This is a genomic window from Streptomyces sp. NPDC055632, assembly GCF_053618675.1.
In genome coordinates, this window is the sequence record NZ_JBSHHY010000017.1 from 97,189 (window position 1) to 154,859 (window position 57,671).

At 68.4% G+C, this 57,671-nt stretch carries 39 protein-coding genes and 9 pseudogenes; 27 read left to right on the top strand and 21 right to left on the bottom strand.

Annotated features, from left to right (window positions below):
- The first annotated feature begins 80 nt into the window (after positions 1–80).
- From ACWGSR_RS22230 to ACWGSR_RS22270, 9 genes and pseudogenes are all read left to right on the top strand, one after another.
- On the top strand, positions 81–1,445 hold the full coding sequence (locus ACWGSR_RS22230; RefSeq protein ID WP_453568469.1) for a dipeptide ABC transporter ATP-binding protein: 1,365 nt from the start codon (positions 81–83) through the stop codon (positions 1,443–1,445).
- Positions 1,433–2,596, top strand: coding sequence for a mandelate racemase/muconate lactonizing enzyme family protein (locus ACWGSR_RS22235; protein WP_453568381.1), 1,164 nt, complete (start codon positions 1,433–1,435; stop codon positions 2,594–2,596). Before ACWGSR_RS22230 ends, ACWGSR_RS22235 begins: the two co-directional genes overlap by 13 nt.
- The gene (locus ACWGSR_RS22240; protein WP_376243383.1) at positions 2,593–3,441 is read left to right on the top strand and encodes an SDR family NAD(P)-dependent oxidoreductase; all 849 of its coding nucleotides are present in this window, start codon (positions 2,593–2,595) and stop codon (positions 3,439–3,441) included. The genes ACWGSR_RS22235 and ACWGSR_RS22240 overlap by 4 nt, the downstream gene beginning before the upstream one ends.
- Positions 3,442–3,500: 59 nt before the next feature.
- Positions 3,501–4,235: a ribonuclease activity regulator RraA gene (locus ACWGSR_RS22245; protein ID WP_376243380.1), complete on the top strand. Its 735-nt coding sequence runs from the start codon at positions 3,501–3,503 to the stop codon at positions 4,233–4,235.
- A gap of 262 nt (positions 4,236–4,497) precedes the next feature.
- Positions 4,498–6,432, top strand: coding sequence for a GH39 family glycosyl hydrolase (locus ACWGSR_RS22250; protein WP_453568384.1), 1,935 nt, complete (start codon positions 4,498–4,500; stop codon positions 6,430–6,432).
- 61 nt (positions 6,433–6,493) lie between these two features.
- Positions 6,494–7,873 carry an FAD-binding oxidoreductase gene (locus ACWGSR_RS22255; RefSeq protein ID WP_453568386.1) on the top strand — a complete coding sequence of 460 codons (1,380 nt, stop codon included), beginning with the start codon at positions 6,494–6,496 and terminating at the stop codon, positions 7,871–7,873.
- The gene (locus ACWGSR_RS22260; RefSeq protein ID WP_376243371.1) at positions 7,870–9,018 is read left to right on the top strand and encodes a (Fe-S)-binding protein; all 1,149 of its coding nucleotides are present in this window, start codon (positions 7,870–7,872) and stop codon (positions 9,016–9,018) included. The genes ACWGSR_RS22255 and ACWGSR_RS22260 overlap by 4 nt, the downstream gene beginning before the upstream one ends.
- On the top strand, positions 9,006–10,511 hold the full coding sequence (locus ACWGSR_RS22265) for an aldehyde dehydrogenase (NADP(+)) (RefSeq protein ID WP_453568388.1): 1,506 nt from the start codon (positions 9,006–9,008) through the stop codon (positions 10,509–10,511). Before ACWGSR_RS22260 ends, ACWGSR_RS22265 begins: the two co-directional genes overlap by 13 nt.
- A 283-nt stretch (positions 10,512–10,794) precedes the next feature.
- Positions 10,795–11,536 (top strand): annotated as a pseudogene (locus ACWGSR_RS22270) (transposase family protein).
- 2 nt (positions 11,537–11,538) lie between these two features.
- Here the strand turns inward: ACWGSR_RS22270 and ACWGSR_RS22275 are convergent.
- The gene (locus ACWGSR_RS22275; protein ID WP_453568390.1) at positions 11,539–11,760 is read right to left on the bottom strand and encodes a hypothetical protein; all 222 of its coding nucleotides are present in this window, start codon (positions 11,758–11,760) and stop codon (positions 11,539–11,541) included.
- A gap of 229 nt (positions 11,761–11,989) precedes the next feature.
- A complete protein-coding gene (locus ACWGSR_RS22280; protein WP_453568392.1) occupies positions 11,990–12,706 on the bottom strand; it encodes a nitroreductase family protein in 717 nt (238 codons plus the stop codon).
- A gap of 131 nt (positions 12,707–12,837) precedes the next feature.
- Here ACWGSR_RS22280 and ACWGSR_RS22285 point away from each other — a divergent pair.
- Positions 12,838–13,048, top strand: a pseudogene (locus tag ACWGSR_RS22285) (hypothetical protein); the annotation flags it as partial.
- A gap of 85 nt (positions 13,049–13,133) precedes the next feature.
- Here the strand turns inward: ACWGSR_RS22285 and ACWGSR_RS22290 are convergent.
- The 7 genes and pseudogenes from ACWGSR_RS22290 to ACWGSR_RS22320 form a co-directional block, all read right to left on the bottom strand.
- Positions 13,134–14,126 carry a LacI family DNA-binding transcriptional regulator gene (locus ACWGSR_RS22290; protein WP_376243359.1) on the bottom strand — a complete coding sequence of 331 codons (993 nt, stop codon included), beginning with the start codon at positions 14,124–14,126 and terminating at the stop codon, positions 13,134–13,136.
- 106 nt (positions 14,127–14,232) lie between these two features.
- The gene (locus ACWGSR_RS22295; protein WP_376243356.1) at positions 14,233–16,395 is read right to left on the bottom strand and encodes an alpha-galactosidase; all 2,163 of its coding nucleotides are present in this window, start codon (positions 16,393–16,395) and stop codon (positions 14,233–14,235) included.
- Positions 16,396–16,436: 41 nt separating this feature from the next.
- Positions 16,437–18,470 carry a beta-galactosidase gene (locus ACWGSR_RS22300; RefSeq protein WP_453568394.1) on the bottom strand — a complete coding sequence of 678 codons (2,034 nt, stop codon included), beginning with the start codon at positions 18,468–18,470 and terminating at the stop codon, positions 16,437–16,439.
- Positions 18,467–19,366, bottom strand: a complete 900-nt coding sequence (locus ACWGSR_RS22305) for a carbohydrate ABC transporter permease (RefSeq protein ID WP_453568396.1) — start codon at positions 19,364–19,366, stop codon at positions 18,467–18,469. The genes ACWGSR_RS22300 and ACWGSR_RS22305 overlap by 4 nt, the downstream gene beginning before the upstream one ends.
- Complete coding sequence (locus tag ACWGSR_RS22310) at positions 19,363–20,280, bottom strand: carbohydrate ABC transporter permease (protein ID WP_376243392.1); 918 nt, start codon at positions 20,278–20,280, stop codon at positions 19,363–19,365. The genes ACWGSR_RS22305 and ACWGSR_RS22310 overlap by 4 nt, the downstream gene beginning before the upstream one ends.
- A 58-nt stretch (positions 20,281–20,338) precedes the next feature.
- Complete coding sequence (locus ACWGSR_RS22315) at positions 20,339–21,700, bottom strand: ABC transporter substrate-binding protein (protein ID WP_376243347.1); 1,362 nt, start codon at positions 21,698–21,700, stop codon at positions 20,339–20,341.
- A 640-nt stretch (positions 21,701–22,340) separates the two neighbouring features.
- Positions 22,341–22,582, bottom strand: a pseudogene (locus tag ACWGSR_RS22320) (IS30 family transposase); the annotation flags it as partial.
- A 243-nt stretch (positions 22,583–22,825) separates the two neighbouring features.
- On the opposite strand from ACWGSR_RS22320, the gene ACWGSR_RS22325 reads away from it, so the two are divergent.
- Positions 22,826–25,693, top strand: coding sequence for an RICIN domain-containing protein (locus tag ACWGSR_RS22325; protein ID WP_453568399.1), 2,868 nt, complete (start codon positions 22,826–22,828; stop codon positions 25,691–25,693).
- Between the two features lie 419 nt (positions 25,694–26,112).
- Here the strand turns inward: ACWGSR_RS22325 and ACWGSR_RS22330 are convergent.
- A pseudogene (locus tag ACWGSR_RS22330) lies at positions 26,113–26,736 on the bottom strand (transposase); the annotation flags it as partial.
- A gap of 142 nt (positions 26,737–26,878) precedes the next feature.
- On the opposite strand from ACWGSR_RS22330, the pseudogene ACWGSR_RS22335 reads away from it, so the two are divergent.
- The 3 genes and pseudogenes from ACWGSR_RS22335 to ACWGSR_RS22345 all read left to right on the top strand — a co-directional run bounded on the left by ACWGSR_RS22335 (position 26,879) and on the right by ACWGSR_RS22345 (position 29,049).
- Positions 26,879–27,686 (top strand): annotated as a pseudogene (locus ACWGSR_RS22335) (transposase family protein).
- A gap of 343 nt (positions 27,687–28,029) precedes the next feature.
- Entirely contained in the window at positions 28,030–28,482 is a 453-nt protein-coding gene (locus ACWGSR_RS22340; protein ID WP_376247037.1) for an RICIN domain-containing protein, read from the top strand.
- A 75-nt stretch (positions 28,483–28,557) separates the two neighbouring features.
- Entirely contained in the window at positions 28,558–29,049 is a 492-nt protein-coding gene (locus ACWGSR_RS22345) for an RICIN domain-containing protein (protein WP_376247034.1), read from the top strand.
- Positions 29,050–29,281: 232 nt separating this feature from the next.
- On the opposite strand, the pseudogene tpg reads toward ACWGSR_RS22345, so the two are convergent.
- Positions 29,282–29,503 (bottom strand): annotated as a pseudogene (tpg, locus tag ACWGSR_RS22350) (telomere-protecting terminal protein Tpg); the annotation flags it as partial.
- A gap of 264 nt (positions 29,504–29,767) precedes the next feature.
- Positions 29,768–30,424, bottom strand: coding sequence for a hypothetical protein (locus ACWGSR_RS22355; protein ID WP_376247031.1), 657 nt, complete (start codon positions 30,422–30,424; stop codon positions 29,768–29,770).
- A gap of 359 nt (positions 30,425–30,783) precedes the next feature.
- Between ACWGSR_RS22355 and ACWGSR_RS22360 the strand changes: the two genes are divergently transcribed.
- On the top strand, positions 30,784–31,533 hold the full coding sequence (locus ACWGSR_RS22360; RefSeq protein WP_376247028.1) for a hypothetical protein: 750 nt from the start codon (positions 30,784–30,786) through the stop codon (positions 31,531–31,533).
- 7 nt (positions 31,534–31,540) lie between these two features.
- On the opposite strand, the pseudogene ACWGSR_RS22365 reads toward ACWGSR_RS22360, so the two are convergent.
- The 5 genes and pseudogenes from ACWGSR_RS22365 to ACWGSR_RS22385 form a co-directional block, all read right to left on the bottom strand.
- Positions 31,541–32,345 (bottom strand): annotated as a pseudogene (locus ACWGSR_RS22365) (transposase family protein).
- Positions 32,346–32,441: 96 nt separating this feature from the next.
- Positions 32,442–33,008, bottom strand: a pseudogene (locus ACWGSR_RS22370) (transposase family protein).
- A 171-nt stretch (positions 33,009–33,179) separates the two neighbouring features.
- Positions 33,180–34,397 carry an MFS transporter gene (locus tag ACWGSR_RS22375; protein ID WP_453568402.1) on the bottom strand — a complete coding sequence of 406 codons (1,218 nt, stop codon included), beginning with the start codon at positions 34,395–34,397 and terminating at the stop codon, positions 33,180–33,182.
- Between the two features lie 133 nt (positions 34,398–34,530).
- Positions 34,531–35,766 carry an IS701 family transposase gene (locus tag ACWGSR_RS22380; RefSeq protein WP_453568404.1) on the bottom strand — a complete coding sequence of 412 codons (1,236 nt, stop codon included), beginning with the start codon at positions 35,764–35,766 and terminating at the stop codon, positions 34,531–34,533.
- A 105-nt stretch (positions 35,767–35,871) separates the two neighbouring features.
- The gene (locus ACWGSR_RS22385) at positions 35,872–36,324 is read right to left on the bottom strand and encodes a hypothetical protein (protein WP_453568406.1); all 453 of its coding nucleotides are present in this window, start codon (positions 36,322–36,324) and stop codon (positions 35,872–35,874) included.
- A gap of 196 nt (positions 36,325–36,520) precedes the next feature.
- Here ACWGSR_RS22385 and ACWGSR_RS22390 point away from each other — a divergent pair, with 196 nt between their 5' ends.
- The 4 genes from ACWGSR_RS22390 to ACWGSR_RS22405 all read left to right on the top strand — a co-directional run bounded on the left by ACWGSR_RS22390 (position 36,521) and on the right by ACWGSR_RS22405 (position 40,378).
- On the top strand, positions 36,521–37,435 hold the full coding sequence (locus ACWGSR_RS22390) for a protein kinase domain-containing protein (RefSeq protein WP_453568408.1): 915 nt from the start codon (positions 36,521–36,523) through the stop codon (positions 37,433–37,435).
- Complete coding sequence (locus ACWGSR_RS22395; protein ID WP_453568410.1) at positions 37,436–37,957, top strand: hypothetical protein; 522 nt, start codon at positions 37,436–37,438, stop codon at positions 37,955–37,957.
- Positions 37,958–38,193: 236 nt separating this feature from the next.
- Positions 38,194–38,688, top strand: a complete 495-nt coding sequence (locus tag ACWGSR_RS22400) for an N-acetyltransferase family protein (RefSeq protein WP_453568412.1) — start codon at positions 38,194–38,196, stop codon at positions 38,686–38,688.
- Positions 38,689–39,109: 421 nt separating this feature from the next.
- Positions 39,110–40,378 carry a tyrosine-type recombinase/integrase gene (locus ACWGSR_RS22405; protein WP_453568413.1) on the top strand — a complete coding sequence of 423 codons (1,269 nt, stop codon included), beginning with the start codon at positions 39,110–39,112 and terminating at the stop codon, positions 40,376–40,378.
- Between the two features lie 682 nt (positions 40,379–41,060).
- Here the strand turns inward: ACWGSR_RS22405 and ACWGSR_RS22410 are convergent.
- A complete protein-coding gene (locus ACWGSR_RS22410; protein WP_453568415.1) occupies positions 41,061–47,894 on the bottom strand; it encodes an RHS repeat-associated core domain-containing protein in 6,834 nt (2,277 codons plus the stop codon).
- Between the two features lie 480 nt (positions 47,895–48,374).
- Between ACWGSR_RS22410 and ACWGSR_RS22415 the strand changes: the two genes are divergently transcribed.
- The 5 genes from ACWGSR_RS22415 (at position 48,375) to ACWGSR_RS22435 (ending at position 53,145) form a co-directional block, all read left to right on the top strand.
- A complete protein-coding gene (locus tag ACWGSR_RS22415) occupies positions 48,375–50,009 on the top strand; it encodes a trypsin-like serine protease (RefSeq protein ID WP_453568472.1) in 1,635 nt (544 codons plus the stop codon).
- A 178-nt stretch (positions 50,010–50,187) separates the two neighbouring features.
- Complete coding sequence (locus ACWGSR_RS22420) at positions 50,188–51,165, top strand: endonuclease/exonuclease/phosphatase family protein (RefSeq protein ID WP_453568417.1); 978 nt, start codon at positions 50,188–50,190, stop codon at positions 51,163–51,165.
- A gap of 467 nt (positions 51,166–51,632) precedes the next feature.
- Positions 51,633–52,352: a hypothetical protein gene (locus ACWGSR_RS22425; protein ID WP_376242572.1), complete on the top strand. Its 720-nt coding sequence runs from the start codon at positions 51,633–51,635 to the stop codon at positions 52,350–52,352.
- Between the two features lie 116 nt (positions 52,353–52,468).
- Complete coding sequence (locus tag ACWGSR_RS22430; protein ID WP_376242574.1) at positions 52,469–52,675, top strand: hypothetical protein; 207 nt, start codon at positions 52,469–52,471, stop codon at positions 52,673–52,675.
- The gene (locus ACWGSR_RS22435; protein ID WP_453568419.1) at positions 52,672–53,145 is read left to right on the top strand and encodes a hypothetical protein; all 474 of its coding nucleotides are present in this window, start codon (positions 52,672–52,674) and stop codon (positions 53,143–53,145) included. Before ACWGSR_RS22430 ends, ACWGSR_RS22435 begins: the two co-directional genes overlap by 4 nt.
- Before the next feature lie 110 nt (positions 53,146–53,255).
- On the opposite strand, the gene ACWGSR_RS22440 is transcribed toward ACWGSR_RS22435, so the two are convergent.
- Entirely contained in the window at positions 53,256–53,672 is a 417-nt protein-coding gene (locus ACWGSR_RS22440; RefSeq protein ID WP_453568421.1) for a hypothetical protein, read from the bottom strand.
- Between the two features lie 339 nt (positions 53,673–54,011).
- On the opposite strand from ACWGSR_RS22440, the gene ACWGSR_RS22445 reads away from it, so the two are divergent.
- Together ACWGSR_RS22445 and ACWGSR_RS22450 are read left to right on the top strand one after the other, a co-directional pair.
- Positions 54,012–54,926 carry a hypothetical protein gene (locus tag ACWGSR_RS22445; protein ID WP_453568423.1) on the top strand — a complete coding sequence of 305 codons (915 nt, stop codon included), beginning with the start codon at positions 54,012–54,014 and terminating at the stop codon, positions 54,924–54,926.
- Positions 54,905–55,447 (top strand): N-acetyltransferase family protein, encoded by a 543-nt coding sequence (locus ACWGSR_RS22450; RefSeq protein WP_453568425.1) that lies wholly within the window; start codon positions 54,905–54,907, stop codon positions 55,445–55,447. Before ACWGSR_RS22445 ends, ACWGSR_RS22450 begins: the two co-directional genes overlap by 22 nt.
- A 133-nt stretch (positions 55,448–55,580) precedes the next feature.
- Here ACWGSR_RS22450 and ACWGSR_RS22455 read toward each other — a convergent pair whose 3' ends face one another.
- On the bottom strand, positions 55,581–56,156 hold the full coding sequence (locus ACWGSR_RS22455; RefSeq protein ID WP_453568427.1) for an SMI1/KNR4 family protein: 576 nt from the start codon (positions 56,154–56,156) through the stop codon (positions 55,581–55,583).
- Positions 56,157–56,210: 54 nt separating this feature from the next.
- On the opposite strand from ACWGSR_RS22455, the pseudogene ACWGSR_RS22460 reads away from it, so the two are divergent.
- Positions 56,211–57,018: pseudogene (locus ACWGSR_RS22460) on the top strand (IS5 family transposase).
- A gap of 8 nt (positions 57,019–57,026) precedes the next feature.
- Here the strand turns inward: ACWGSR_RS22460 and ACWGSR_RS22465 are convergent.
- The gene (locus ACWGSR_RS22465) at positions 57,027–57,560 is read right to left on the bottom strand and encodes a hypothetical protein (RefSeq protein ID WP_453568429.1); all 534 of its coding nucleotides are present in this window, start codon (positions 57,558–57,560) and stop codon (positions 57,027–57,029) included.
- Positions 57,561–57,671: the final 111 nt, after the last annotated feature.

Below are 57,671 nucleotides of genomic sequence, written 5' to 3' on the forward strand. Positions count from 1 at the left end.
GCGCCCCCGCCCCCCCCGGGCCGGGGGCCGCGCGGCGCCCGCGGGCGGCCCCCCCGCGCCCCCCCCCCCCACGCCCCCGGCTGCTCATCGCCGATGAGCCGACCACCGCTCTCGACGCCGCCGTGCAGGCGGAGATCATGAGCATGCTGCGCTCGCTGTGCGACGACCTCGACATGGGTCTGATCCTCATCACCCACGACCTCGGCGTGGTCGCCGAACAGGCCGACCGGGTGGCGGTCATGTACGCCGGCCGGATCGTCGAGAGCGGGCCCACCGCCCACGTTCTGGCCGACCCTCGGATGCCGTACACCCAGGCGCTCCTCGCCGCGACCCCCCGCCTTGACGGCCCGGCCCGCACCCGCCTCGTCTCCATCGGGGGCAGGCCGCCGCAGCTGAGCGATCGGCCCCCGGGGTGCTCCTTCGCACCGCGCTGTCCGGTCCGTGCAGACGACTGCGAGATCCTCATACCTCCGCCGGTTCCGCTCGGCGCGGGCCATGAGGCGGCGTGCCTGTTCGCCGCCGCGCCACGGGAACTGCCCATGCCCGTGCCGACGGGTACCGCCGGCACGGAATCCGCCGCCAAGGAGGCGGAGCACGGCGCGCCGCTGGTCGAGTTCGACGCCGTCGACCTGCGTTACCCGGTCCGTACCGGGGCACTGCGCCGGGTCACCGGGCACGTCGACGCCGTACATCAGGTGAGCCTGAAGGTCGAGCCAGGCCGCACGCTAGCCCTGGTGGGCGAATCGGGATCGGGCAAGACCAGTCTCACCAAGCTGTTGCTGCGCCTGGAGACACCCTCCGCGGGACACGTGAGGTACGACGGCATCGACGTTCGCCGACCCGGGCCCGAGGGACTGCGTCGGCTACAGCGAGAGGTCCAGGTCGTCTTCCAGAACCCCTATGCAAGCCTCGACCCCCGTATGACGATCCGCCACATCCTGGCGGAACCGCTGCGGACGCACGGGATGGACGCGGGCGAACCCGAACTCGTACGGCTCCTGCAGGACGTCGGCCTCGACGCCCACGCCCTGGACCGCTTCCCCGCAGCCTTCTCCGGCGGGCAGCGTCAGCGCATCGCGATCGCCCGGGCACTGTCCCTGCGGCCGCGACTGATCGTCTGCGACGAGGCGGTCAGCGCCCTGGACGTCTCCGTCCAGGCACAGATCCTCAACCTGCTCGCCGACCTCCAGGCCGAACACGGCATGGCCTACCTCTTCATCACCCACGATCTCGCCGTGGTCCGCTCCGTCGCTCACCGCATCGCCGTCATGCGGCAGGGCCGGATCGTCGAGGAAGGCCCCGCGGACCGCGTCTACGACAACCCCTCCCACCCGTACACCCGCGCATTGCTTGCCACGGCCCCCGGACGGACCTCACCCGGGCCCGCACACGCCGAGAGCAACGCGGACACCGACAAGGAACGGAGCACCACATGGCCAAGGTGACCCAGGTCCGCCTGACCTCGATCAACACCCCCCGGCACAACAGCATCACCTGCGGACACGTCCTGGTCGAACTCCTCACCGACGACGAGGCGCTGACGGGCATCGGCGAGATGTCCGATCTCCAGCACCTCCCGCGCTACCACCTGGACGTGCCGGACCTCGAAGCCACCCTCAACGAACTCCTCGTCGGTCTCGACGCCCTCCAGATCACCGAAATGGAGCGCCGGCTGGAGGCCAATTTCCCCCAGGCCGGATACATCTACGACAAGAGCCGCGCCATCAAGTGCGGTGTCGACATCGCCTTCTGGGACCTGGCCGCCAAACAGCTCGGAGTACGGGTCTGCGACCTGCTCGGCGGCGCGGTCCGCGCATCGGTGCCCATCGCCTACCCGATCTTCCGCCAGCAGCACGAGGAGGACGTCGAACGCAACCTCGCCATGGTCGGACGCCGCCTTGCGGAAGGCTTCACCTTCTTCCGGGTCTACGTGGGACGCCGCCTCGACCTGGACGAGAAGTTCCTGCGCACCGCGCGGGAACGGTTCGGCGACCGCATCGTCATCAAGTCCCTGGACTTCTCCAACCTCCTGGACTCCCGGGCGGCATGCGCCTTCGCCGAACGCGTGGCCGATGTCGGCTACGACCTCGTGGAGTCGCCCGCCCCGCACCACGACGTTCGCGGTCTGGCACGGGCACGCGACCGGCTCGCCGTCCCGATCAGCGAGCACGTCTACAGCTTCCGATGGGCCTTGGAACTCGTCGCCGCCGACGCCGTGGACGTGTTCAACGTCAGCGTCATCGCCATCGGCGGCATCACACCCGCCCGCAGGGTCTTCGCGATAGCCGACGCGGCCGGAAAGTCCTGCCTGGTCGGCACCACACAAGAGCTGTCCATCGGAACGGCGGCGGCCGCCCACGTGGCGATGGCGATGTCCGCCGTCACCGTGCCCAGCGACCCCGTCGGCCCGCTCCTCTACACCCGCGACGTCGTCACCGATCCCGTCCGCTACACCGGCGGCCTGCTCTCCGTGCCCGAAGGGCCCGGTCTGGGCATGACGCTCGACCCCCAGTTGGTAGCCGCCTCAGTAGGGCCCCTGACCTGGGCGGCCACCAGCGCGGCGGCTGTGGTCGACCGGCAGGCGGCAACCTCGTGAGCGACGCGCACGAGTCCCGCGACGCGCACAGTGCATGCGACGGTTCGCCCGCAGGCGGCCGGTTCGCCGGCCGGGTCGCCCTGATCACCGGCGGCGCGCGCAACATCGGCCTGGCCATCGCGTTCCGGCTGGCCCGGGAAGGTGCGGCGGTGGCGGTCAACGGCCCCGATCCGCAGGAGGCCGAAGCAGCGGCCGCCATGCTGCGCGCGAAGGGACTGTCGGCGATCGCCTGTCCCGGGGACGTCTCCGCACCCGACCAGGTCGACGCCTGCGTGGCCCGTGCCGTCGAGGTCCTGGGCGGACTCGACCTGCTGGTCAACAATGCCGCCGCTCCGATGCTGGGACGCGGACCGCTGCTCGACCTGGACGTGGCCGACTGGGACCGCAGCTTCGCCGTCAACGCACGCGGGGTGTTCCTGTGCACGGTGGCCGCCGCCCGCGTCATGCCGCCCGGCTCCTCGATCGTGAACATCTCCTCGGTCGGGGCCACCCGGGCCCATCGGGCGGCTGTCGCCTACGACGCCAGCAAGGGTGCCGTCGACGCGGCGACCCGCGCCATGGCACTGGAACTGGCACCCCACGGCATCCGCGTCAACGGCGTCGCCCCCGGACCGGTCATCAACGACCGTTACGAGCTGCTCGATGCGGAGCAGCGCCGGGATCGTGCCCAGCCGGTCCCGCTGGGCCGAGTCGGCGACGGGTCCGACGTCGCCGCGGCCGTCGCCTTCCTCGTCTCTGAGGACGCGGCCTTCATCACCGGCCAGGTGCTGAACGTCGACGGCGGACTCAGCGCCCAGCTCCGGCCGCCGGGCACCGATCCCGCCCTCGACGCGCCCGCCCCCTGACGGCCCCGCGCTTCCCTGTCCGTATTCCACCGCTCCGCACACACCCGAGGAAACCCCAGATGACCGAGACCACTTTGCAGCCGCTCGACCCCGACGACCTGGCCGCGCTGGGCGAGGCCAGCACCGCCACGATCAGCACCCAGCTCTTCAAGCACGGTCTGCGCAACACCTTCCTCGCCGGCCTCACCCCCATCACCGGCGCCCGGCGCATGGTCGGCGAAGCGTTCACCCTGCGATACATCCCAGCCCGCGAGGACATCGACACCCTGGAGGTCTACGACGACTACGACCACCCGCAGCGCCTGGCGGTGGAGCAGGCGGGGCCCGGCCAGGTCCTCGTGGTGGACTGCCGGGGCCAGGGCCGCGCCGCCTCCGCCGGAAACATCCTGCTGACCCGCATGGCAGTCAACGGCGCCGCCGGCCTGGTCACCGACGGCACGCTGCGCGACATCGAGGAGATCGGCCGTCTGCCCCTGCCGGTCTTCGCCACCGGGGCCGCCGCCATGACCAACCTCGCCCAGCACCACGCGGTCGACCTCCAGGTTCCCATCGGCTGCGCCGGCGTCGCCGTCTACCCCGGCGACGTCATGGTCGGCGACGCCGACGGCGTGGTCTGCGTGCCCCGCCACCTCGTCCCCGTGATCGCCCGTCAGGCCCGCGAGCAGGAGCTCCAGGAGGCGTTCATCACCGCCCGGGTCGCCGACGGCGCTCCGCTGCGCGGCACCTACCCGCCGGACGAGGCGACCCGGCGCGCCTACGACGAGGCGCGCGGCGCGCTTCCGGTGGCCGACTGACCGTACGACCGGCCACCCGCACGACGGCGCGGCACACACCTTCCCGAACCCGCACGACTGCACGACCTCCGCACATCCAGGCCGGCGAGCAGTCGGCCGACCAAACCGCTCGGGCGCCGGACATCCCATATCCCGGCGCCCGAGGAAGCGCGGCACGCGCACCCACCAATCGATCCTCCCTCCCCCGCAGAAGGCAGGCATCATGATCCCTCCCGTCATACCCGGATCCGCACGTCCGCGTGCGAGGAGGACCCTCCCCCTCGTGCTCTCCGGCGCCCTGGTCGGCGCCCTGCTCTCAGTCGTCTCGGCCGGCCCGGCCGCCGCAGCCGACCTCTCCAGCACTTTCGACACCGTTTCACCGGGTTCTCCCGCCCCCGGCTGGGTCGCCTCGGGCGATGTCACGGTGCAGGACGTCACCGGCACGGTCGACCGCAGCCTGCGCCTGCGCGACACCTCCACCACCGCCTCCGCCACGGCGAGCGCCACGTTCGGCACCACCTCCTCGACCGTCGTCGCCGGCTTCCGGCTCCGAGCCGCCCAGTCCACCGCGACGATCGGAGTGCACCTCGACAGCGCGGGCGGCCACAGCGTCACCGTCGCCATGAGCCCCGAAGGCCGCCTCTACACCTACAACGGCGCCATCCGGATCGACCTCGGCTCCTACGCCCCGAACCGCTGGTACGACATCCGGATCGTCGCCCGTCCCGGCACCGCCACGGCCGACCTCCACATCGACGGTGAACGCCGGGCCGCGAACCTGCGCTTCCGCACATCCACCGCCACCCTAAACGGCCTGCAGGCCGGTGTGTCCGTCGCCGACACCGGCACCGCCTACCTCGACGACGTACGGACCGCCCTCGAAACAACCCCGGCCGGCTGGCCGCAGCTGGGCACGGTCGCCCCCCGCACGGCCGCGCAGATCGGCTCCTCCCGGCTGCTCGTCGGTGCGGAAACCCTCGACCGCGACTACACGAACTACCAGGCATACGCGCCTTACCTGGGGCGCCTGGGCGCGACCGGCGTCCGCCTCCAGGGGGGCTGGGCCAAGACCGAGAAGACCAAGGGCGTCTACGACTGGACGTGGCTCGACCGGATCGTCGACGACGCCAAAAGCCGGGGCCTGGCGCCCTGGCTCCAGCTGTCCTACGGAAACGGCATCTACTCCGGCGGCGGCGGTTCCGGTCTGGGCGGCCAGATCCCCACCTCCACCGAGGCCCTGAACGCCTGGGACGCCTGGGTGAGCGCCACGGTCCAGCGCTATGGCAACCGGGTACGCGAGTGGGAGATCTGGAACGAACCCAACCTCGCCGGCATCCCGGCCGCCACGTACGCCGACTTCTTCGCCCGCACCGCGGCCCGCGTCCGAGCCGCGCAGCCGGCCTCTGTGATCTACGGACCCGGTGAGGCGGGCATCGACGTCCCCTACACCAAGGACTTCCTGGTACGCCTCTCCGGCCAGGGCAAAGCCGGTCTCCTGGACGGCATCAGCTACCACCCGTACAACCCGAACCCGGACGACGTCTGGACCTACCAGCAGGTCGACAAGATCCGAGCCCTGATCGACCAGTACGCCCCCGGCGCCGTCCTGCGGCAGGGCGAGAACGGAGCTCCCAGCGCGCCCGGCAGCTTCGGCGCGCTCGGCGACCTGGACTGGACCGAACTCAGCCAGACCAAGTGGTTCCTGCGCCGTCTCACCCATGACCTCGGCCAGGACATCAGCACCAGCGCCTTCAGCATCTCCGACCTGCACTACCCCTCGAAGATCAACAGCAAGGGCCTGCTGCAGACCAACACCGACAAGTCGATCCGCTACGCCAAGCCCTCCTACTACGCCGTGCAAACCCTTGCCTCCGTCATCGACGGCACCGTCAAGGCGCTGCCGAGCTATGCGTTCAGCACCGACTCCGCCGCCACCCTGACCGTGCAGGGCTTCGCCAAGCGCGACACCGGCCGTCAGATCGTCGGCGTCTGGGACGGCACCGCCACCCCCGGTGACGGCACCGCCCGCACCCCGGTCCGGCTGACCTTCCCCCAGGGCAGCTTCACCGATCCGGTCTACGTCGACGTGCGGACCGGGGCGGTCTTCGACATTCCCGCCGCCGACTGGTCCGTATCGGGCACCACCCACACCTTCCGCAACGTGCCGGTGTACGACTCGCCCGTCCTGATCGCCGACCGCTCCGCGATCACGCTCTAACACCCACCAGGCCCCGCCCCCACCTCCTTCCCGGGGGCGGGGCCCGGTCCCAGGAGACTCCATGCACGCCCTCGCACGAGCGGCCCTGCGGTCGGTCGTCGGCCCCGACCACTTCCGGGAGACGGACGGCGAACTCGTTCCCTACAGCCGGGACGCCACCCCGCTGTTCCACGCCCGGCCCGACGCCGTGGTGCTGCCGGCCGACACCGCCGAGGTCGCCGCCGTCCTCGACATCGCCACCCGTTACGGGGTTCCCGTCGTCCCGCGTGGCGCCGGATCCAACCTCTGCGCCGCCACCGTGGCCTCACAGGGCGGCGTCGTCCTCGTCCTGACGCGCCTGAACCGCATCCTTGAAATGGCCCCCGCCGAACTGCTGGCCCGGGTCCAGCCCGGAGTGACCAGTGCCGCCCTGGCCACCGCCGCGGCCCGGGAAGACCTGTTGTGGGCGCCCGATCCCGGCAGCCGCACCGTCGCCACCATTGGGGGCACCATCGCCACCAACGCGGGCGGACTGCGCGGCCTCAAGTACGGCGTCACCCGCGACTACGTCCTCGGTCTGGAAGCGGTGCTGGCCACCGGCGAGGTGATCCGCACCGGCGGCCGGCTCCACAAGGACGTCGCCGGATACGACCTCACCCGTCTCCTCACCGGCTCCGAGGGCACTCTGGCCGTCATCACCGAAGCCACCCTCGCCCTGCGGCCCGCACCCGCGACGGCCGGCACCGGGGTCGCCTACTTCCCCGACCTCGCCGCCGCCGGACGGGCCGTCGCCGCGATCATCGCCGCCGGCACCCTGCCCGCCACCCTCGAATTCCTCGACCGCACCTGCATCGGGGCCGTGGAGGACTTCGCCCACCTCGGCCTGCGCACCGACGCCGGCGCGCTCCTGCTCTTCGGCGACGACGGCGAACCCGACGCGGTCACCCGCGCCCTGGAACGCATGAGCGGCATCTGCGCCGACCACCAGGCGCTCGACGTCACCACCGCCGCCCACGTGGCCCAGGCCGAAGCACTGCTCGCGGCCCGGCGTTGCGCCCTGCCGGCCCTCTCCCGGCTCGGTGACCTGACCATCCTGGAAGACGCCACCGTACCCCGGCCGCGACTGGCGGAAATGGTGGAACGCATCGATGCGATCGCGGCCCGGCACGACGTCACGATCGCCACCTTCGGCCACGCCGGGGACGGCAACCTCCATCCCACCTGCGTCGTGAAATCCCGCGAGGACACCGACACCATCGCCCGCGCCGAGAGCGCTTTCGCCGACGTCTTCGCCGCCGCGATCGAACTGGGCGGCACCATCACCGGGGAACACGGTGTCGGCGCGGCAAAACTCCCCTACCTCCGCGCACAACTCGGGGCCGACCAGATCGGCCTGCTACGCCGCCTCAAGACGGCCTTCGACCCGGCCGGCATCCTCAACCCCGGAAAGCTGGGCTCATGAACGACCGCACCGGCGGGTCTGCCTCGAAACCCGTCTTCGACCCGGACCTCCTTTCGCGCTGCATCTCCTGCGGCTTCTGCCTGCCCGCCTGCCCGACGTATGCGCAGACCGGCGACGAGGCCTCCTCGCCCCGGGGCCGCATCAACCTCATGCGCGCCCTGCAGGCCGGCGACCTGCAGCCGGACGACCCCACCCTGAAGGAACAGTCCTCCCAGTGCCTGGGCTGCCGCGCGTGCGAGCCGGTCTGCCCGGCCGGAGTCGAGTACGGACAACTGCTGGAGCAGTGGCGCGACCACCAGTGGCGAGGAAGCCGCATGCCGATACTCGCGCGGGCACTCATGCTGATCGCCGGTCCACGCGGGCTCTTTCGCCCACTGGGACGGCTGCGGGGCGCGGCCCGTACGAACGGCACGAGTCCGACGGACCGGTCCGCCGGTACGGCGCCGAGGGCCGCGCCCACCAGCGGGTCATTGATGCTCGGCTGCTTCGAGCGCGTGCTTTTCCCGCGCGTCAGCCGCGCGGTCGTCGCCCTGGTCCCCGGCCTGACTGTCCCCGCGGCCCAGGGATGCTGCGGCGCGCTGCACGCGCACAACGGCGACACGGCGACGGGCGAACGGCTCGCCCGACGGATGGGCGACGACCTTCCCGGAACGATCGTCACCAGCTCCGGCGGCTGCGCCGCTCACCTCGCCTCGGTGCTCGGCAAAGACCGCGTCCGTGAGCTCTCCCAGTACCTGTCCGAAGCAGACCGTACGGACCGGGCACCGGGTGAACTGCGGGCCGGCGGCCGCCGCGCCCGCGTCGCTCTGCAGGATTCCTGCCACCTGCGCAACGGCCTCGGCATCCACACCGCCCCGCGCGATCTGCTTGCCGGCGTGGCCGACTACGTCGAACTGCCCTCGGCCGGAGGGTGCTGCGGTGCCGCCGGTACGTACTCCCTGCTGCGGCCCCGGGAGTCGCGCCGCATCCTCGCCGCCAAGATCGCGGAGATCGAGGCGGCGGATGTCGACTTCGTCGCTGCCGTCAACCCGGGATGTCTGCGCCAGTTGCGCACCGGACTGCGGCGCGAGCGCTCGCGCGTCAAGGCCGTTCACCTGGCCGAACTCCTCCTCATGGCCGAGGAGAACGCTGCTTGCGGCGACTGAAGAACCGCCGTTTCCGCTTCACGACACGATCCCCGGCATCTGCCACGACATCGAGAGAAGACATGTCCTCCCTTTCCCCATCCGTCTCCCCGGCCATCGAAGCGGCCCGCGCCGCCGCTCCCCAGCTCGCCGCGCTCACCCCGACCCAATGCGGCGCGCTCCTTCGGGACCTCTCCGCAGTGCTGGGCGACCACAGTGACGAGCTGATCGCCCTCGCGGACGCGGAGACCCGCCTCGGCGTCCCCAGACTCAGCGGCGAGGTGCTGCGCACCCGAGCCCAGCTGGAGATGTTCGCCGAGATCGCCGAAGAGGGCGCCTACCTCGACGTCATGATCGACACGGCGGACGCCGAAGCCGTGCCCGCGCCGCGCCCGGACGTTCGCCGCATGCTGGTCCCCCTGGGTCCGGTCGCCGTCTTTACCGCCTCCAACTTCCCCTTCGCCTTCTCCGTCCTGGGCGGCGACACCGCCAGCGCGCTCGCCGCCGGCTGTCCCGTCGTGGTCAAGGCCCACGAGGGCCACCCCCGGCTCACTGACCGCATCGCCGCCCTGGCCGCCCGGATACTGCCCTCGGGCGCCCTCACCGTCGTCCACGGACGCGAAGCGGGTCGCGCCCTGGTGACCGACCCCGCCGTGCAGGCCGTCGGATTCACCGGCTCGACCACCGGCGGCCGCGCCTTGTTCGACCTCGCCTGCGCGCGCCCGGACCCGATCCCGTTCTACGGAGAACTCGGCTCCCTGAACCCCGTGGTGATCACTCCTGCCGCCCTCGCCGAGCGCGGACCGGCCCTGGCGGACCAGTACGTCGCCTGCGTCACCCGCAGCCAGGGACAACTGTGCACCAAGCCGGGCCTGCTCTTCCTGCCCGAAGGCCACACTCTCGACGCGCGCCTCGGGGCGGCCGTCGACGCGGTCGCTCCCGCGCCCCTGCTCGGTTCCTGGATCCTGGACACCTATCGCACGGTCCTCGACGAACTGGCCGCACACCCCGCCGTCCACCGCATACCGGTGGCACCAGACCACGACGACCGTGCAGCAGACGTCCCCGCGGCAACTCTCCTCACAGTCACCGCCCACGACCTGCGCGCCCACCCCGAACTCCAGCGGGAGTGCTTCGGCCCAGCCTCCCTGGTGGTCACCTACACCTCCAGCGAGGACCTGCTCGCCACGCTCGAAACACTGCCGGGCAGCCTCACGGCCACCGTCCACGGCCGGGAGGACACGGACACAAGACTGGCCCGCGCCATCTGGTCCGCCCTGCGCGCGGGACGCCTGATCTGGAACGACTGGCCGACAGGCGTAGCCGTCACCCGGGCCATGCACCACGGCGGCCCCTGGCCCGCCACGACCAACCCGCTGCACACCAGCGTAGGCGGCACGGCCATAGCCCGCTGGCTGCGCCCGCTCGTCCACCAGAACGTCCCCGAGTCCTTGCTGCCGGAACCGCTGCAGACCGCCAACCCCTGGCAGGTGCCACAGCACATGGGGCAGTGAACAGATCTCCGCCTCCGGGCGCGGAGTGCTCGGGACGCTGAACACAGGGATGTCCCGGATCACCACTGAGACATACGGACAGCCAGGCAGGTCTGCGAAGCAAGAGCTGTCGCGAGGTGGACCGGCAGGGGTGACCGCCGCGGATGTCATGGCAGGGTCCGGCGAGCAGATGCTGGGTCCTTTCCGACCTCGTTCCCAGGAAGGCCGGTCGGACCGACAGCGCAGTGAAGCCTCTGGAAGACGAGTTCTCGACCACGAGAACCATCTCCACCAAAGGCTTCGCATGCTTGTCTACCCGTCCGAGATCGACGTATCCACCTCCGCCCTGCGCTTCCTGTCGGCTCAGTCGCGGGCTCACCGCCGGTGTCGTGGCACACGATGGCGACGCCTGAGCACCGACCACCAGGTTCTGCTGGCGCTGGCCCGTCTGCGGTGCGGGCACACCTGTGCTCAGCTCGCGGCCGGGTTCGGTGTCGGCACCACTACCGCCTGCCGGTACATCGCCGAGGCCGTCGACGTTCTGACTGCCCTCACCCCGGACCTGGGCTGCCGCTATGAAAACCCCTGCACGCAAGGCGTTCGTGATCCTCGACGGCACGCTGCTGCCGATCGACCGAATCGCCGCCGACCGCCCGCTCCACTCCGGGAAACACAAGAAGCACGGCATGAATGTGCAGGTCACCGCCGATCCGCATGGCCGGCTGTCATGGGCCTCGCCCACTCTCCCGGGCGCTGCCCACGGCATCATCGACGCCCTTGCCGACACGGGCTTCGCCTGCCGGGCAGACAAGGGCTACCAGGGCGCCGGCGGGACGGTCCGGGTGCCCTTCCGCGGCAGATGGGAGCGGCTTTCAACAGGTCAGCGAGCCGTCGATCCGTCCCATGCGCGTATCCACGCGGTGGGCGAGCGGACCATAGCCGCCCCCAAGCAGTGGCGCCTGCTGCGAAAGTTCCGGTGCAGCACGATCCGTAGTACCGCCACCGTGAAGGCCGTTCTGGTCCTCCACCTCGCTACTTCGGGCTGAGCTCAGCCAGCTGCGTTCACCAGGGCTGCCGGTTCGGCCTCGGTGGTCCCGACCGGCACACGCACGTCGAAGGTGTGGCCCTCATCGCAGAACACCAGGTCAAGGTGTATGAGGATCAGCCCGCAGAAGGCGACCGCCAACCAGATCGCGTCCTCCTCCCACACATCCAGGTACAGGCGGGTCCCGTCTTCGTGGAAATATGCCTCACCCGGGCTGTTCTCCATATCGAGCTCCCGGACGAGACTGCGCACTGCACTACGGGCCGACGAATCGATCTCGACCTCAGCCCACCGAGCACGGGCTGCCTCGGTCAGTGCCCCCGATCGATGTGCTACCCGTCTGCGTCCCCTTCGATCACCACCGCGAACGTCAAGCAGTGCCTAACCAGATGCCCACGACAGGGCGCTGACTGGCAGTTGCCCGAAGCTGGAATGGGCTCAACATCTCCGAGACCTACCAGCGATCGCGGTGCACGACCTCGAGGACCGGACGACGGCGTACCGGTCCGAAGTTGCCCATCGGCCAGCCGACGGGTATCGCAGCGAAGGTGCGCATGTCTTCGGGGATGCCGAGAGTCTGCTTCCATTCCTCCTCCAGCATCAGGTGCCAGATGGTGATGTTCGCCGCGAGGCCGAGGCCTCGGGCGGCGAGGAGGAGGTTTTGCACGCCGGGGTAGACGCAGGATCCTTCCGCCAGAGCCATGAAGCGTTCCTGCGTGTCCACCATGCGCTGGGTCGCCGCAGGCCCCAGGGCCTGCGCGGAGGCGAGGTAGCCCTCTTCGGTGACCTGCGGTGCGGGGAACTGATAGCACGGGATGACCAGCACGGGGGTGTCGGCGAAGTGGTCACGCTGGTACTCGATCGCGGCGACCATCCGGCCGTAGGCGGCCTTGTCCATTCCCTCGGGAGCCAACGCGCCGGTGGTGGCGAGGTAGGCGTCCACGCACCGTTTCCACAGCGGGGCGAGCCGGGCCATGACATCCCGGTCGGTGACGACGACATACTCGAAACGCTGCATGTTGCCGCCGCTGGGTCCCCAGACCGCGGCCTGGATGAGCTGTTCGACGAGGTCCTCGGAAACCGGGTCGGGCTTGAGACGGCGCATGGCGCGCATGGTGGACATGGTGTCGAAGAGACGCGGATCGGTGCCCGCACCGGTGAAATCGATCATGATCGCGGAGTGTAGACCTCATCACCGCACCGCGACAGGCAGTCGGCCCTGTTGCAGACCGACCAAACACCCTGAACCATGTTCAGACCACGGGCTCGACGACAACCAGCAGCGGGCCGAGCGGAACACTGGACGTCATCGGGTGCCTGCTGTTCCTGATCTCCGGCCATCTGGAGTTTCGCCGAGATCTGCCACGGTGGATGGCCCTGCCTGCGCCGGCGGAGCATCGGTTGGTGGATCGTCGTCGTAGACCAGCTGGGTTTCGTCCTCTTCATGATCTCGGCCTTGGATGCCGGATGCTTCTCCGTGGGCAGCCTGCTCCAGCTGTTCGAACGCCCGTGACCCTGGTGCTGTGCGCGACCGCGAGCACCCCAGGTGGACATCGTCGGGGACTGCGCTCGGCACCAGGGGCCGGTGGCCGGGAAGGTCAGACGGAGGCGCGAGCGACGAACTCCGCCTTGACTCGTACCGTCTTGTGAATGCTCCGCCCGTTGAGGCGCTCCGTGAGCAGCCGGGCTGCCGCTTTGCCGACCTCGGTCGCGGGATAGCGGATGGTGGTCAGCTTCGGGCGGACGAGCGAGGCGAACGACGCGTCGTCGTGGCCGATCAGCGCCACGTCGCCGGGGATGTCAATGCCCAGTTCGTGGGCCTTGTCCAGCGCACCGACCGCGATCACGTCGTTGCCGCAGAAGACGGCGTTCGGGCGGTAGCGGCGGCTCATCAGCGCACCGAAGCCGGCCGCTCCGGCCTCTCGGGTGTGTTCTCCCCTGACCACGAGCTCGTGCGGCAGGGACAGGCCGTACTGCAGCGCCAACGCCCTGAGGTATTCGAGGCGGGGATCGCCGCCCGTAGCATCGCGAGGGCCTGCGATCATGGCTATCCGACGCCGCTGGGCCGCGACGACCGTTTCGAGCGCACGGCGCGTGGCCGTCCGCGCGTCCGGCGTCACGAGGTCGATCGGGCCGAAGGAGACATCGGCACTGACGACGACGGGCATGCCGATGTCGGTGAGGGGCTCGAAATCCTGCGGTTTGAGACGGAACGGGGTGATCACCACCCCTGCGAACCGCTGCTGAACCGCCTCTGCCAGCAGGGCCCGCTCCTCGTCCCGGCGTGCCCCGGTGTTGCACACGACGACGTGCAGCCCCAGACCGCGCAGCTCCTCCTGGAGGGTGGCCGCGAGCTGTGCGAAGAAGGGGTTGGCGATGTCGGGCACGATCAGCGCCACGAGGCTTGATCGACCGGTGCGCAGGCTGCGGGCGGCGACGTTGACGGTGAAGCCGAGTGCGGCGATGGCCGCTTCGACCGCGGCCCGGGTCTCCGGGGCCACCGGCCGCTTGCCGGAGAGCACGTAGGAAACGGTGGCGGAGGAGACGCCGGCGGCACGCGCGACGTCGGCCATGGTGACCCGCTCTCGCACAGCACACCCTCCCTTTCGCGATCACCCTACTTCACACCCCTCCTGCGCCGGGAAAGCGCTCTCACCCTCGGAAGAGGGCGGTGCCTCCACAGCATGGCCCGGAAAGTCAGTCGTTGCGCGGGTCCTGTACGCGGCGCAGACGGATCAGTGCACTGGCGCAGTCTCCCGGTGGCAGGTCGGGCAGCGGCAGGCCGAAGCCGGACAGGGTGGCACCCGTCCATTCACGTCCGGTGTCCTCGTCGCGGTAACGGGCGCCGTCGTGCAGTCCGCGCAGCCTCAATGGTGGCTGCGCGGGGGCGAAGGCCGTACTGGGCCGCCAGATCAGCACGACGGTCCGGTCGCCGTCCTCGCCGAGGTACTGCACGGCCGTGACCGGCCCCTCGCCCGGAGCCAGGAGGCGGAACTGCCTACCGTGCTGGATGACGGGGCGGATGTCCTTGTAGTCCCGGATCAGGCAGGTCGCCTCGGCGCGCTCGGAGTCGGTCCAGCGGGTCAGATCGCCTCCGATGCCGAGGACGCCCGCCATGGCGCTGTGGAAGCGGAAGCGCAGCGGCACGGTGCGGCCGGTGAGCGGGTTCGGGCTGTCGGTGACCCAGGCGGACATGACACCGGCGGGGTAGAGCTGGCTGAAGCCGTGCTGGATGGTGAGGCGGTCCACCGCGTCGGTGTTGTCGGATGTCCAGACCTGGTCGGTGCGGGCGAGGATGCCCGCATCGGTGCGACCGCCACCGCCGGCGCAGGCCTCGATGCGCAGGTGGGGGAAGTCGTGGCGCAGCTGGTCCAGTACGCGGTATACGCCGCGCGCGTGGTGCACGTGGACGCGGCGGGCGTCGGGGCCCGCGGTGTGCACGCCGGCTTCCGTGAAGGACCGATTGAAGTCCCATTTCAGATAGTTGATGCCGTTCTGCGCCACGAGTTCGCCCAGCAGGCTGAGAGCCCACTCGGTCACTTGCGGGCGCGAAAAGTCGAGGACGCGTTGGTGGCGCAGTTCTGTGGGGGTGCGGTCGGGCAGGTGCAGGACCCAGTCGGGGTGCCGCCGGTACAGGTCGCTGTCCGCGTTGACCATTTCGGGTTCCACCCACAGGCCGAAGTCCATGCCGAGCCGGTGCACCTCGTCGGCCAGGGGGCGCAGGCCCCGGGGGAAGCGCTGCGGGTGGGGCGTCCAGTCACCGAGTCCGGTCCGGTCGTTGTCGCGTCCGTGGAACCAGCCGTCGTCGAGGACGAACAGTTCAGCACCCAGTTCGGCGGCACGGCGGGCGAGGGCGAGCTGGTTGTTCTCACTCACCTCGAAGGAGGTCGCCTCCCAGGAGTTGTAGAGCACGGGCCGCAGTTCCTCGGGGTGCGGCAGGACGTGGGCGCGTAGATAGCGGTGAAAGGCACGGCTCGCATTGCCGAATCCGCCGGCGGTGTACAGCCCGAGGCTGACCGGAGTGCGGTGGCTCTCGCCGGGTGAGAGGCGGAGTTCGATGCCTTCGTGCCCCTCCCCCGCCAGCACGCCGGCCCGGCCCGCGGCGGTGCGCTGGGCGGTCAGGCGCCAGCTGCCGCTGGCTGCGAGCGCGACGAGCCACACCTCCCCGTGCTCCTCACCGGCGTGCCCGTCGTCCAGCTCCAGCCAGGGGTTGGCGTGGTGTCCGGTGTGGCCGCGCCTGCTGCCCAGGACGGTCTCCCCCACCGGCAGTCCTGACCGCTCCAGGCGCCCCTCGGCGGACCAGCCGCCGTGCACCGAGCTGATGCGCCAGTGCGGCCGCTGGGGCACGGGCCAGTGGGCCGCGGAGTAGCGCGGCAGCAGGATGTCCCCGTCGTCGGCGGTGCCGGTGTGGTTCACCTCCGCCCACCGCTCGATCACGTCGCCGTGCGGGGGGACGCGGTAGTGCAGGTGCCAGGCCAGGGGCCGAGCGCGGTCCCGGAGGTGAATCACCAAATGATTGTCGGCGGCCAGGACTAGGTCCTCCAGCACCGCCTCGACGGGACTGGAGCCGTCCGCGAAGCGGACCTCCAGGGCGGGTACGCCGAAGCGGGCACCGCCCTCGACCGGGTATTCCTCCACCCCGTCCCAGCGGCCGGCGAAGCTGTTGTCGTGTTCTGACCACAGGGGCAGGGCGACGGCGTCGGCAAGGGGCAAGAGAGCGCCCCAGTGGACGTGGCGCACCGTGCCGGTGTCCTGGTCCGCCTTCAGGACGTAGGCGCTGTGAGTGGTGCGCAGCAGCACGGTGCCGCTTGCCTCGTCCATGTGCACGGGCGGGGCCGAGGCGGTGTGCTTCGTCGTCACGGGGGCGCTCCTTGCGGGTTCTGACTGGGTGTGACGGGGGGTCAGGCCGAGGCGGGGGCGAGGTCCTCGCGGATCACGACCACGCCGCCGGCCGGCACCACGGCCCGGCCGTCGACGAGTTCGGTGCCGGCGAGGGCGGTGCCGTCGACGCGCAGGCGGACCGTTTCCGACGTGTGGTTGATCAGGAAGAGGTAGGCGTGTCGGTCGCCGGCGCGGCGTACCGCCTCCAGTCCGGGCGGGGCTTCGACGGCGGGGTGTGCCCCGGCCGTCTCGCACACGGCCCGGACCACCGTGCGCAGGGCGGGTACCGGCAGGCGGGCGGCCGTGTACCAGGCTGTGCCCCGGCCGTAGGTGTGCCGGGTGACGGCGGGTCCGCCGCGTGCCGGGCCGCCGTCGGCGGTGTCCTTGAAGCGGAGCACCGTACCGCAGCCGCGGGGCTCGACACGTTCGGCCCACTGGCGGACGGCCGTTCCGTCTTCCAGCAGGGCGGTGTCCTCGGTGCGCAGCGGCAGGTACTCGTCGACGACGAGGCCGAGGACGTCGCGCAGCGCACCGGGGTGGGCCCCCGGGTGCATCCGGTCGTGTTCGTCGACGACGCCGCTGAAGCAGCCGACGGCGAGGTTACCTCCTCGTTCCACGTAGCGGGTGAGGTTGTCGGCGTCGTGGTCGGTGAGCAGGTAGAGGCCGGGCGCGAGGACGGCGCGGTAGCCGCTGAGGTCGGCTCCCGGCTGGACGATGTCGCAGGTGATGTTCTGCGTCCACAGCGCCTCGTACCAGTCGCGCACCGCGTCCAGGTAGCGCATGCGGTCCGAGGGGCGGGCCTGCAGTTCCAGCGCCCACCAGGAGTGCCAGTCGAAGAGCAGCGCGACGTCGCCGCGTACCCGGCTGCCGGTCACTTCGCTCAGCGAGCCGAGTTCGGCGCCCAGGGCTTTGACCTCCCGGTGGATGCGGCTGTCGGCGCCCGCATGCGGGAGCATCGCGGAGTGCCACTTCTCGGCGCCGGCGCGGGACTGGCGCCATTGGAAGAACATCAGGCCGTCCGCGCCGCGGGCCAGGTGGGTCAGACTGTTGCGGCGCGTCTCGCCGGGCTGCTTGGTGACGTTGACGCCCTGCCAGTTGACGGCGGAGGTCGAGTGTTCCATGAGCAGCCAGGGGCGGCCGCCCGCCATGCCGCGGGCGAGGTCGGCGTTGAGGGCCAGGTCGATGTGGCCGTCGGGGTCGGCGGCGGGCAGGTAGTGGTCGACCGAGACCAGGTCGCAGTGGGCAGTGAAGGCGAAGCCGTCGATCTTCTTCTCCAGAGTGCCCATCACGTTGGTGGTGACCGGCACGTTCGGGGCCGTCCGGCGCAGGATGGCGGTCTCGGCGATGTGCCGGGTCAGCAGCGCGTCGGAGGAGAATCGGCGGTAGTCGAGTTCCTGGCCGGGGTTGCGGAACGCCGTGGTGCCCCGGGGCGGGTCGATCTCGTCCCAGTCGCCGTAGCGCTGACTCCAGAAGTCGGTGCCCCAGGCGTCATTGAGTGCCTCCACCGTCTTGTACCGCTCGCTCAGCCAGGCGCGGAAGGCCTGTGCGCTGATCTCGCAGAAGCACAGCGCGTTGTGGTTTCCCCATTCGTTGTGGACGTGCCACATGACCACGGCGGGATGCTCGCGGTAGCGGGTCGCCAGTTCGGCGGTGAGGGCGTCGGCCGCTTGCGCGTAGGCGGGGCTGCTGGGGCAGAAGACCTGCCGGCTGCCGTGGGCCAGGCGGGTCCCGGTGGCGGTGACCGGGCGGGCGTCGGGGTGTTGCCGGGTGAACCAGGGGGGCGGGGCGGCGGTGGCGGTGGCGAGGTCCACCGCGATGCCGCCGGTGTGCAGCAGGTCGAGCACTTCGTCCAGGAGGCTGAAGTCGTATACGTCGGGGCGCGGCTGGATGCGGGACCAGGAGAAGACGCCGACGGTGACGAGGTTGACGCCCGCCTCACGCATGAGGCGCACATCGTCCCGCCAGACATCCCGCGGCCACTGCTCCGGGTTGTAGTCGCCGCCGTAGGCGATCCCGCCCAGGGCGCGGGTCACGTCGTTGAGGGGGTGGTTCACGATTTCACGGCTCCAGCGGCGAGTCCGGCGCGCCAGTAGCGCTGCAGGAGAAGGAAGGTGAGCACGATGGGAACGACGGAGACCAGGGCTCCCACGATGGTCAGGGTCTGCAGTTCGGGCAGGCGGCTGGTCTGCGACTGCCAGGTGAAAAGGCCCAGGGTCACCGGGTAGAGGTGCTCGTCCTGCAGCATGATCAGGGGCAGCAGGAAGTTGTTCCAGATGACGACGAACTGGAACAGGAAGATCGTCACCAGGGCGGGGGCCATCAGGCGCAGGGCGATGGTGCGGAAGATGCGGAACTCGCTCGCGCCGTCCACGCGGGCGGCCTCCATCACCTCGTCCGGGACGGACGAGGCGGCGAAGATACGGGAGAGGTAGACGCCGAACGGGCTGACGATGCTCGGCAGGAACACCGACCAGAACGTGTTGGTGGCATCGAGTTCGGCGAACATCAGGAACAGCGGCAGCGCAAGCGCGGTGGCCGGGACCAGGACGCCGCCGAGGACGACGGAGAAGACCGCTTCGCGTCCGCGGAAGGCGTACTTGGCCAGGGCGTAACCGGCGGCGGCGGCCAGCAGGGTGGCGACGGCCGCTCCCGCTCCCGCGTACAGCAGGCTGTTGAGGAGCCAGCGGGCGTAGACGCCGTCCTGCTGGGTGAAGAGCGAGGACAGGTTGTCGCCGAAGTGCCATTCGGCCGTGAGGAAACCGGGTGTGGTGACGAGGTCGCTCTGGCTCTTGGTCGACGAGATCAGCAGCCAGTAGACCGGCAGCAGCATGTAGCAGGCGACGGTGGCCATGAACGTCACGGCGACGACGGTGGACAGGTTGGTGCGGGGCCGTCGTGTCGCGCCGTCGCGGATGGCGTGAGCGCCTTCGGTGCGGGTGAGGAAGCTCATCGCTGCCTCCTGGAGGTGAAGCGCAGGAACGCGAAGGACAGGACGAAGGTGACCAGTGCGAGGACGACCGACAGGGCGGCGGCCTCGCTGTAGCTGTCGCCGGAGGCGAGGGAATAGGCGGCGATGTTCGGTGTGTAGGTGCTGGTGACGCTGGTGGAGATGGAGCGGAAGACCTGCGGCTCGGTGAAGAGCTGGAAGGTGCCGATGATCGAGAAGACACCGGTGAGGATCAGAGCCGGGCGGATGATGGGTACTTTGATGCGCCAGGCGATGGTCCAGCCGCCGGCCCCGTCCATGCGGGCCGCTTCGCCGATGTCGGAGGGCACGGCCTGCAGGGCGGCGTAGATGATCAGCATGTTGTAGCCGGTGTAGGTCCAGGTCACGACGTTGGCGATGGACCACAGGATGGCGTCAGGACCGAGCAGGTCGACGTGCGCACCAGCGGACCGCAGCAGGTCGACGACGGGTGACAGGCGCGGGTCGTACAGGAACGCCCACATCAGGGCGGCGACGACGCCGGGTATGCCGTACGGAACGAAGTACACGAGCCGGAAGAACTTCTTGGCGCGTGCGACGGCCGAGTCCAGCAGCAGGGCGAGGACCAGCGCCAGCAGCAGCATCACGGGGATCTGCACCAGTGCGAAGCCGAGGACGCGCAGCAGGCTTTCGCTGAAGTAGTCCTCCTGCAGAACCCGTCCGTACTGCTCGAACCCGGCGAAGACCGTCCGGGTCCTGCCGAAGGTGCCACCCGTACGTTCGGTCTTGTGCAGGCTCTGCCAGAAGGCGTAGCCGACCGGGACGAGAGTGAACAGGGCGAACGGGATGAGGAAGGGGGCGAGGAAGGCGTAGGGCGCCAGTGTCCGGCGAGGCCGGCGGCGCGCCGCGGTGGATGCGGTGGTGGATGTCACGGGCAGCCTTAGAGGTGCTGTCCCCTGCCGCCCGGGGGCGGCAGGGAGGGCAGGAGGGGGCCGATCACTCAGTCACGTCGAGCGCCTGCTTGCGCAGGGAGTCGGTGCTCTGGGCGCCGGTGTCCTTGAGCACGTCACCGAGAGTCGTCTTGCCCGCGACGGTGTTGGCCGTGCCGTCGCTGAGGAAGCGGTAGGTATCCGTCATCGTCGGTCCCCAGGTGAAGTTCGTGTCGACTCCGGCGGAGGCCTGCGCGAAGACGTCGAAGATCTTCTGCTTGCCGTAGAAGTCCACCGGTTCCTTGAGCGCGGGGAGGTCCAGTCCGGCCTTGGCCGCCGGGTACAGGCCGCCTTCGCGGTTGAGGATCTCCAGCGCCTTGAGGTCCGTGTTCAGCCACAGCGCGAACTTCGCGGCCTCCGCGGGGTGCTTGGTCCCGGCCATGACCGTCGTGGTGGAACCGCCCCAGTTGCCCGCCTGCTGCCCGCCCCGCTGCCACTGCGGCATGGGGGCGACCGCCCACTTGCCGGCCGTGGACTTTGCGTTGTCGCGGATGGTGCTGTAGCCCCAGGCGGCGCTGACCCAGGTGACCACCTCGCCACTGTTCCAGGCCTTGTAGAGCGCCGGAGAGAAGCCCTGGAGGTCGGTTGCGACGAGCTTGTCGTCGATCAGCTTCTGCCAGTAGTCGGCCACCTGACGGCTCTCGGGGCGGTCGACGGTGACCTTCCAGGCGTCTCCGTCGCGCTCGAACATCGTGGCCTTGTTCTGCCACAGCAGCCCCGTGAACCAGTTGGGGTCGGTCTGGGAGAAGTGGGTGATGTACTTGCCGTCCTTCTTGAGAGTGCGCGCCTGTTCCGCGTACTCGTTCCAGGTGGTCGGCGCCTTGAGGCCGAGCTTGTCGTAGACGTCCTTGCGATAGAACAGCGCCATGGGCCCGGTGTCCTGGGGAACGGCCCACACCCCGTCCTTGCCGTCGGCGCCGAACTCCGCCTGCGACCAGGTCCAGTCGACGAACTTGTCGCCCGATTCCTCGATGCCGGGGCAGGAGGAGATGTCGGTGAGCCCCTCCTTGAGGCGGAAGCTTGCCAGGGAGTCGTACTCGACCTGGCCGAGGTCGGGGGCCTTGCCTGCCTTCAGCGCGTTGGAGAGGTTCTGGTACGTGCCGGCGTTGCCCGACGGCGTCGTCTTCAACTTGACCTGTATGTCGGGGTTTTCGGTGTTCCAGAGGTCGACGGCCTTCTGCATGCCCGGGACCCAGGACCAGTAGTCGAGCGTGACCTTGCCCGAGGACGGCTTGCAGGAGGCTCCGGCTGCACCGTCGGCCTTGTCGCCGCCGTCGCCTGCACCGCAGGCGGTCAGAGCCATGAGGGCCAGAACCGTTCCGCCGATCACACAGCGTCTGGCCAGGGATTCACGATCACGCACTGCCATGGGTAGCTCCTTGTCCCGAGTCCGCTCCGGTGAAGCAGTGGGCACACGAGACAACAACAACCATCAAAAGTCAACAGGTTCGGGTGAATTCGATGGCCTCGCAGCGCTATCGTTACCACGCCAGGAGGCCCCGAAGGAGAGTGTGCACCTATCTGAGCTGGCCTTTTTCTGTCCGAACGTGACGATGAAATTCTGTGACACCGGCGCGGAATCGATTACGTTACAGCGGCCGAAGTCGGGAGGAGGAAGGGACCTCCGCGGGAGGCGGGGTCGAACGCGGGGACATCCGATGGGGCCACTGCGCAGGGCGCTTCCCCCTTGATCGTGGATACCGGTCGCCGTGCAGCGACGGCCAGCGTGGTTGATCTCTGCTCGAAGGCGACCGGCATGAGGTAGCCAGTTACGGGGTGCCCGCGCAGGCGGTTGCAGAGCCGAGCCGGCCGAGAACCATGAGGTGGGCAGCCCATTCGGCCGGCCTCGTCGGCCGGGAAGGATCTCCCGCTCGAGCGAGACGAAGAACGACTCCGCGGCGGCATCGTCCGCGAAGGCGCCGACCGCTCCCGTGGACCGGAGGACCCCGTCCTGGGGAGAGGTGTCGGCGAACCTCTTCAACCTGCACTGCCTGGACTCGACCGGTCCTCGCGACACCGGCTTCCTGGACGGATGGCGGGTGCTCGTCGAGGGCTCCAGCGGAGTCTTCCGGGCAAGGGTTCTGCGGGGGCGCCTGGTGAAGGTGAAGGCGATGGCTTGGAGCTCATCCGCATCCCAACGCCACAGGTCCGTACCTTTCGGAAAGTACTGCCGCAGCAGACCGTTCGTGTTTTCACTGGCACCCCGGTGCCACGTCAGTGACCTGCGCAGCTGCTCGGGCAGAGTCGTGATGATGGCGCAGTTCCGGGGGTGCTTCGCGGCGGACACACCGTGGACGCCGGCCCACCTGACGGGGGAAGCCCTTCCGGGCCGTCACGGGCCCCGCGCCGCCGCGCGGGAATCGCGCACAAGGCATGGACACGACAGCAAGGACATGTTGTCATTTCATGAACGCACATTTCTCACGTCGTAAACAAACGTCAGTCACCATAATCCCCCATGCCGTGGCACGTCCCCCACCCCACGGAGAGACCCATGACACTGAACCGCCGCCAGTTCGTCTCGCTCGCCACGCTGGTCGCGGCCGGGAGCGCGGGACTGGCTCCGCTGCTCGCGACCCCGACCGTCGCCGCGTCCGTCCGCCTCCCGCCCGCCCCCGGCGGCCGGTATCATCCGAACGCCGCCCCGCTGAGGCCCACCTCCCTCCTGAGGCTGCCCCCGGCCGCCGTCACCGCCCGCGGTTGGCTGGCCGAGCAGTTACGACTCCAACTGGAAGGCCTGTGCGGCCGACTCGACGAGGTGTCGCACTTCCTCGACTTCACCACGTCCGGCTGGGTGCATCCCGACCGCGGCGGCTGGGAGGAGGTTCCGTACTGGCTGCGCGGATACGTCGACCTCGCCATCACCACCCGCGACCCCGACGCGCTCGCCACCTCCCGCCGCTGGCTCGACGCGATCCTCGCCACCCAACGCTCCGACGGCTCGTTCGGTCCCGGCGCACTGCGCACCTCACTCGGCGGCGGTCCGGACTTCTGGCCGTTCCTGCCCCTCCTCCAGGCCCTGCGCTCCTGGCAGGAGCACACGAACGACACCCGCATCGTCCCGTTCCTGTCCCGCTTCCTGCGCTACATGAACGCGCAGGGCCCCTCCGCGTTCAACCAGAGCTGGGTGTCGCTGCGCTGGGGCGACGGACTCGACTCCGTCGTCTGGCTCTACAACCGGACGCGCGAGGCCTTCCTGCTGGACCTGTACGACAAGATCCACCGCTACGGGGCCGACTGGACCGGCGCCCTCCCCAACAAGCACAACGTCAACATCGCCCAGGGCTTCCGTGAGCCCGCCCAGTTCGCGCTGCGCTCCGGCGCGGCGGCCGACACGCAGGCCACGTACACCACGTACGAGGACGTCATGCGGCGCCACGGCCAGTTCCCCGGCGGAGGGTTCGCCGGCGACGAGAACATCCGCGACGCCCACACCGACCCTCGCCAGGGCTTCGAGACGTGCGGGGTCGTGGAGTTCATGGCCAGCCACGAGCTGCTCACCCGGCTCACCGGCGACCCCGTATGGGCCGACCGCTGCGAGGAGCTGGCGTTCAACTCCCTCCCCCCGTCGCTCGATCCGCAGGGCAAGGCCGTCCACTACATCACCAGCGCGAACAGCGTCGACCTGGACAACGTCCCCAAGACGCTGGGGCAGTTCCAGAACGGCTTCGCGATGCAGTCGTACCGCGCGGGCGTCGACCAGTACCGCTGCTGCCCGCACAACTACGGCATGGGATGGCCCTGGTTCACCCAGGAGCTGTGGGCCGCCACCCCTGACAACGGACTGTGCGCCGCGATGTACGCGCCCTGCTCGGTGACGGCGGAGGTGGCCGACGGCGTGCGGGTCACCGTCCGTGAGGACACCGACTACCCCTTCGGCGACACCGTCACCCTCACCGTCTCGCTGCCTCGCCCCACCGCGTTCCCGCTGGTCCTGCGCATCCCCGGCTGGTGCGACGCACCCTCGCTCACCGTCGCCGGGCGGTCAGTCGCCGCCCCCGCGGGACCGGCGTTCACCACCGTGCGCCGCACCTGGAACGACGGCGACACCGTCACCCTGCGGCTCCCGCAGCGGATCACCGTCCGCACCTGGGCGGACAACGGCAACCCCGTCACCGTCGACCGCGGCCCGCTGAGCTACGCCCTGCGGATCGGCGAGCGGTACGACCGCACCGGCGGCAGCGACGTCTTCCCCGAGTACGACGTGCACGCCACCGGTCCGTGGAACTACGGCCTCGCGCTCGACCCCGCAAACCCGACGGCGGGGCTCGCGTTCACCGCGTCGGGCGGCCCGCTGCCGGCCAACCCGTTCACCCAGGGCACCGTTCCGTATCGGATCACCGCGCCGGCGCGGCGGATCGCGGAGTGGCGGGCGGACGGCCAGAACGTGGTCGCCCCGCTCCAGCAGAGCCCCGCGCGCTCGACCGCGCCCGTCGAGACAGTCACCCTCGTCCCCCTCGGCGCGGCCCGGCTGAGGATCTCCGCGTTCCCGCTCGCCTCGCTGACCGGACGGCCATGGTCGGCCCCCGGCACGGCCTTCCGCATCGGCAACCGGACCAGCGGCAAGGTACTCGGCGTCGACGGCATGTCGCAGGCCGACAGCGCGCAGGTGGTGCAGTTCTCGGACAACGGGACGGCGGACCACCTGTGGCAGCTGCTGGACAACGGTGACGGCTGGTACCGGGTCCGCAACGTCAACTCCGGCAAGGTGCTCGCCGTGGACCGCATGTCGCAGGCGGACGACGCGCGGGTCGTGCAGTTCGCCGACACCGGCACCGCCGATCACCTCTGGCAGGTGGTGGACGACGGGCAGGGCTACTTCCGGCTGCGCAACCGCAACAGCGGCAAGGTGCTCGCCGTACTCGGCGACTCCGGCGCGGACAGCGTCCCGGTCGTGCAGTTCGCCGACACCGGGGCCCTCCCCCACCGCTGGCGCTGGCTGCCCGACGGCGAGGTGCGGCTGCAGAACAAGCACTCCGGCAAGGTGCTCGGGGTCGACGGCATGTCGCAGGCCGACAGCGCGCGCGTCGTCCAGTTCGCCGACACCGGCACGGCGGACCACCGGTGGACGTTCCTCCCGGACGCGGACGGCTGGTACCGCATCCGCAACAAGCACTCCGGCAAGGTGCTCGGGGTCGACGGCATGTCGCAGGCCGACAGCGCGCGCGTCGTCCAGTTCGCCGACAACGGCACCCCCGATCACCAGTGGCGGCTCGTCCACGACGGGGACGGGTACTTCCGCGTTCGCAACCGGCACTCCGGCAAGGTGCTCGGGGTCGACGGCATGTCGCAGGCCGACAGCGCGCGCGTCGTCCAGTTCTCGGACAACGGGACGGCGGACCACCTGTGGCGCCTGCTGTGACGCCGTGACCGCCGCCCCGTCAGGTGCCGAGGGGGGTGCGCGACCTGCCGGACCACGTCCAGGTGTGGCCCCGTGACCGCGTCCGGGCGCAGGACCGGACGCGGTCCTCCGCCCGTGCCGTGTGCGGGCCAGCCCGCCCCCCATGGCTGGCGCTCCAGCAGCGGATCGTGTCCTGAGCCGGTTCTTCGCCGGTGGTGGCAGCGCCGGGCCACGGCTCGTGGGCAGGGTCGCCAATGGGACCGGCTCCGTGCGTGATCCCGAGGGGCGCGGCGAGTGGTGCGTCGTGGCAGGAGATGCTCCGGGAGCCGACGGATCCCCTGCCACGGTGAGAGGGGCGATCCTCCTGGCGGGATCGCCTCCGCAGTCCCCTTCACCACTTGGTCGGCGGCCGGGCCGGTGGGGAGGGCGTGGGCGAGCACGGTCGGCAGCTTCGCACCGACCCGGTCGTAGACCCGCGGACCCTTGTGCCATCGCTGCAGGAGAGCCGCTGCCAGACATCCTCGGGTGCCCCGGCGATCAGCTCGTCGGTCCGCTGGAACCCGCACGGGCTCTTGACCTGCTGCGATTCCGGCACCGCGACCGCACAACCGACCCCGATCTCCTCGAGCAGGCGGCGGAACCTCCCTTCCTGACCGCGGGCCTCGTCCGCTGTCACCCACTGACTGGCAGGCCCGAGGCCAAGGACCGAGTCACGATCGCCTTCGCACGCTCGCCCTTCGTGGCGGGCCGACGCTCATCGGGGATCTTCGCGGCCCGGCAGCGCTGCTCCCGGTCGAGGTGATGCCCTTCTTGGTAGGACCCGTGTCGTCAACGATCAGCGCACTGCCCGGCCCGAGCCGCTCGGCAACGTGGTCCCACACGTCGTCACGGACCGCGTCGGCGTCCCGGACAGTCAAGTCCAGCAATCGCTGGAAGCCGTCCGGAATACGGTGACCTGCGTATTCGGGCGGTTGCCGGCCGTTCTTCCGGGCCACCGGCGCCAGCGGTCCCCACAGGTGGGCCTGCATCCGCCGCCGGAGTACCGGAACCTGTCCGGCGGACATCTCACGACGCCAAGCCGGACCGGCCGGCAGGACTGTTCGGAGAACGTCGTGATGTGAGTGAGCCTTTTTCATCCCACTCCTGAAGAGCTATAAGGCCTGGTCAGCTGGGGTGGTGACGTGGCAGAGCCCCCGGTCGTTGGCGATGTTGATTCCACTCGACACTGCCGACAGCCCGGGGGCCCTGTTGGTTCCTTATCCTGCCACCCTCGACGTCCCGTACGAGCTGGTCGAGCATGTTTCCTGGCTGATCTACGCCCGAAGGCGTGAACTGAACTCGCCGTGGAGACGCCTCGGTTGCTTCAAGCAGGCTCTGCTCACGCTGGCCCATCTGCGTAAGAACGAGACGTTTGCCGAGCTCGCGGCCGGGTTCGGTGTCTCGACCGCGACGGCCTGGCGGTACGTCGACGAGACCCTGGACGTCCTGGCCGGCTGGGCGCCCGGTCTCCACGAAGCACTCACCGGCCTCGGTGAAGGCGACCACGTCATCGTCGACAGCCGCCCTGATCCCCATCGACCGCATCCGTGCGGACGAGCCGTACTACTCGGTGAAGCACCGCCGACATGGCATGAACGTGCAGGTCATCGCCCGCCTCGACGGCACACCCCTGTGGTTCTCCCGCGCGACACCGGGACGCGCTCACGATCTGACCGCGGCCCGGGCCCACGGCATCGTTCAGGCCTGCCTCACCAGAGAGATCCTCGTCCTGGCCGACCGCGCCTACCAGGGCGCCGGCGCCACCGTCCGCACCCCCTACAAGAACCACCGCGAACAGCCCGAGCACTACCAGCAGTTCAACCGCGACCACGCCCGCCTGAGAGCTCCCGGGGAACGGGCCTTCGCCCAGCTGAAGTCCTGGCGCATCCTCCGCCGAGCCCGATGCTCCACCCGCCGCATCGGCACCATCGCCCAAGCCGTCCACACACTCCTGACCTGCAACTATTCAGGATGAAAAAGGCTCACTCGATGTCCTTGCGGACGATGTGGACACCCATGCATTTCCAGCGGTGGGGTGAAAAGCGGAAGTAACAACATGAAGCGTATTGCGGCTGAGTAGCGAAGCGTTAGTCAACCAGCAGCATAACGTTAGCTCTTGGTGTTCATACTTCAAGAGTCATGCGCTGCAGCACTGGAGGCGATCCGCCTGTTCTTCGGATCGCTCGTCTCGATCTCACGGTCGGGAGGCCTGTGGTGAATCGGCGAGAAAACAAATCTTCAGTGAACTTGGGGAAGGTTTCTGCATGAGTAAGCGAGGTGTTCTTTCAGGGCTGACAGCAGCCCTGGGAGCGGGTGTCATGGTGCTGGCCAGCATGACGGGCAGCGCCGGCGCTGCCGAGGTGGGCACCATGGCCGTCGGGACCCAGATCAAGAACGTCGCCACCGGGCGCTGTCTCGACTCCAACTACTACGGCAATGTCTACACAAGCCCGTGCGCCGGCGACCACAACAATCCCTACCAGCAGTGGATAGGCGAGTGGAGCGGCGCAACGTACTACCTGAAGAACGTGCAAACCGGGCTTTACCTTGGGCACTACGGGTCGGGGAATACTGGTGTCAGAACTGTCGGATCTGACTCTGTCTATAGAGGTTGGCATGCCATAGCTGTCAGTGAGATCCAGCGGTACAACTTCCGGCCTTGGGGTAACAGCCCGCTGAACCTGGATTCGGATGCCAAGGGCAACGTGTACCTGAAGGAAATGAACAAGCCGAAGAACGACAACCCCTACCAGATGTGGTGGTACTGGTAAACCACCGAACCGGCACGCGGTTGTAAAAAATCGGCGAGAAAACAAATCTTCAGTAAATTAATGAAGGGCTTCTGTATGAGCAAGCGAGGTGTTCTTTCAGGGCTGACAGCAGCCCTGGGAGCGGGTGTCATGGTGCTGGCCGGCATGACGGGCAGCGCCGGCGCTGCCGAGGTGGGCACCATGGCCGTCGGGACCCAGATCAAGAACGTCGCCACCGGGCGCTGTCTCGACTCCAACTACTCTGGCGATGTCTACACAAGCCCGTGCGCTGGCGACCACAACAATCCCTACCAGCAGTGGGTAGGCGAGACGATAGCCGGCAAGTACTACCTGCGAAACGTGCAGACCCTGCTCTTTCTCGAGCACAACGGAACCAGCGTCAGAACCGCAGGCTGGTACTCCGACAATCGCGCCTGGTCGACTGCGACCGGCTCCCAGCAGCAGTACAACTTCCGGCCCTACGGTGTCTCGTTGAACCTGGATTCGGACGCCAAAGGCAATGTGTATCTGAAGGAACTGAACCAGCCGACGAACAACAACCCCTACCAGCAGTGGTGGTTCTGGTAGACCGCCGCCCCGGGGCACGGTGAGTGGCACCCTGCCACATCCGCGTCCACTCGGCGATCACGGCATGGGCCCGGGAGCAACATCGGCGTAGCGCCGACTCCCGGGCTTGTGGCTGCCCTCACACCACCCAGCGCGCTCCACGCCGCAGCCCTGCGTCACTACAAGCGACTCGCCCGTCTCACCACGTAGGACAGAGCCTCAGTAGATCTGCACGCCGCTCGCGGTATGGCCGCTACAGCTCGGACTCGAGGTGCTCGATGTCCGTGAAGCGCACCTCGTCCAGGGAGCCGGCGCGGCGGTCGCTGTCCTGGAAGTAGACGTCCTTGAGTGCTTTGGCGGCGATCTGCTGGAGCTCGTGCTCGTTGGTGCCAGCGTCCTGGGCGTCGAAGGGGCGGGCGGCGTAGGTCGGGGGCAGGGCGATGGTCAGGTGTCGGATGCGGTCCTGGTCGGTGGCTTTTGTCCTCTGGCACTGAACATGGATCGATTGCCAGGGAGGTTGGACAGCCACTACGGTCCTGCCACTGATGCCACCCGAGACTCAGAACTGTTTGGCTGTCACCGATCCGCACCCGGGGGCAGTGCCGCACGCGAAGCGAGCTCAGCCGGGGAGGCAGGCTCCCCCGAGCAAGACGGCCGTACAGCGCCGGAAGGATCGTGTAGGCGGCGCGGACGACCGGTCGACGAACAGATCACGGACCTCGGGTCGGTACGGGGCTGGTCAGTGCTGTGTCCTCCCGGCCGTGAACGGGCCGGTCGCGGGGGCCACGCACTTGTCCACGACGGGCTCCTCGCCACCTACCGAACCCTCCAGGCAGAGCCGTCCGCCGTTCTCGCGCAGGTCGAGGAAGAACTGCGTGGTCACACCGGACTGCTTGAGGTCGTGGATGCGCTCGTCGGGGTAGCCAAGGCCGTTCAGGGCCGCCCTGACCTTGGCCGGGGTGGGGTCCGTCAGCTCTTGGACGGCCACGTAGATGCGCTGCTCGTGATGGTTGCTCGCGCACCAGTCGCGTGCGTTCAGCTCTGCCTCCGGTCCCGCCGTGGGCATCACCGGCTCGACCATGCCGGCCGGAGCCTCTTCACCGGGAGGAGCCGGCTGCGGGTTCGGCGGCCCCTCCCGGGGGGTCCCCGGAGCTGGGCAGGTCTGTGCGATGTACTCCTGTATCTCGGTGAGGGACGGAGAGGACGGACTTTCCATGGGCTTCGCGGGCGCGGCTGCCATGGCCACCGCGGTCGAGGCCGACTCGTTGTTGCCGGTGGCCCTCGCTGTGCCGCAGGCGCCGAGTACCAGCACCGCAAGGACCGTCAGGGCCGGGGTGAGTCGCAGTCGGCGTGAGGAGCGGGCGAACGTGCTGGTGGAGCGGTGGGTTCGGGTCATGTGCCTAGTCTCCGATCATGCCGAGCCCGGCGCGTGAGTACACATACTCACCTGGCCAGGGGGCAGTTGCTCAAGCCCGGTCCGCCTCCGTATCCCCCGTCCGCTGGCACAGGGCAGTAGGCGTGACATCGGTGGTCACGCCCCTTCCCGAAAAGTGTCACGCCGCCTCAAAATATGCCCCTTTATATCTGCTTTATAGAGTCCGTAGGTGTCCTCTGCCATCGGATCTTGCTTGTTTGCCATCGAAGCATGATGACTACCGGTTTCGGGACATCGAACCTTAACCGCGCAGATCAGAAACTTTCCCCGTCCGAGGGCCGGAGTCACAGCGGATGGAATTGACCTGCTTGGATTCGGGCATGACGGATTGGGCGCAACTCAGCCATGCCTACGGCTCGGCGGAAGACATACCGGTGCTGCTGGATCAGATCGCTTCGGAACCGAGCCCCGAGCATTGGAACGATCTGTGGTCGGCGCTCTGTCATCAAGGCAGTGTCTACTCGGCAAGCTTCGCGGCCTTGCCGTGGCTGGCCGAGGTAGCTGGCCGCGATGACCGGGAGCAGGCGGTGAGCGCCTTGGACCTGGCGGGTGCGATCTTGGCGGGCTCTGACCAGCCGCACGGGGCCGGCGACGTCCGCGCCCAGCACGCTGCGGAGGCCGAGACCCTGCTGGTAGTGGTGAACGAACACCTCCGGACATCGTCCGATCGGAACGAGTACGCCTATCTCCTGGAGTCCATGCTGGGCTTCGAAGGCGTCGTGGGCTGGGGCGAAGACCTCGCCTGGGGCCTCGTGAACGAGGAGTACGAGGTCTCCTGTCCTGGCTGCGAAGCCGCCCTGTTCATCGTCATCGGCGAGCGCGGATTCTTCTCCACGAGCGGTGACTACGCGCTGTCGGAGGATGACGTTGAGACGAGGCCCCTGCATCCCGCCAGCCCTGGGGCCATGGATGGCATTGGCCGCCGGCTCCACGACATCGCCCTCGCCGACGGGCACCAAGACGTCGCTAGCGCGATGACCTACGTTTTCGGCGAGGCGACGTGCCCGGACTGCGAAACCGGCTTCTCCGTAGCGGATCAAATCAGTGCCGGTTGGTCCGCAACACACTGAGCCTTTTTCATCCTGAATAGTTGCAGGTCAGGAGTGTGTGGACGGCTTGGACGATGGTGCCGATGCGTCGGGTGGAGCATCGGGTGCGGCGGAGGATGCGCCAGGACTTCAGCTGGGCGAAGGCCCGTTCGCCGGGGGCTCTCAGGCGGGCGTGGTCGCGGTTGAACTGCTGGTAGTGCTCGGGTTGGTCGCGGTGGTTCTTGTAGGGGGTGCGGACGGTGGCGCCGGCGCCCTGGTAGGCGCGGTCGGCCAGGACGAGGATCTGTCTGGTGAGGCAGGCCTGGACGATGCCGTGGGATCGGGCCGCGGTCAGATCGTGGGTGCGTCCCGGTGTCGCGCGGGAGAACCACAGGGGTGTGCCGTCGAGGCGGGCGATGACCTGCACGTTCATGCCATGTCGGCGGTGCTTCACCGAGTAGTACGGCTCGTCCGCACGGATGCGGTCGATGGGGATCAGGGCGGCTGTCGACGATGACGTGGTCGCCTTCACCGAGGCCGGTGAGTGCTTCGTGCAGTCCCGGCGCCCACGCGGCCAGGACGTCCAGCGTCTCGTCGACGTAGCGCCATGCTGTCGCCTCTGACACCCCGAAACCGGCCCCCACCTGCGCGAACGTCTCGTTCTTCCGCAGATGCGCCAGCGCGAGCAGCGCTTGTTGGAAGCAACCCAGCCGTCGCCAGGGCGAGTTCAGTTCCCGCCGGCGTGCGTGGAGCAGCCACGAGACATGCTCGACAAGCTCATGCGGGACGTCCAGCGTGACAGAATACGAGACCAACGAAGCCTCCGGCGCCGATGTGATGAGTGAGATCACCACATCAACGACGGAGGCTTCGCCATGTCACCTAAAACCTCACTGACCTGCCCTTTCACCCTCTCAAGGCCGGGATGAAAGAGGCTCAGTGAGCCGTTTTCATCCTGAACAGCTGCAGGTCAGTAGCGTGTGGACAGCCTGAACGATGTTGCCGATGCGGCGAGTGGAATACCTGGCCCGTCAGAGCAGTCGCCAGGACTTCAGCTGCGCGAAGGCCCGTTCTCCTGGAGCCCTCAGCCGGGCGTGGTCGCGGTTGAACTGCTGGTAGTGCACGGGCTGTCCGCACTGGTGGTAGTACGGGGTGCGGAGGGTGGCACCGGCGATCACGTGGTCGCCCTCGCCCGGGCCGGTCAGGGCCTCATGCAGGCCAGGCGCCCAGGCCGCGAGGACATCGAGGATCTCGTCGGCATAGCGCCAGGCAGTGGCTGTCGAGATGCCGAAGCCGGCCGCCAGGGCGGGCAGCGTCTCGTTCTTGCGCAGGTGTACCAGCGCGAGCAGCGCCTGCTGGAAGCAGCTCGGCTTCCGCCACCGCGAACGGCGTTCACGCCGTGGTGGGTAGATGAGCCGGGAAACGTGCTCGACCAGCTCATGCGGGACGTCGACCGCAGCACGGTACGGGACCGGGCGAGGCTCCTCGGACGATGCGTGGTGCGTAGAGAACACCATCGCAACGACCAGGAGCCTCGTCTCGTTGCGCACCCTGTTGACCTGCCCTTTCACCCCACAGAGACAGGATGAAAACGGCTCAGTGTCTCGTGTGTGCAACATCAGGGGGCAAGACCCGACGAGCAGGGTGGAGCGGATGCCGGAAAGCCGGCCGTACTTGGCGCCGGGAGGTTACGAGGCTTCAGGCCACTTGTACTTTCCCGCCCAGTGAGCCCAAGCCGTCAACACCATCAGGGCGCTGGCCAGACCCCCCAGCACCATGACCGTCGAAGGCGAGGAGCGGTCCAGGACAGCCCCTCCGACCAGGGCCCCGATGGAGATGGTGGCCTGGAAGGAAGCGGTGAAGAGCACGGAGGACGCCTCGGGCGACTCAGGCGCTGCTTTGGAGAACCAGGTCTGCGAGCAGACCGGAACGGCTCCATACGCGACGCCCCAGACGACCAGGAGTGCCACCGCTCCCACATCCGATCCACCGAAGATGGGAAGGAGCAGGGTCGCACCGGCGATCAGTGCAGCGGCCGCGGCGAAGGTGGTCCGCGGATAGCGTCCCACCGTGGACCCGCCGAGGAAGTTGCCGGCGATGCCGGCTGCTCCGTAGATGAGCAGGTAGACCGTGATGAGACGTGAGCTCACGTGGGCCACCTGCTCCAGGAAAGGCGTGACGTAGGTGTAAGTGCCGAAGTGGGCGAGCACGACCAGGAAGGTCATCACCAGGGCGAAGCGTGTGTTGACGCTGCGGAGCATTCCGCTGAGGACGTCGAGGCGCGTCGCCTGTTTGGCGGGGAGCGGCGGAACGAACAGGAGCAGCATGACCAGAACCGCCAGCGTGAAGCCGCCCATGACGAGGAAGGCAGTCCGCCAGCCGGCGATGTCACCGATGAACGTACCCAGCGGTACCCCGAGCACGGAGCCGAGCGGCACTGCCGAGAAGATCACCGAGGTCGCGCGGCCTGCGGACTTGGCCGGCACCAGCTGGCCGGCGAGCCCGGCTCCGATGGACCAGAAGCCACCGATGGTGACACCTACCATGACGCGAGAGATCAGGACCAGCCAATAGCTCGACGCGACGGCGGCGAGAAAATTGGCCAGCGCCAACAAGAAGATGAACACGCCCAGCATGATCCGCCGGTCGATTCGTCCTGTGGCCACGGTGACCAGAGGAGCCGAAATGGCGGCCAGGAACCCTGGCATGGTCATCATCAGACCAGCCATTCCGTCCGAGATGGTGAAGCTTGCCCCGATCGAGGTCAGCAGACCGATCGGTAGGATTTCGGTGGTGACGATAGAGAAGATTCCTAGCATCACCGAAATGACGGCCAGCCAGGAAACCAGGGGCGAGCGATCCGATGGTGCGGGAGCTTGGACAGAGGGGGTGGTTGCTGTGGACATGAATTCCGTCCTGAGTTGGGCCTCACATGCAGCGTGCGACCTCCATTCCAGCAGGGAACGGCGTCATCCTCTGGCAGGTTTTCGACACCAATAACCACTCTGCCCTTAGTACTCCAGCCGTAGATCGTGATCTTCATGCTTCAGCGGCTTGCCGCTGGAAATGGCTGGTCTTGGATCGGGCCTGGTGTCGGCGTCGCCAGTCGGACCAGTGGAGCCGGTGGGCGGCATCGTGGGTGGGCTGGATGACGAGGGTGATGAACAGGCGGTGGAGCTCGTTGCAGGTGAGCGGTATGAGGCCTTGCGGTATCGGCTGGCGGTCGTGCTCGTCGGCTCGGACGACAGCGAGGAAGGCGTGGGCGAGCATGGCGAGGGTGACCCAGCGGGACCAGGACCCGAAGCGGCGGACCTGGTGTTCGTCGAGCCCGGCCAGGCCCTTGCCGGACCGGAAGAACTCCTCCACCCGCCACCTTGATCCCGCGACTTTCACCAGCATGGTCAGCGGTGCCGAGCGGGGCAAGTAGCAGCGGTAGAGGGCGAGCTCACCCGTGCTGCGATTGCGGCGAATCAGTAGCTGGTGGCTGCCGGGGCCCGGGTGGGCGAGGTCGATGACAGCCCAGTCGCAGAAGCGGTCGCCCTTCGCGCCGGCGCCGACCGAAAGCTTCTGCAATGCCCGCTTTGGCAGCTTCTTGGCCAGGGCGTCGGCTCGGAACCTCCCGCCGTGGGTGGGGACTTCGTGGGTGCGGGCGACGGCCAGCACGTAGCCGCAGCCGCGTTCCTCCAGTGCGGCTCGCAGCTTCGGGTTGCCGCCGTAGACCTCGTCGCCGGACACCCACTGGGCCCGGTGGCCCGCGTCCAGGAACCGGCCGATCATGCGGGCCGCTAGTTCCGGCTTGGCGGCAAACGCGGTCTTCTTGTCGAGCCCGGCGGCCTGGCAGCGGTCGGGCTCGGACGTCCACGAGCGCGGGACGTACAACTCCCGGTCGACCGCGGCGTGACCGCGACGACCCGCGTAGACGAGATAGACGGCGACCTGGGCGTTCTCAATTCTGCCCGCGGTCCCGGTGTACTGGCGCTGGACGCCGACCGTGCTGGTGCCCTTCTTCACGTCGCCGGTCTCGTCGACCACCAGCACCGCCTGGTCGTCGTGCAGGTGCTCTACCACGTACCCACGCACGTCGTCGCGGACGGCATCGGCGTCCCACTTGGCCCGGCCGAGCAGGTGCTGCATCCCGTCCGGGGTAGCGTCCCCAACCCATTCGGCGATGGTCCAGCAGTTCTTGCGCGGCAGATCGGACAGGAGACCGAGCACCAGGCGCCGGGCCCGTCGCCTGGGCTCGATTCGCTTGAAGCGGCCCGCGATTCGAGTCATGAGGCCCTCGAAGGACTCATGCCAGCGGGCGGGGTCTACGCTGGGCGCCGAGGCTCGCGCTTGATCATTGATTGTCCACACAACAGGAAATGATCAAGCGCAGCCTCATCCTCGTTCGCGCCATCGAACCCAGTAGTCGACCCCGTCGACCCGGTAGCGGCCCCCACCGTCGAACCGCCACTCGGCAACCAGCAGCTTCGCATCTGCCGGCGCTTGGCGGTGTGGGGTGAGCTGTGCCGTCAGCTCGTCATACCGGGGGTCGATACCTCCATGACCAGGATGGCGGTCGATCCCGGCGGTTCCCGCTTCGTAGCAGTCGTTCCACGCGACGAAAATCGCCCACTGTTCACGCTCCAGCGCGACCAAGGTCTCGTCCGCTGGCCACACGAAGTACTCATCTGGTGCAACGGAGAAGTCCACGTCGTGGCACTGGAAGTAGTGAGGCACCCCATCGACGTAGACAAGCCCGTCGCGAGGACCGTCGTACCACTCCAACTCGGCATATACATGCTCGAATCCGTCCGCGACCAGCCGCCGTTCGTCCCAGATCTCACCCACGCGTGCAGGCTACCGGCGACCAGCCCGGCACGGACATGAAGATCACAATCTACGGCTGGAGTATTAGGCGGCCCATGGGAACTCCGCCGGCAAGGGCGCGAAACTGTCGGAAGGAGTTGAGGGGAAGCCGTCGCGGTCGCTGGCGAAGCTGCAGAGAATACGGTGGGACAAGTTCGACGTGAGAACGGAAGACACCATGGGAAAGGTCGACGGCAGAGCCTGGAGGCCGCAGGAGGGTGCCAGGCTGGGCGAGTGGGCCCTGGTCGGCCGCGGCTACCTCGGCAGGGGCGGCAACGGCGAGGTCTGGGAAGCATGCCGCAAGGGTGACAACGGCCGGTATGCGATCAAGATGTTTGGCCTCGGCAGGCCACTGAAGGACCGGCGCCAGAGGTTCGCCGACGAGATCACGTTTCTGCGCCGCTACACCGGTAAGGGGATCGTGCCGCTCGTCGACTCGCACGTGCCCGAGGACACTCGGGGGATCTGCTGGTACGTCATGCCCTTGGCCGTCCCGCTGGATGAGGCCCTCGGTGATACCCCGGCCGAGGAGACGATGCTGGAGGCCGTCGCCGTCTACGCTGAGACGCTAGCCACCCTGGCACAGCAGGGTGTCCACCACCGCGACATCAAGCCGTCGAACCTGTTCGAGCGTGATGGCCGGTGGGAGATCGGCGATTTCGGCCTGGTCAGCTTCCCGGGCAAGAGCGACATCACCAGCTCGGCGGCGAAACTCGGTCCGGTGAACTTCCACGCTCCCGAGATGCTCGAGCCCGGCAAGCACGTCGACGGCGGCCCGGCAGACGTCTGGTCACTGGCGAAGACGATGTGGGTGCTGCTGCGCCGGACCCGCTGGCCGCTACCAGGGGAATACCGACTCGGCGGCGAGTACAGCCTCCAAGGACACATCACGCTGCCGTGGGCGGGCGAGCTGGACCGGTTGATGCAGCGCTGCACCCTGCTCCGCCCGACGGACCGGCCGACGATGGCCGAGTTCGCGAAGGAGATCCGCGCCTGCCTGGCCGAGCCACCCGAGTTGCGCGAGGGTGCATCGATCACCGAGATGCAGGACCGCCTCGCCGTCCTGACCACTGCGTCGTACGAGACCCAGTAGATGGGCTTCAAGCGCCAGGACTTCCTCGACCAGATCGTTGGTGAGCTCGAAGCTCTCTTCCAGGATCTGTGGGGCGCAGTCCACGGAATGCTCCAGGGCAGGTTCCGTTACTACGAGTCGCAGCCCGAACCGACTGACGCGACGCGTCTGCTGCCGATGGTAATGTCCCAGTGGGCACATCAACGCGGTGCACTGTTCACCTCGCCAGATCAGGACGGCAGGGTCGCGGTGAGGTTTTCGTTCGCGCTGTGCCTGGCCGACGAATTCAATGATGCGGGAGAGCTCGCCTTCGACCTGCGGGTGGTCCACCAGCACCAAGGTCTGGAGGACTACCCCTTCAACCGGCAGGACACCTGGAACGTGCCTCTCGGATCCGTCCAATTCGCCCGAGTCCTGGACGAAATCCGTGCCGCCGTCTCCAATGCGCGTCCGGACATGCTTTCCCTGGTCCTCCACATCATGACATTGGCCGATGGCCATGTCCCGGATTGGTACGCCAAAGCCCGAGTGGGCGGTATCTGACCACTCACGACAATGCGGGCGGCTTGTTGGCTCTGTTCACGTCGTAGGGTTCTGGTCCAACTTCTGTGAAACCACTGAGTGACGATCAGGCCTTGCCGTAGGCGGCGCGGCCGCCTTCATCAGTCACTGCCCCAAGTGGAGCGGGGTGGAGGACCTGAGCGAGACTCTCGCTGTACCGGCCGTCACCACGGCTCGCCCGCCCACGAGCGCCCCGACCACTTTCACCTGGAGCCCGGATGTCCGAAACCCCTACGATCACCATCCGTGACCTCGTCTCGGCTGACGAGAAGGACTGGCGCAGACTGTGGGCCGGCTACCTCGACTTCTACGAGTCCACCGTGCCCTCAGCGGTCACCGACTCCACCTGGCGACGGCTCCTCCATCCGGACCAGCCGCTGCTGGGCCGCGTCGCCGAGCACGACGGCACAGTCATCGGCATCACTAACAGCGTGCTCCACCACAGCACATGGCTCACCGGTCAAGTCTGCTACCTGGAGGACCTCTTCGTGGACCCCGCCTACCGCGGGCTCGGGGCGGGCCGCCTGCTCCTCCAGGACCTCTTCGACCTCGCCACCGTCCACGGTTGGGCGCGCGTGCACTGGCTCACCGCGCACGACAACCCCGCCCGCCACCTCTATGACACCTTCGTCCCGGCCGACCGCTTCGTCCATTACGAGCGGGACCTGCTCTGCGGCGATGGCATCAAGCCGGCTCCGGCCGACCGGCCATAGCCCCGGCCAACGACCGGAGCGCCGCCCTCACGCCGGGGAGCCCAGCCGGACGATCTCATCAGACCTACCAGCAAGGCCAGCAGTCACGGGGGGAGGCACACCACAGAAGTTGGACCAGAGCCCGAAGTCGTGAACAAAGCCAGCTTGTAGAAGGTCTTCTCCGGGTCGCCCTCACAGTTGGCGGAATTTCAAGGGCGACCCGGAGAACGGTAGCTGCGCCGCCCAGGGTCTGCCTTGGACAAGGTCCGTTTCCTGGAACCGTCACAAGGTTGGCGCGCCCGGGGACAGTGAGCTCTTTCAGGGCGGCCACTGATCGGGTGACGGGCAGACGTCCCACAACGCACGAGGCTCCTGTGCCGTTGAGAGAGGTGTTCGACGTCTCAACTGACTACGTCCAGCGCCACCTGGAAGAGGCCGCCTGATGACCGCTCCCAAGCGCAAGAAGGCCCGCGCCAACGGCGAGGGCACCATCTACCGGCGCAAGGACGGCCGCTGGGAAGCCGCCGGCTACGTCCTCGCCGCCGACGGCACCCACAAACGAGTCCGCGTCTACGGAAGCACGCGGAGAGAGGCGGCCGACAAACTCACCGAGAAGATCGCCGACAGCAACCGCGGCCTCCCCGTCGCCACCGCCGACAGCACCGTCGGCGACTACCTCACCTACTGGCTCGGCAGCGTCGCCGTCCATCGGCTCCGCGAGAACACCCACACCCGCTACGCCACCTGCATCCGCCTGCACCTCATCCCCAACCTCGGCACCAAGAAGATCGCCCGCCTCACCACCAAGGACGTCCGAACCTTCCTCGACCGACTCCGGACCACCTGCCAGTGCTGCACCCAGGGCCTGGACGCCGAACAACAGGCATGCTGCGCCATCAGCGACTGCTGCCAGAAGCAGTTGTCCCCTTCGACGGTGACGTACGTGCACTCGGTCCTCAAGTCCGCCTTGGAACACGCCGTCCGAGAGGACGAGCTGCCCCGCAACGTCGCCCGTAACGTCAAGACCAGCGCACCCCGGCCCAAGCGCTTCCGGCCGCTCACGGCGGCCGAGGCCCGCCGGTTCCTCGACGCAGCTCGCACCGACCGGCTCCACGCGCTGTACGAACTCGCCCTGCGTACCGGGCTCCGCAAGGGCGAACTCCTGGGCCTCCACGGGGAAGACCTCGACCTCACCACCGGAACGGCCAGCATCCGGCGCTCGCTCCAGCGCACCAGCACCGGCGGCCTCACCCACCTACCCACCAAGACCCGGGCATCCGAGCGCCGCATCGCGCTTGCGACCGAATGTATCCACTCCATCAGGGAACACAAGGAACAGCAGGACAAGGAGCGCGAGACGGCACGGTCAGCCTGGAGGGACAGCGGACTCGTCTTCACCACGCCGACTGGCGGCCCTCTCGACCCTGCTAGCCTCACCCGCCGCTTCCGCAGCTTCCTCGACCGAGCTGGCCTCCGGCGCATCCGCTTCCACGACCTCCGACACTCAACCGCAACCCTGCTCCTGGAACAGGGCGTGGACCTCGTCGTCATCAAGGAGCTCCTCGGCCACGCCCACATCGGCGTCACAGCCGGCGTCTACGCCCACGTACGGCTCAGCCTCCAACGCCAGGCCATCGGCACCCTGGGCGACGCCCTCAGCCCTACCGGCAACGACCCTGACGCCCCACCCACCGCCGCAGCCATCCGCTGACGTTGCCGTCATCGTTGCCGTCATGAAGCCCTGAACCCCCTCACCCATGCTCTGGGAAGGGGGTTCAGGTATTTGCCTGGCTCGCAGGCGATTGATAGATGAATCTGCGCGCTCAAGGCTAGAACATTAGCGTTCCCACACCACTTACGGCAGCCTTTCGCAGATGTCTAGCCACCGCGAGATGGTTGCACGCAGCTTGGGATCAAGAACGTGTGACCGCATTGCACTCAAGGCGTGAACAATATTCTTCACCCTCCGCAACTCGGCTATCTCATCAATAGGTCGCGTTGGCCAATTGTCCGCGACCCTGACGACCTCTTCGGGCGATTTCCCAATCGCCCGAAGCGCATCCTCTACTACTTGATCCGGGTGCAAAATTTCCTGAACGTCACTGCCCGGGTAGCGTCCGTACTCAGAAACCAGGAATGCAAGTCGCATGCACCCCTTCCAAGAGGGCATTACCTGCAGCTTCACGGCTTCCCTCGTCGCTTGTGCGGCCAACAACGAATACTTGCGCCGCATCGAGGTCGACAGTGTGCTGCTGCGCACCCGATCCAGGGAGACCTCCACGAGCGTCTCCCACCAGTAGAAACGGTCATCCGGATCGGCTGGCTGACAGGTCAACAACCAGCCCCGTCGCGCCTCCTCCCCCAATTCCACCAGATGACGGATGTCCTCATCGCTAGGGCCCAACAAGTTCCACGCTCCCGGGGGAGAAGTCGATCCCAGCCTGTCGGAATTTTTCAATCCCTAGATTGATGCTGCATCTACAGGGGAGATAGTGACCGCTCTGATTTGAGATTCGAAGCCCGAAGAACATTCCACCCGCGCCGGCCACGTCTGCCTCGCCCGCCGCAAGCACTGGAGCGCCTCTGGTCATGATGCTGTGTTTGATTGCATCATCGGTCGCAGGCACCACATGAAGCACTTCGTTCGTGTCGACAACCCATTTCACAACACCCGAGTTGAGTGCCTCCTCCCAACCGGCCTGCCCCGGGCTGACCGAACGTACTCCCCGCGCTTCTGCTGCATCCAGCTCGTCGGCGAGGTTGTATTGCCCTTCCACGTCATTCTCGAAGGGGGCACTATTGCCGCCGCAGTTGTGAACGAGTACCGGCGTCGCTCCTGCCAGCACATAGTACGTGTGGAGGTTGTTGACCGTGAGGTTGTGGACCTTGGCCTGCTGGGTCCAGCGGGCAATCGCCGTGACCTGGACGTAGGTGCCGGCCGAGGTACGCAGGGTATCGCCCGGTTCAAGGGCGGTGGCGTCGGTCCAGCGGCCGGTGTTCACCACCCAGAAGGGGTGGTTGTGGGTCGCGGTGATCTTGCCGGTCTTGGTGCCGGTGGAACCGTCGAGGTTCACGGTCAGTTCGACCAGGTGCTTCTCGCCGGAACCGATGATGGTGTGGACGACCTCTTCCGACTTCGAGGTGTCGGTTTTGGGGTCGGTGGCCAGGACCTCGTCGCCGTTGGTGATCTCCTCGATGGGTTTGGTCGTGCCGTCGGCCATCAGGACAGGTGTTCCTGGAGTGAAGCTGTTCTTGCAGGTGATGCCTTCCAGGGCCTCGTCCGGGGCCTTCGCCTCGGCTGCCTCGTCCGCGAGTTTCGCGGCCTGGCGTTCGGCCGCCACGGCTTCGTCCGCCGCTGCGAGGGCCTTGTCGGCCGCTCGGATGTCGCCCCAGGCCTCGGAGAGGCGGCCCCACGCCTTCCAGGCTTTGTAGCCGGCCTTGGCTATTTTGAAGAGTTTGCCCCAGGGGACGAAGTTGAGGGCTGTGTTGATGCAGGCCCAGACGTCGCCCTTGGTGAAGCAGTCGCGGGCGTCGTTGTAGCCGATGAGATCGCCGATGATGTTGACGATCTCTTTCTTGATCGCCTCCACCTTCCGGTGGGCGGCCTCCTTGTTGTCCCGGGCCTCTCGGGCCTTTTTCTCCGCCTTGGTCTCGCTGGGCTTGGCCATGCCCCGCTTGGAGTAGTACTCGTCGTTGTAGTTGACGTCGAAGCCGCCGTTTCCGGTGGGCTTGCAGCTGACACCGATGAGGCTGCAGTCGTCGGGCGCGAGGCCGGTGGGGTCGGAGAAGGTGGCGGGGTTGTTGTTGCCGTAGCCGTAGGCGTCGCCGGTCTTGTCGAGCAGCGGGTCGACCGAGATGAAGGAGGCGATGGCCGGGTCGTAGTAGCGGGCTCCGGTGGCGATGAGGCCGGTGGAGTCGTCTCTTGGCTGGCCGAGGAAGTCTCGGTCGGTGGTCTCTTCGAGCTGGTTCTCGCCGTCGCGGGGTGCTCCGAAGGGGGTGTAGCGCTGGCGGGTGACGGCGCCGGTGGTCTGGTCGACGGCGACGGAGGCGGTGCCTTGGGCGTCGCTGACCAGGACGTTGGTGGTACTGGTGCCGGCGCCTGTGCTGGTGCGGACGACGCCGCCGTCGTAGTAGCGGGTCGCTTTGGTGCCGGTGGTGGAGGTGGTGACCTCCATGCCGTCGAGGTAGAGCGTCGAGCCGGTGGGTTCGTTGCGGATCAGGCGCTGTCCGTCGGGGCCGTAGACGAAGGAGGTTTCCTTGCCGTCGGCTGTGGCGATCTTGGTGAGCTGCTCGAATTCCCAGGTGAAGGTGTCGGTCTTGCCGTCGGTGGTACGACTGTCGAGCTGGCCTGCCTTGTTGTAGAGGTAGGTCGTGCCGCCGACCTTGACGGGTGCGTGCGAGTGGGCTGCGGTGTCGCCGGTGGGTCCGTAGGAGTGGGCGGTGGTGATGCCGTCCTTGGTGGTGTTCAGGATCCGGCCGGACTCGTCGTAGGTGTACTGCTCGTCGTAGGGTGCCGGGCCCCATGCGCTCGGCTGGGTGCAGCCGGTGCCGCCGTTGGACCACATCTGGGTCCAGGCACGGGTCATGCGGTGGCCGAGGTCGTAGCCGTAGCACTGCTGCTGGGCGGTGAGGGCATCGTTGACCGCGAGAACGTTGCCGACCTGGTCGTAGCGGTAGTTGAGGTCCTGGACGCGGGCGCCGTAGGAGACGGCATTCATGTTGGTCAGGCGGCCGGTGACTTCGTCGTAGATGTAGCCGCGGTCGACGCGGCGCTCGCCGCTGCCGGCGGTGCGGGTGGTGAGCCGTCCGAGGCCGTCGTAGACGAGGGCCGAGGTGTAGTCGGCGAGGGGGCTGGAGACTCCGGTGACGAAGCCGAGGTCGTCGTAGGCGGTGTTGACCCGCTCTTCGGGGAGACCTCCGGCGGCCGGGTAGACGATCGAGGTCGGTGCGCCGCCGTTGGTGTACTCGTAGGAGTAGGAGTAGGTGCCGGCGAGGGCGCCTTCCTCGGCCGGGACAACGGTCTGCTTGCCGGTGGGGCGCCCGTGCTCGTCGTAGCCGAGGGTCCTGGTGGTGTACGCGCGTCCGTTGTGGAAGCGGGTGGATTGCACCGGCTTGCCCAGGCCGTTCGGCAGCGTGTCGTAGGTGAAAGCTGCGACGGGTGCCTGGGTGCCGCCGCTGATGCGGCGGATGTCGATGGGGCGGCCGAGTTCGTCGTAGTTGTAGACGGTCTCGCGCAGTTCGGCGTCCGTGCTGGACTTCAGGCGGCCCGCGAGGTCGTAGGCGAACCACTGCCGGCCGCGGTCTGGGTCGTTGGTCTCGAGCAGGCGTCCTTGCCAGTCGTAGAGGTAACTGGAGGTGACGTTGAGGTTCTCGTCCTTCTTGGAGACCGCTTCGCCCCGGATGTTGTACGCGAAGGTGGTGGTGGCGGTCTTTCCCGCGGCCACCTGGGCGATCGACTTGGTGACCTGCCCCAGGGCGTTGACGTAGGTGGTGCCGGCACCGCCGGTCGGCGGGGTGACGGTGGTCTGGTCGGCTGCGTAAGCGGTGGTGGTCTTCCACTTGAAGACGCCCTTGGAGTACAGGGCGCTTTCGGTGGCCTGGCCGAGGGAGTCGTAGATGGTGCGGGTCTCGGAGGGCCACTGCGCGGCGGGGGGCGAGGCGAGTCCGCTGCCTGCCGCGCCCGTCACGTAGAGGGGGCCGGAGGAGGTGACGCCCCGGCCCTGGTCGTCATAGGTGCCTGTGCTGACGATGCGTCCGCCGAGCGGTGAGGGGGTCTGGGTCTCGACGGTGTTGCCGAGGGTGTCCAGGTAGGCGTAGGAGGTGGAGAAGTACGGCTGGGCGGAGCCGTCCTTCGTCTTGAAGCCGAGGAGCTGGCGGGTGGTGATGCGGGAGGCGGTGTTGGCCGCCATCTGGTACTCGAACGCGTAGCTGGGCGGGTACTCGGCGGTGGTGGGATCGCCGGGCAGGCGGGCTTCGGTGACCCGGCCGAGGGCGTCGTACACGGTGGTCGTGGTGCCGCCGTTGCTGTCGACGACCTTGACAGGATTCCCGCGCAGCGGGTCCAGGTCGGTGTCGGTCGTGTGTCCCTTGGCGTTGGTGACGCTGATCTGCGCGGGGTTGCCGGTGGGCGGGGTGTAGCGGGTGTAGGTGGTGGCGCCCTCGGGGTCGGCGGCGTTCAGGCCGCGGCCGTACTCGTCATACGTGGTGTAGGCGCGGGAGGAGGTCTCTGCGTTGAACCAGACGTCGACGCGGGTCACGTCTCCCTGGGTGGCGGGTGCTCCCAGGTCGGTGACCGCGTGCTTGTTGTCGTAGTAGCTGTCGCTGCGTGAGTGGACCGTGGTGCCGCAGGTGGTGCCGGTGACGTTGCGGAGTTCGACGCGGTAGGGAGTGACCAGCAGGAACTTGGGGGTGGTGTTGTTGACGGCGAAGCTGGTCACCGTGCACTTGGCGTCCGTGCCGATGGCGAGGTCGCCTTCGTCGAGGACTTTTTCCGGCATGCCCCAGGTGCCGTTGTAGGTGGTGGTGTTGCGGGTGGTGCGGTATCCGCCCGCGGCGGTGCGGGCCTTGCTGGTGGTGGTCTGGGGGCGGATGAAGTAGGAGTCGTGGTCTCCGGCGCCGTCGACGAGCCGCTTGTACCAGTGCTGGGTCTTCGTGGCCTTCAGGATGGTGGCGCCGTCGCTGGTGAGGTCTTCGGTGGTGCGGACCTGGCCGGCGAGGTACTCGTGGTCGGTGAGGTCCTCGGCCGGGTAGAGGTCGGCGAAGGAGTCCGCCGCGACCTTGACACTCTTGGTTCCGCCCGCCGCGGTGCGGTCACCGTTCATGCCGCGGTGGTAGCGACTGCGGGAGACAGCTGGGGAGGTGCCGGTGCCGGCCTTGACGATGACTTCGGGGTAGCCGCGCCAGTCGGACCAGGACTGCTTGGCCACCGGAGTGAGCTCGTCGTCGCTCCAGTGCCAGGCCGCGCCGCCGAGGTACTGGTAGGTGACCGGCTTTTCGGGGGTGAGGTTGGCGCCGTCCTGAGCGGTGACCTTGAGGGTCAGGTACTTGTGGAACCAGCCGGTGGTCTCGGTGCCGCCGGCGGGCACGTAGCGGACCTTGTAGCACAGGCGGGTGTTGGTGGACTCGTCGGCCGGCAGGGTGGCGGGGGTGCAGCCTTCGGTGGCCTGGCCGTCGCCGTTGGCGTCGAGGCCGTAGGTCACCCGGGTGCGTCCGCCGAGTTCGTTGGTGACGGTGCCGATCCGCCAGGAGTTCATCTTCGGGCTGCCGGCCGGCGGGTCGACGCGGTTGGGCAGGAGGGTGCCGTTGAAGTCCGTCGGTCGCAGCGCCAGTGTGGTGCCGTTGGCGGCGTAGCCGGTGCGTGTGATCTTCGACAGCCACAGGCTGGGGTCGAAGTTGGTTTCCCCGGTGGCCGGGAACTGGTGGACGAAGGTGTACGCGTCCACGGTGCGGTGGGCCTTGGCCGGGTCGCGGTCGGCGACCTGGGCGTCGACGCGGGTCAGGAAGCGGGTGTCGAAGAACGCCGGCTGGAATTTGTCCGGGCAGGACGTCGCCGTGCAGATCAGGTCGACGGGCACGTCGGGGTAGGAGGCGGCGGTGCTGCTCGCGGCGGGGGCGGCGCAGGTGTCGTCCAGTGCCGTGCAGCGGTAGGCGTAGGTGAAGGCGACACGTCCCGGGGCCTTGGTGGCCTCGGCTTTCGGGCGGTGGCCGTACTCGATGCTCTTGAGGTAGCCGCCGCGGTCGTAGGAGACGGTGGGGGCGGTGCCGCCCTTCTGGTGGTAGCGGTTGGTGTCCTTGCCGTAGAAGTACGTCGCCTCGGTGTCGTGGCGGTCCTTGACCAGGGCGAGGTTCCAGCGCCAGGCCTGGTTGCAGAAGGTGCCTTCGCAGGGGCTGCCGGCCTTCTTGCCGTAGACGGGAACGGTCCAGGTGGAGTTGGTGGCCGTGCCCGTGGTGGGCTGGGCGGCGAGGCCGAAGTAGTAGCGGGTGCCCTCGGGAGTGGAGACGATCCAGTGCTCGCCGTTCTCGTCACCGTTGGCTTCGTCGTTCCAGCGCTCGATCTTCCAGCCCTGGTCGCTCTTGAGGCGCCAGTTGTTCTTGTCGACCCTGATGAGCTCGCCGGAGACGCCGTTGAGGGAGATGGTGGCGTTGTCGCTGGCCCAGCACAGGTCGCCCCAGGTGGGCTCGCCCTGCTCGCTGCAGGACTGGTAGCGGCGTTCGATGTAGCTCTGGCCGATCTCCCAGCCGGTGCCGATCGCGGAAGCCTGGTTGTTGCTGGCGGACGTGCGGCCGTCGACGGCCTGGGAGGAGTACGACAGGCCGAGGGCCGGGTCGGATCCGCCGGGAACGTCGGGGAGAGTGAGAGGGTAGGAGTAGGAGAAGTTTCCGGTGTTCCCACCTGCCTGCCAGGAACCCGCGGCAGGCAGGGCGGTGGCCTTGAAGGAGCCGGTGTCGCCGGAGGCGCCGGCGGACAGCGCGTAGACGGCGGGTGCCGCGGCGGCCCGTGAGGCCGAGGGCGTCCCGGACGGGACTGCGGAGGTGAGGGGGACGTCGGCGGTCAGTTCCCCGGCGCGCCGGTCGTTGCGGGTGGCCACCGGTTCGGCCTTGGTGCACTTGGCGTCGTTCGGCCGGGTCAGCACACACGCGGGATAGCGGACCAGGCGGACACGGTCGGAGAAGTTCGCTCCGGCAGCGCCCTTGACCCCGGTGTAGTTCACATGGACGCGTGTCTGCCGCCGCTCGTCGGGAGCAGGCTTCGACGTGGAAGCAGCGCGCCCGGACGCGGTCTTATCGGCTGTGGTGGCCGACGGCGCGTCACCGGGGTGCGGGGCGGCGGCTTCGTCGGGGGTGAGGGTGAAGGCGATGCCGCCCGCGCCGAGCCGGCGCGCACTGGCGTGGTCCAGCGTGCTGACACGCACCTTCCCAGGAGCCGCGGCCCCGAGGGGGGTCACCGTCACCGGGTCGGCCGCGGTTGCCTTTTGCCCTGAGTGTGGGGTGAGCGTTGTGGTTCTGGTCTGCGGCCAGGCGGGGGCGGCGCTCGTGGGCGCGGTGGGCAGCGCTTCGAGGGCGGCCAGCGGTTTCGGGGCGTGGCCGGCGGTGATCGCCTCGGTCGAGCCGCCGACGGCCCGCGCGTCGTCGGTCGGCTGGGACCGGAAGGTGTCCGCGGGCGTCAGCGACACCGCGAAGGCAAGCACCGTGGCCCCGGCGACCAGCTTCAGGCGGCGCTGGAACACGCGCCCGCGGATTCGCTTTCCGAGGCGGCGACTTGGGTTCTTCACTTCTTCTCTCAATCCCCCCACGCGCCTACTTCAGGCGCAGGAAGGAACGAGATATATCAGCGGAATGCACGCCTGAAAAGAGCTCGACCAGGGAATGGAATTTATGCGCCGAGCCCTTTTTGCTCCGCCTTAACCGATCTTCCCCCCTGATCTTTGGTCATGAATTGGACAAACCGGAAGGTCAGCGGAGTGACCCAGATCACGGCACACCTGACGTTGCGACAGAAAATGAGTTGACATCCCTCTGGCCTGTACTTACATTGAGTCGATCAATCGACTCTGCCAAGCTGGGGGGCCCACAGGAGTCGGGGGGGATCACCTTCACGCCCATGACGGCGCCCGTTTCCATTTCGGGATTCGTCGAATTCGGTGTGCTTACCCTTCCCCGCGTGGAACCGCTTTTGCCTGGTTTTCAAGCTGGAGCATCACATGGGTATGAATTCGCACCGGAGAACGGGGCGACGGTTTATCTCAGGCCTCGCTGGCGCTCTTCTCGCAGTCATCGGCGCAACCGCGGCAGCGGGCCCGGCCACAGCCGACGACGGCCCCGCCGTCACGCCGTACATCATCGGCGGGACGCCCGCGGACATCGCCCAGGCGCCCTGGATGGTGGCGGTCTACGAGAAGGTCGGCACCGGGTACGCGTTCCGCTGCGGCGGTGTTCTCGTCAGTCCGAGTCATGTCGCCACGGCGGCTCACTGCGTCGAGCTCCGGACGGCCGGTGACCTGAAGGTCATCTCGGGTCGCACCAACCTCCAGCAGGACACCGGCGACGAGCGTTTCGTCACGAAGAAGTGGAATCAGCCCGCCTACAAGAATGTGGGCGACGGCTCCTACACCAACGACCTGGCTCTGCTCAGCCTGCACAAGCCGCTGTCCATCACACCACTGCCCATCGCCAGCAGCGCCGCCGTCTACACGCCTGGCACGTACGGCACCGTCTACGGCTGGGGCGGCACCTACCCCGGCGACCCTGACGGTAGCGCCTACCTGCGCAGCGCTCCGGTACCCATGGTCGCCGACGCCACCTGCACAGCCCAGTACCAGCCCGACCCGTCGAAGCCCGGCATTTCGCTCGACATGACGACTGCTGTATGCGCAGGTTCCGTCACTGTGCCCGACACCTTCTGCAGCGGTGACGAGGGCGGTCCTCTTGTCGTGGGCGGCACTCTCGTCGGCATCGCCTCCTTCACACCCGGCTGCGACAACTCCAAGGGTTACGGCGTCTACACCCGGATGACCGCGTTCAAGACCGAGGTCAAGAACGAGACCCGCGTCCACTCCCAGGACGACCTCACCGGTGACGGCATCGCCGACCTGGCCGCCGTGTGGACGGACGGCAGCCTGCACGCCTACCCCGGCGACGGCCGGGGCGGACTGATCAACGCCCAGACCCAGCTCTGGGGGGACAAGTCCTGGCTCACCGCCAAGCACCTGGTGAAGGGCGACTTCACCAACGACGGCGTCGCCGACTTCATGTCCGTCTGGGGCGACGGCACCCTGCACCTCTACCGCGGCAAGGGCGACGGCACGATCGTCGCGGGCCAGACCGCGATCACCGTGGGCGGTTCCACCTGGGACAGCGTCAAGCACATGACGGCCGGGGACTTCACCGGTGACGGCATCGCCGACCTCATGGCCATCTGGGCGGACGGCACCCTGCACCTCTACCGCGGCAGGGGCGACGGCACGATCGACCAGCAGGTCCCGATCACTCTCGGCGGCAACACCTGGGGCACCACCAAGGGCCTGACCGCCGGCGACTACAACGCAGACGGCGTTACTGACCTGATGGCAATCTGGACCGACGGCACCCTGCACTACTACCAGGGCCGCAACGACGCCACCCTCGCCGCGCAGGTCCCGGTCACGGTCGGCGGCGACACCTGGGGCACCGTACTGCACCTGACCAGCGGCGACTACAACGGCGACGGCGTCGCCGACCTCATGGCGATCTGGGCGAACGGCACGCTGCACAGCTACACGGGCAAGGGCAACGGCCAGATCAACGCCCAGACCGCCGTCACGCTCGGCGGCGACACCTGGAAGACGACCCGCCAGCTCGCCTGAGCACCAGGCCGCTTCACACAGAGCGTGCCGGGCGCCCTCGTCGCCCGGCACGCCCACCCACTCATCCCACTCCCCCGCGCCACGACGCCACAGTAAACCTGCGGACACCGGTCCACAGCCGTAACCGACGCGGCCACCGGCGCCGACGTGGGGTACCGCATCAGCCCGAAGGACTGCGTTGAAGAGCTTCAAGGCACTGGCCACCACTCTGGGAACTGCGGCAGCACTGCTGCTCACCACCCTCGCCACCCCCACCCCCGCCGCCGCGGACACCGTCCCCGTCAACACCACGCAGGCGCTGCGGTTCGTCAGCTACAACATGTGCGGCAATGCGTGCAAGGAAGGCACCGGCCCGGCCGGTTACAACAACGCGCACCGGATCGAGAGCATCGTCGCGGAGGCCGGTTCCTCCGGCTGGCAGGCCGACCAGATCTTCCTCCAGGAGGTGTGCCAGGACCAGTACACCGAACTGAGCACCAAGCTCGCCCCCCTGGGATTCAACGGCCGGTTCGCCGCCGCCCTCACCGGGCAGAGCGGCGCGTGTGGCGGCGACCCCTACGGCGTGGCCCTCTTCGTCAAGGGCACCATCGTCCAGACCAAGACCCTGGACCTCACGCAGGGCACGGAGAGCGAACCAATCCTCGTACCCTGCGTCAAGAGCAACCTCAAGGGCCGGCTGAACTGGGCCTGCACGGTCCACCTGTACTGGGCCGACAACCCGGTCCGAGACGTCGAAGCCGCCGAGCTGCGCTGGCAGGCCGAAGCCTGGGAGAAGACCGGCACCCCGGTCATCCTGGGCGGCGACTTCAACGGCTTCCCCAACGAGACGTTCATGGACGGCTACTACGGCCCCGCCGTAGGCAGCGGCGCGAAGGGCGTGTTCACCGAAGCCGACCAGAGCGACCCCGCCCTGGAGACCGACACCGGCAACGACTCGGCATGCGCATCCGGCACCGTCCCCTGCCAGGGAGGCGAGTCCACCTTCCGCTCCAAGGGCGAAGACCTCAACGACCCCGCCGACGACTATGACTGCAAGATCGACTACCTGTTCTTCAGCACCCGGCACTTCAAGGACGTCGTCGGCGACTCCCTGCCCCTCGACGCCAAGGCCTCCGACCACCGCCTCCTGCGCGGAGCGGCCAACTGGGCCTCCTGAGGTTCTGAACATCGCGTGGCTGGCACGGTGAAGTGCCCTGTGTGCGGAGGGGCAATCCCTCGAGCACAGGGCACAGCCCGTGGTGCCCGCACTCGTCCTCAAACTCGCGCCGCAGCCCTGCCCCGAAAGACACCTTCTCGACTCGACCTTCAGAGCATGCCCTACACAATGAGGCGGACGAGTCGTTCGGAAGACCAGCGTGATCTGTAACCGGCCACGCACAGCAGGTCCGCACCATCGCCGAGCTCGCCCGTGAGGCGGGAGCGAGCCTGAGCAAGTACCAGAAGGACAAGCCCTATCTGGAGGAGGGCTTCCCGCAGCCGATCAGCTCGAAGGACGCCCGTACCCGGCTTTTCGACGCCGAACAGGTCGCCGCCCACCGCGCGGGCTGTCCTGTTCCCCCGCTGCCCGCCGAGGACGACGGCCAGGACCTCCTCGACCGCCGCGAGGCCGCCGGCCTGATCGGCGTGGCCGTCGCCAGCTGGGACGTCTACAAGAAACGCCCCGAGGTCGCCGGGCACCTCGTCGTCGTCGGAGGGGTCGAGTACTGGCCCCGCGGTGTGACCCTCGCCTTCCGCTCGGCCCGGGACTCCCGACCCGCCGCCGGTGGCCGTCCCAAGGGGGCGGGCGACATGATCCCGCGCGAGCAACTCCTTGAGCGCACCGCGCTCCTCCTCGACGCCGACCCCGCGCTCAGCGCCGCCGGTGTCACCGAAGCCCTCGGCGTGCACACCGCCACCGCCCAGCGCGCCCTCACCCAGCTCCGTGCCCGCCGCATCGCCGACCGCCTGGAGCAGACCCCCGGGCTGACGCCCGGACAGGCCGCCGGCGAACTCGGCTACCCAGCCGCCCACACCCGCGCCGCGCTCGCCCAGGCCGTCACCGAACTCCGCGGTCGCGCGGCCGGCGCCTACCTCGCGCAGATCACCGAAGCCCTCCACGAAGCCGGCCTCACCGCCACCGCCGCCCCGCCCGCCCGCCGTCCAGCAGAACGACGACACTCTCCGCGCCGCCCTCCCCCTCACCGAGACCGCCCCCGCCGCGGCGCTCGTCTGGGAGGAACAGACCGGATGGCGCACCGCCTCACGCCGTCGCCACCCCTTCACCGCCCCGACACCCGACCCCTTCTCGCAGGGACTATCCAGCCCGCCCCGTCCGACCTGCTGGCTGCCCTCGGGCCGGAGTAGGCTGCACAGGCAGGATCGGCGTGATGTCTTCAGGTGATCAGACGCCCGTGCAACAGCACCATCTGCTTCAGCGGCCCGATGCTGGGGCTCCGGAGGGACCAGGGAGAGAACCGGCCGTGGGTCTCGATGTACAAGAGGTCCTGGAGGCAGCACGGCAGTGCCCGTGGGCCCTGACCGACCCGCAGCACTTCCTGGTCTCCGACGCGTCGGAGGAGATCACGCTCGTGACCCTGCAGGCCGTGCGCGACCACGAGCGCAGCGGGTACACCCAGCGCCTGGAGCTCGCCGAACAGCGCCGCAGCCAGCTGGAGACCACCAGTTGAGCTTCGACCTCCCTGCTGCCCTTGTCGTCGTAGCGTTCGCCGCTCTTCCTCTTGGCGTCGGACTGCTCGCGATCAAGGTGGTTCACCTGCTCGCCACCCGGCGGTGGTTCTTCTCCCGCGCCGTCACAGGTCCATGGCGAGGACTGGAGCTGATCGCCCTCAGCTTCGCCGCGGGCCTGCCCTCGTACACCGTGGGACTTCTTGGCGGCTTCGACACCGACGGCTCTCACTCCGCATGCGTGCGGGCCGTCGGCAACCCGATGAGAGACCAAGGCCCGCAAGGAAACCTCACACTCACCGAAGGTTTCCTTCCACTGTCCCGCGATTGCCACTGGAGCGACGGCACGCACATGGACCTGGTCCCGGTCTGGGTGAACATCATGATCTTCACCGCCCTCGCCGGGCTCATCCTCGGCACCATCCTCACCTTCCGCAGCACCAACCCTCGAAGGTCCACAGTCATCACTTAGGCACTGTCCGGCCGATCACGGTCGCGTTCCATCGGGCAGAATGCCGCGGCGTCCGGTCGCGGTGTCCTCGACTTCCCGGCCGGGCCAGCGGTGCGCGCTGTGCAGGAAGTTCAGCACCGGCTCCCGCCGCTCGCCGTCTTGGTCAGGGGTGCCCAGGTGTAGCGCAGGCGTACGCCGTGGTCCTGGAGCCAGGACGTCTCGCGGTGGCGGAGGCCGACGGCGGATTCGGGGGCGATGGCGGTGGGCCAGCGGACCAGGACCGCCTCGACGGCGCCGCTCTGCGCGAGCTCGCGGACCCGCTGCCATCCGTCGCGGCGGGCCGGGTCGGGTTCGCCGTACTGGTCGGTGACAACCTCGGTGATCGTCAGTCCGCGTTCCCGGGCGAAGGCGCGGCCCTCGTCCTCGGCGCGCCGGGCGGCCAGGCCGGGCATGGCCGTGCCGCGGTCGGCACAGATGTACAGCACGGCCGGAAAGGCCGGAGTCGCCGGAGCGGCGGTCTCGCCCGGGGTGGTATCGGCACCGTTCATCGCTGTCCTCGTCAGATGGCATGAGAAGACGGGACCTGCCGTGCCCCACGGGGGAGGGGCGCGGCAGGGCCGTACACATCAGGTAACCGCCTGGCGGGGGTGGAGGGGCATATCGAAGTCGCTTTCCCTGCCTGCCGCTTGCGTAGCGAGTTGACTGTTCTTTGACCTTCGCGGAGGTACCGCGCCCCTCTACCGTGTGGGGATGGCTCGCGTGCGGAACGAGGTGTTCATCGCCTGGATGACGGTGAGCGGCTGGACGGCGCCCGAACTCGCCCACGTCTTGAACACGGTCATCCGCCGCGTCACACAGAAGACCTCCCGCGCGGGGAGCTGTCGGAGGTGGCGGTCCGCAAGTGGCGCGCGGGCGGGACGACATGGCCGCAGGCCAAAGTCCGGATGGCCCTGGAGGAGGTCAGCGGGCTTGCGGCGGTGGACTTAGGGTTCCGTCGGCCCGACCGCCGCAAGACCCGCCCTGCCCCGGAGGGTCCGTTGCTGCGCCGCACCTTCCTCACCGCCCCCGCCGCTGCCGGCGCGGCCGCCTTCGCCGGCGCCGCCCCGCCCGTCGGCAGCCATGACGTCCTGCGGCTGCGCCAGCAGCTCGACACTGTCAACGCCCTCGAAGACCAGCGCGGCGGTCACGACCGCCTGGAGAAGGCCGCGCTCGCCGGCGCCGCCGAAGCCGTCGCACTCCAGGAGCGGGCCGCCATCCAGCGCACCCGCAAGAAGCTGTTCGCGCTCGCCGCCGACTACACCGCCACCGCCGCCTGGTCGTGCGTGGACGCCCGCGAACTCCCCCGGGCCCGCACCCATCTGGACCGGGCCCTGTACCTGGCCGGTCTCGCCCAGGACCCGGCCAGCACCCTACGGGTGTGGAACTCGATGTCGACGCTCACCTACCAGCAGGGCAACCACGCCGAGGCACTCCATGCCGGACAGGCGGCCCGGACCGCACCGATCACGCGCCGCGATCCGCTGTTCGCCAGCCTCGCACACGCCTGTACCGCGATCGCCCACGCGCACCTCGGCGAGGACCGCGCTGCCCTGCGCGCCCTTGACCTCGCCGCCACCTCCCTGGCCAAGGCCGACCCCGGCCTGCTCCGGCCGAGCTGGATCGCCTTCCACGGGCCGGCCGAACTCTTCGCGCTCACCGCGGTCGTCCGCGACCGGATCGGGGACGCCGCGGCAACCGTGCTGGACTGGGCCGACCGCTACCGCGCCGAATGGAGCCGCCCGTGCCCACCGCCTACACCCTGACCCACTACGGACCCGATCAGGCAGCCGGAATCCGGCAGGCACTCCTCGACGTCCACGCCGACGCCTACAGCGACGCCGCCGAAGCGGGCGACCGCTTCCACGACCAGGAACGCTTCGCCTGGTTCGTCGACCACTGGAGCGCCCTGCCCGGCTTCGCCTGCGTCATCGCCCACGACGACGAACCCGCCGGCTACGCCTACGGCGCCCCGGCCGTCGAGGTGCGTGAGTGGTGGCGCGAGCACCTCTCCCCCGCTCCCGAGCAGACCGCCACGTTCTCGCTCTCGGAGCTGATGGTCCGGCCGAAGTGGCGCAAGACCGGCCTGGCCGACCAGCTCCACACCGCACTCCTCGACCAGCGTCCCGAACCGCTCACCGTCCTGCTCGTCGACACCACCCACCCCCGCGTCCAGGCCCTCTACGAAACCTGGGGCTACCGCAAAGTCGGCGAACAGCAGCCCTTCGCCGACTCACCCCTCTACGCCGACATGGTCCACGGCCTGCCCGGCACCCAGACCGAGTAGACCGGCAACCGCGACCAAGACGTCGACGTCGGCCATCGCACTCCGGCCGTACCCGGCCGTGGTGTCCGCGCGTGCACATGCGTTCCTCTTCCCTGACCGGCCGGGTCAACGGGTGACGCACGTTTCTGGCTGCTCAGTCCTCACCGATTGCTTGCAGCGCTTCGTCCCAGACGTTGCCTCCCTCTGCCCAGGTCCAGAGCCAGTGGCGCAGCGAGGGCGCCGCGTAACGCAGGCCGTCGTGAGGTTCCTGTCCCCAGTCCGGTTCCCAGCCGTCGGCATCGTAGAGCAGTACGGGGTGGTCGACCGCTATCAGTGAGACGTACCACTCCATGGTGCAGCCGCCGCCCGTGAGGTAGAGCCACGACCTCGGCGGTGCCCAGCCGGGGCGCTGGTCGTGGACAGTCAGCGCGCAATGCCAGTCCGTCAGATGCCCGGGCGGTCGGCGGCCCTCTGTCAGCGACGCGAGGCCGCCTTCTGGTCCAAATCCGCCGTCACCGATCTCGGTATAGATACGCCGGAGCAGGTCGGGCAGGCGATATCCGATCTTCCGTTCCGCGCGCTCGATGTCGACCGCAGCAAGCGGAGGGAAGGGCCCCTCCGGCATGACGGTGGGGTACGGGACCACGCCTCCAGCACCCCATGCAAGGGTGTGAAGCCTCTCCAGCAGCGCGTCGTCATCCGCGGCAGTACGGTCGATGGGATGGGTCACGCAGCGGGAGCTTAGACGTCGTTTCTTATGGCGTGATCGTTCGTTGTTCCGTGCATGACGGATCTGGTTGAGCGGCTGGTGCCGGACGAGTTGTGGGTGCTGTTTCGGCGGGTGGTGCCACCGACTGAGGTGATACGTCCGCAGGGCGGTGGCCGGCGCCGGGCGGGTGACCGTGAGGCCCTGGCTGGGATCATCTTTGTGGCGACGTCGGGCTGCACGTGGCGGCAGTTGCCGCCGGTGTTCGGCCCGGCCTGGCAAACGGTCTACCGCAGGTTCGCCCAGTGGAGCCGGGAGCGGGTCTGGGCCCGGCTCTACCGTGTGATCCTCGACGAGCTCGGGGCTCGGGGGAGCTGGACTGGTCGCGGTGTGCGATCGACTCGGTCAGTCTGCGGGCGGCAAAAGGGGGCCTTTGACGGGACCGAATCCGACCGATCGCGGCAAGCTCGGATCGAAGATCCACCTGGTTACTGACCGCAATGGACTGCTCCTGTCCCTGGGGATCTCCGGCGCGAACATGCACGACAGCCAGGGCCTGGAGCCGCTCGTCCGCGGCATCCCGCCCATCCGCTCCCGCCGCGGACCCCGCCGCCGACGGCCGGCGAAACTGCACGCCGACAAGGGCTACGACTACGACCACCTGCGCCGATGGCTGCGCAAACGCGGCATCCGTCACCGCATCGCCCGCAAGGGCATCGAATCCTCACAACGGCTGGGCCGACACCGCTGGATGGTCGAGCGAACCGTGTCCTGGCTGGCCGGCTGCCACAGGCTGCACCGACGCTACGAACGCAAGGCCGAACACTTCCTCGCCTTCGTCGGCATAGCCGCAAGCCTCATTAGCTACCGAAGACTCACAGGCTGAGGCGCCGGCTACTCGACGAGTCGTTCCGCTGCCTGGCGATACTGCTTCGACCGATCTTCCGTCAGTTCCCACAGAGCAGGCAGACCGTCTTCCCGCATCCGGGCTTCCGCCTCTTGCCGGCAGGCCAGCTCGAAGAAGATCAGGCTGTCGAAGGGGCCGATACGGACGGCGGACGGCCAGGCTGCCACTGCCGTTGAGGCGCACTTCAGGGCCCGCGCTGCCACGATGTCCTGCTGCTTCGGCCTGGTCAGCACCACCGTGCCGAACACCAGAGAGGACCATTCCTTAACAAAGGCGTGGCTCGTGAGCCTTGCCGGGTACCGGGCATCCAGGGACCAGCTCTCGGCAAACGCAGAGCCGAGCAAGTCGTCGTCGAGCCCTCGACCGTCAAGGAACTCCGTGATGTTTTTCAGCCCCGCCATGATCGGGCTGTAGTGATCAAGCAGGCCAGATCGCGCGGTCAGTATTTCCGCGGCTCCACCCAACCGGATGGCCGCGGCGCAACACAGCGTTGTTCCCTCAGCGTCAAACGTCTCGTCCATAATCCCCCGGCCCTCTGTCCAGACCTCAGCGATGGCACCCCAGGCACGATAACTACAAGGGCGCCATAAGAAACGACCTCTTAGTGCGAGGCACTGCCGGCAAAGCGGCGG

Coding starts and splice junctions, on each gene's coding strand:
- ACWGSR_RS22235 (WP_453568381.1), top strand. CDS start 1,433: ATGGCCAAGGTGACCCAGGTCCGCCTGACCTCGATCAACACCCCCCGG.
- ACWGSR_RS22245 (WP_376243380.1), top strand. CDS start 3,501: ATGACCGAGACCACTTTGCAGCCGCTCGACCCCGACGACCTGGCCGCG.
- ACWGSR_RS22255 (WP_453568386.1), top strand. CDS start 6,494: ATGCACGCCCTCGCACGAGCGGCCCTGCGGTCGGTCGTCGGCCCCGAC.
- ACWGSR_RS22260 (WP_376243371.1), top strand. CDS start 7,870: ATGAACGACCGCACCGGCGGGTCTGCCTCGAAACCCGTCTTCGACCCG.
- ACWGSR_RS22275 (WP_453568390.1), bottom strand. CDS start 11,760: ATGGAGAACAGCCCGGGTGAGGCATATTTCCACGAAGACGGGACCCGC.
- ACWGSR_RS22280 (WP_453568392.1), bottom strand. CDS start 12,706: ATGATCGATTTCACCGGTGCGGGCACCGATCCGCGTCTCTTCGACACC.
- ACWGSR_RS22305 (WP_453568396.1), bottom strand. CDS start 19,366: ATGAGCTTCCTCACCCGCACCGAAGGCGCTCACGCCATCCGCGACGGC.
- ACWGSR_RS22315 (WP_376243347.1), bottom strand. CDS start 21,700: ATGGCAGTGCGTGATCGTGAATCCCTGGCCAGACGCTGTGTGATCGGC.
- ACWGSR_RS22325 (WP_453568399.1), top strand. CDS start 22,826: ATGACACTGAACCGCCGCCAGTTCGTCTCGCTCGCCACGCTGGTCGCG.
- ACWGSR_RS22340 (WP_376247037.1), top strand. CDS start 28,030: ATGGTGCTGGCCAGCATGACGGGCAGCGCCGGCGCTGCCGAGGTGGGC.
- ACWGSR_RS22345 (WP_376247034.1), top strand. CDS start 28,558: ATGAGCAAGCGAGGTGTTCTTTCAGGGCTGACAGCAGCCCTGGGAGCG.
- ACWGSR_RS22355 (WP_376247031.1), bottom strand. CDS start 30,424: ATGACCCGAACCCACCGCTCCACCAGCACGTTCGCCCGCTCCTCACGC.
- ACWGSR_RS22360 (WP_376247028.1), top strand. CDS start 30,784: ATGACGGATTGGGCGCAACTCAGCCATGCCTACGGCTCGGCGGAAGAC.
- ACWGSR_RS22375 (WP_453568402.1), bottom strand. CDS start 34,397: ATGTCCACAGCAACCACCCCCTCTGTCCAAGCTCCCGCACCATCGGAT.
- ACWGSR_RS22380 (WP_453568404.1), bottom strand. CDS start 35,766: ATGACTCGAATCGCGGGCCGCTTCAAGCGAATCGAGCCCAGGCGACGG.
- ACWGSR_RS22390 (WP_453568408.1), top strand. CDS start 36,521: ATGGGAAAGGTCGACGGCAGAGCCTGGAGGCCGCAGGAGGGTGCCAGG.
- ACWGSR_RS22395 (WP_453568410.1), top strand. CDS start 37,436: ATGGGCTTCAAGCGCCAGGACTTCCTCGACCAGATCGTTGGTGAGCTC.
- ACWGSR_RS22400 (WP_453568412.1), top strand. CDS start 38,194: ATGTCCGAAACCCCTACGATCACCATCCGTGACCTCGTCTCGGCTGAC.
- ACWGSR_RS22405 (WP_453568413.1), top strand. CDS start 39,110: ATGACCGCTCCCAAGCGCAAGAAGGCCCGCGCCAACGGCGAGGGCACC.
- ACWGSR_RS22415 (WP_453568472.1), top strand. CDS start 48,375: ATGAATTCGCACCGGAGAACGGGGCGACGGTTTATCTCAGGCCTCGCT.
- ACWGSR_RS22440 (WP_453568421.1), bottom strand. CDS start 53,672: ATGAACGGTGCCGATACCACCCCGGGCGAGACCGCCGCTCCGGCGACT.
- ACWGSR_RS22465 (WP_453568429.1), bottom strand. CDS start 57,560: ATGGACGAGACGTTTGACGCTGAGGGAACAACGCTGTGTTGCGCCGCG.